The organism is Cupriavidus sp. 05L310 (genome assembly GCF_056398185.1).
Genome location: NZ_JBFTOX010000066.1, coordinates 1 through 56,135, shown reverse-complemented (window position 1 = coordinate 56,135; position 56,135 = coordinate 1). Strand labels below are relative to the sequence as shown.

Below are 56,135 nucleotides of genomic sequence, written 5' to 3'. Positions count from 1 at the left end.
CCATTCTGGCCTTGCCCCCTGCCTTGCAGGCGGTTGGCTGCGCCGAAGTCCTTCACGCTTGAACTATCACACGCCTGCGGGACGGCGCCGGTTTTTCGTGGGTGGCAAAAATTTGGCCGTTAATTGCACTAATGGGCTAAACCGCTTGTGATGGCACCTTGGCGGCAGGCGAATCCACAGGCACCAGGATCACCTCGCCCGAAGCCACCAGGCGAAGCTCTCCGTCCTGCTCCGCGAACACATCCGCCCGCGCGAACACCTGCCGCTTGCCCGCCCTGGCCACGGTAGCGCGCGCCACGAAGGCCTGCCCCACGGCAGGCGCCATGCAGTTCACCGAGTAATGCGATGCCAGGACCGGCCCCGCCACCGTGGTGGCAGCGTAGCCGCAGGCGGTATCGATCAATGCCCCGATCACGCCCGCGTGCAGGAAACCAGCGTACTGCGTGGCCTCGTCCTGCCAGGGCATGCGCAGTTCCGCCTCCCCACCCTCCGCGCGAATGACCTCGAAGCCGAGCCAACGGTTGAATGCGGCGGTCAAATTGACCTTCTTGAGTACTTCCAGCGAATACACGTTGCTTGTCATTGCATTTGCCTGCCTGGTTTGCGTGGGTGGGAACGCGGTGAAAAATGCCGGCGGCGCCGGCAACGACTGCTACATCGCGCGGAAGGTCGCGTTGGCCCGGGCACAAGCCACGCCATCGGCCGTGACGAAGGCTTGCGCAAAGCACAGGGTGCCGCCAACCTTGGTAAAGGATGTCTCGAACAGCAGCCACTGCCCGATCCTGGCCACGCTGAGGAAATCGATCGAAAGATTCACGGTGACAAGACTGCGCGGCTCGGCGAACTGCATCCCGCACGACAGGCCCATGGCGTTGTCGGCCAGGGCAGTGATCAGCCCGCCGTGGGCAAAGCCCCGCGCGTTGGCTCTGCGGCTGGCAGGGCGCGCTGATTCTCGCCAAGGTGGCGCGCAGCGGCCAGCCGATCCGGCGGGCCGCGGAAGAACTGGCGCGGCAACTAGATGCGGAGCCGCGGGATGCAGGCAGCGGGCAAGCTGGCTGATCGCTGCCAGCCTGCGCAGCCGTTCAGATCAGAACAAGGCGCTGCTCATCAGGGCCTTGGCTACCAGTTCGGCCTGGTCCGCCCTTTCCGCGTAGACAGCGACCTCGGTCACCACCTGGCGGCGCCCTCGCCTCACCACGGTCGCGACGGCGCGCAGGTCAGCCCCGCCGGCCGCTTCGAGATACTGGATATTCAGCGAACTGGTCGCGCCGCCGCGCATGCTGTCGGCATCGACACCGGAAGCTGCCGCGGCGGCACCCGCCACATCGATCAGGGTCGCGATCACGCCGCCATGCACGATCTCGCCCACCGTCACGTTGCCGGCCTTGAAGGGCAAGAGCAATTCAACGTGGTCGGATGTCAACACATCCAGCACGATGCCAACGGCACGCGCCACCGGCGAGCCCATCAGCACCTGCTCGACGTAGTGGCGGATGCGCGGATCGACGCAAGGCGTGGCGGCGGCGCTTGCTGCGCTGGACAAGGCGGGAATCAGGGACAGCATCATGGGCTCCTGCTGAAGCGGGTCGGGACACGTACAGCCTAGGCGCGGCGGCGGCGACGCTCAATTACCTTGACGGTAATCGGCAATGGGCAAGCGGCCGCAACGGCGCCGCGCCCTGCGAACCATCCCTTCGCCGGTGCCGGCGCGGCCAGCCGTTTATAATGTCCGCCCATCCCGCCCGCCTTTCCGCCGCATGCCTTCAAACCCGCAAGACGCCAGCCAGCTCGCCCCGCAATCCAGTGGGCAGCCGGAGTCACAGTCCAGTTCCCCGCGCGGCGACGAAGGACTGTTCGACCGGCCGGACAGCCCTTGCATCGGCATCTGCTCGACCTTGTTCGATGAGATCTGCCAGGGCTGCGGCCGCACCGCCATGGAGGTCAGCAACTGGGTCTTCCTGGACGACACGGAAAAACAGGCGGTGTGGGAACGCATCACGCGCGAAGCAACGGCAAAGCGCTTCCGCCAGGGCTGATCTCCCGCACTCGGCCGGCACGGCGCCGGCCCGCATTCAACCGCCCGCCAGGCGACCCTCCATATCTTCCACTTCGCGCCGCTCCAGCCGCTGGCGCGCGAGCTTGCGCCAGTTCTCGGCCAGTGCCGGCAATGCCGCCATCGCGGCCAGCGCGCCGGTATCCAGCCGATCCACATACAGCACATGCAGCAACCTGCGCAGGCTCCAGTCGGGACAAGGCCGTTCCACCAGCACAAGGTTGTCGCCAGGAATCAACTCACCCTCTTCCAGCACCCTGTAGTACCAGCCGGTGCGCAGGCTTTGCTGGACCGCGCGCGCCATGCCCGCATGCCCGAAACGGTGGTTCAGCTTCCAGCAGGGCTGGCGAGCCTGGGAGACTTCGACCAGCGCCCGTCCAAGGCGGAAACGATCGCCAATGCAGACATCGGCTTCGGTCAGTCCGGCACTACTCACGTTCTCGCCAAACGCGCCGGGCCGCGCCAGCACCTCGGCGGCCTGCGTGGAATGCGCGGCCAGTTCCTGGCGCCAGGCCGGGTAGTGGTCGAAGGCGTAATGGTGAACGGCCTTTTCCGGACCGCCATGGTGCCTGGGGTCGCCCTGCTCGTCCCCGGCCAGGCCCAGTGCCGTGACGCGCACAGCAGACCCGACCGGCTGCTTGTCCATGCCGCTGGGCACGCCTTTCGGCCCGAAGGGGCGCACCGCGCCCAGCAGTACGCAGTCGACTCGCGTTGTCAGCAGGGGCATGCTGGCCGCCGCTTGCGCATTGCCCTGCTGGTCCGAGACGGGCGTCACAAGCCCGCCTCATCCAGCCACCGGTCAAACATGCGCCGGCCCGCCGCAGCCACCCGGTCGCCGATCTCTGCCGTGCGCGCCCGGATCACGCGCGGATCGATGCCGGCCTTGCCGAGTTCCACGGTGTGCCCAACCAGCCAGCCTTCCAGCTCGCCGGGCCTCACCTCGGGATGGAACTGCAGGGCCAGCACATGCTGGCCGATGGCATAGGCCTGGTGCACTACCGCCGGAGTCGAGGCCAGCAACCGGGCGCCCGCGGGCAGGTCAAAAGTATCGCCGTGCCAGTGCAGCACATGCCAGTCGGCGGCCTCCAGCTCGGCCAGTGGCGAATCCCGGCCCGCCGGCGTGGGCTGGACCGGCGCCCAGCCGATCTCGCGCGTGCCCGGATAGACGCGCGCACCGGCCGCGCGCGCAATCAACTGCGCGCCCAGGCAGACGCCGATCATCGGCGCGCCGGCATCCAGCCGGGCCCGGATGATGTCGATCTGCCCGTCCAGCCAGGGATAGGCCTCGTTCTCGTACACGCCGATGGGGCCGCCCAGCACCACCAGCAGATCGGCTGGCTGCTCCCTGATGACGCTCAGGTCGTCGATGCCCGCGCGCAGCACGCGCAGGGTATGCCCGCGCTCGCGCAAGGCGTCGCCCAGCACGCCGGCGTCTTCGAACGCAACGTGCTGGATCACATGGGTGGTCAGGGCTCTGGTGGTAGTGGACATGGCGGCGGGCATCCCGTTGGATCGACGCAAAGCACCGATATTAGCGGCATACAACCGGCGCTGCATGCGCCATGTGCAGCACGCCCCGCGTGGATCCGGTTTCCGCGCAAAGCATCACGGCATGATGCTTCCGTCCGGCACCCGTGCCCCGGCACCGGAGGCAAGCCAGTCTCAGCGCCCTGCGCCCGCAGGTTGCAGCACCAGGGTATCGAAGGCTTCGTTGCCCGGCGCGCGGCGGCCTGCCGCCATGGTGATGTATTGCACGGCTGCCCACTTGTCGGTCCAGTCGCGGTAGTGCGTGGACATGATGTTGCCCGACTGTCCGGTCGAGTCCATGAAGCGGGATTCGGACAGGTCGGACAAGTCATAGATGGCGCGCAAGCTTGCCGCATGCACGCTCTCGAACGGCGCCGCCTCGTCGCGCAGGTTGTGGCGCCCCACGTTGACGGTGTAAGTGTCACCGCCAGTCGGCACCTTGACGTTGAACAAACCCGCCAGGTAAGGCTGCTTGCCGAATGGCTTGTGCTCGGAGCGAGCCGTGTGGGCCTTGCCCCAGCGCCAGCGCTCAGGTTTGTCGCCATAGCGCTGGTCCAGGTCGGCGATGGCATGGCGCCAGGCCGTGCCAATGGCATCGTCGCAGTCCTCCTGGCCGGGTGTCTTGCCATCGTCGCACCAGAACGCTCCCAGCCCCCTGGGATTGCGCAACACGTTGAGCATGGGCTGCTGTACGTTGCGCTGCTCCCACAGCCGGCTGAACAGCGTATCGCCCACCTTGTCCTCGAACAACCCGCGCGACAGCTCGCGCAGCCAGGCCGTGGCCACCAGCGGCTCGGCAAGGCCGGCCTGCATATCGCCGTCCCATTTGCGCAGCGACTCGATCAGCGCGCGCTCGCGAGGCGGCAGCGCCGGATTGCTGGCGAATGAGGCCGATAGCAGCAGCGGCAAGGCATCGCGCACGGCCAGCGAGAGCGTGTCTTTCTGGATCGCGGCAAAGCTGTCCATGGTATGCCGCTGGGTGGCATCGATCAGCGTGCGGATGCGCTGGTAGCGATATGGCACGGTCCATTCGCTGGTCAGGAAATACGGGTAATCGTCCTCGACGATCTTCTGGTTGGCGGTGGCGATCACGCCCTCGGGCGGATTGAAGCTGCGCGGCAACTGGTCGAATGGAATAAACCCGGTCCAGTCGTAGCGCGCATCCCAGCCAGGGGCCGGCGCCAAACCCTTCAGGTCGTTGTCGGCGCGACGCAGCGGCACGCGGCCGGGCGCGATAAAGCCGATGTTGCCGTCCACATCGGCGTAGACGATATTTTGCTGGGGCGAATGAAAATCGCGCAGCGACTTCAGGAAGCTGGCCCAGTCGGTAGCGCGGTTCAACGCCAGCCCGGCCTGCAAGGTCCGGTCGTCGGCGCGCAGCGCGGTCCACTGGAAGGCCACGACGTACTGCGCCCCAAGCGGCGCCGCGGCGGTCGCCACGGGCTCGGCCACGTCGGAAATCACGGGGCCATGGCGCGTCTCGCGCACGCTCAGGGTCACGTCCGGCGCGCCCCTGACGTGGATCGTCTCGGTGCGCGTGATGAAATCCGCCCAGCCGTCCGGGATCTGGTAGCGCTGAGTGCTGCCCGGCTGCAGGCGCTCGATGAACAGGTCCTGCACATCGGGGGCGGTATTGGTGAAGCCCCAGGCGATGCGCTGGTTATGCCCAAGCGCCACCACCGGCGTGCCCGGCAGCGTGGCGCCCGTGACGTCCAGCCCGGGCGCCTGCAAGTGCGCGAAGTACCAAAGCGCCGGCGCCTGCAGCCCCAGGTGCGGATCATTGGCCAGCAGCGGCTTGCCCGAGCGCGTATGGGCGCCCGACACCACCCAGTTATTCGAACCCATCCCCTCCACGTAGCCGGGCGGCGCCTGCTGCTCGACGCGCGCCATGGCGGTAGCCAGCGGCGCCAGGTGACGGTAGAGGTTGCCGTAGTCCATGGTGCGAAGCGGCCGCTCGCCGGGATAAGGCGCCAGCAGTTCACTGATGCGCGAGACCGGCAGCACCTGCGCCAGCCGCATGCGCAGCGTCTCCTGGGTCCAGTTGCCGCCCAGGTCCCACGCCATCATGGTCTGCCAGGCCAGCGAATCGACCGGCTCCCAGTGTTCGGGCTGCGTGCGCAGGATCAGGAATTCAGGTGGCAACGGCCCCTTGCGGCCATCGATATAGGCATTCACGCCGTCGGCATAGGCCTGCAACGCGGCGCGCGTCTCGTCGGAGGACTGGGCAAGGATGGCTTCGGCGTTGCGCCGCACGCCCAGGGTGCGCAGGAAGCGGTCGGTATCGAGCGCGGGCGGCCCTAGGATCTCGGCCAGGCGGCCCGCCGCAATGCGCTTGTTCATCTGCATCTGCCACAAGCGGTCCTGCGCATGGACGAAGCCGAGCGCAAAGTAGGCATCCTGCGCATTGGCCGCCTTGATGTGCGGCACGGCGTGGCGGTCCCTGACGATCGACACGCTCTCGCGCAGGCCGGGCAGCTTCAGCGTGCCGGCGGTCAGCGGCTGCGATGCCTGCCGGTACCAGACATAGGCACCCAGCGTGCCCACCACTACCAGCACCGCCGGCATCAATACCAGCCAGGCCAGCCGTTTCAACCAACGCATCGCTCCCTCTCCCCGCGTGGCACGCCGCACCCGCGTCGTTATTTATGTTCTTTTCCCGTGTCCCTTGGCCCGCCGGCACGCTCGCAGGCGCATGGCAGGCAGGCGGAACTCCGGCATTATCGCCGAAGCCGCAGCGCTGGGGCGAGCGGGCTTGGCGGCCAAAAAAATGCCCGGACCAGCCGGGCATCGTTCCTGCTGCGGGGCGAGTGCGCATGGTTCAGCGCACCCGCCCCGCCGGCTGCCGGTCTCAGGCGGCCGGCTTCTTCAGTTGCAGGGATTTGTACTCGAGGAACTCTTCCAGGCCGTACTTGCCCGCCTCGCGCCCGTTGCCGGACTGCTTGTAGCCGCCAAACGGCGCCTGCATATTGAACGGGCCGCCGTTGATATCGACCTGGCCGGTGCGGATGCGGCGCGCCACGCGGATGGCGCGGGCCTCGTCGCCCGACCACACGCCGCCACCCAGCCCGTAAATGCTGTCATTGGCGATGCGCACGGCATCTTCCTCGGTGTCATAGCAGATGATCGAAAGCACCGGGCCGAAGATCTCTTCCTGCGCTACCGTCGCCTTGGGATCGACATTGCCCAGCACCGTCGGCTTGACGAAGAAGCCCTTGTCCAGGCCTTCCGGCGCCTCGGGACCGCCCGCCACCAGTTCGGCGCCCTCGTTGATGCCGCGCTGGATATAGCCGGTCACGCGATCCTTCTGCGCGGCGGAGATCAGCGGGCCAAGCCGGCTGGTTTCCTGCAGCGGGTCGCCCACCGTATAGCCCTCGACCACCTTCCTGGCGATGGCCTTGACCTCGTCGTACCGTGCGCGCGGCACCAGCATGCGGGTGTGCGCCGAGCAGGTCTGGCCGGAATTGAGGAAACAGGCGCCGATGGTGCCCTTGACCGCGGCAGGCAGGTCCGCGTCGTCCAGGATCACCGAAGCGGACTTGCCGCCCAGCTCCAGCGCCACGCGCTTGACGCTCTGCGCGCCCAGCTCCGACACGCGCTTGCCGGCCCGCGTGGAACCCGTGAACGACACCATATCCACTTCGGGGTGGCTGGCCAGGACCTCGCCCACCACCGGGCCATAGCCGGTGACCAGGTTGAACACGCCCGGCGGCAGCCCGGCGGCCTCGATCACCTCGGCCAGCACGAAGGCGTTGAGCGGCGCCACTTCAGACGGCTTGAGCACCACGGTACAGCCCGCGGCTAGCGCCGGCGCCACCTTCAGCGTGATCTGGTTGAGCGGGTAGTTCCACGGCGTAATGGCCGCCACCACGCCCACCGGCTCGCGCACCACCAGCGAGTTGCCGACCTCTTCCTCGAAGGCGAAGGTGTCGAGGAGCTTGGCGGCCTGCGCCCAGTTGTAGACCGGGCCGCCCACCTGGATGGCGCGCGCCAGCTTGATCGGCATGCCGACTTCGCCCGCAATCAGTTGGGCCAGTTCCTCGCTGCGCTCCTTCAGGCCCTCCGCGATCTTGCGGATATAGCCGGCGCGCACGCCGGGCGGCGTGGCCGACCAACTGTCGAAGGCGGCCCGCGCCGCCTGGATGGCGTCCTCGGCGTCGCGCGCATGGCCTTCCGGAATGCGGCCCATGACGGCCTCGGTCGTGGAATGGATAACGTTGATCAGGCCGGTACCGTGCGGGGCAACCCACTTACCGTTGATAAAGAGTTTGTCTCGTTGTTGCATGGCCACAGTTTTCAGTTGGGTGAATAGGCGGGTGCAAATTTTGTTACTTTTCTGGTGCACCACATTGTAGTGCGGTTTGGCGACTCTTTTTTTTGCAGCGCGCCAGTGCTCCTCTAACAACGTGGCGATAATCGGCCGGCGAGCCGCCTGGTGCGTAGTGCAGCAAACTGCACAGCCAAGAACAAAGGGAGGGAGACATGACTGATCCGGTTTTCCGTAAAACCGAGCAAGGCCAGGACGAAATACGCACACGCTCGCGCAAGCTGGACCATAAATTGCGCGCCTTGCTGCTGATCGTCAACGGCGAGCGCCGGCGCAGCGAGCTGCTGGCCCAGACCGGTGGCATGGGGGTGGGACCAGAGGCCATCGAAGCGTTGCTGGATGCCGGGCTGATCCACGCGGAACCCGCCCCGCAGCTTGCCGTATCCGGCACTACCCCAGCAAACCCGGTCGCGGCGGCGGCCAGCGCTGACGATCCGGACCGCAAGGCCGACAGCGTCTTTTCCATGTACGCCATGCGGAGCGCCAGCATGCAGCCACCGGACGAAGCCGATGCGACTCAGCACGCGTCCCAATCCGCCGACCAACAGGCTGGCGGCACTTACCAGCAGCTCTATCACTTCTATACGGATGTCATCGGCCATCATCTCGGCCTGCGCGGCTACCTGCTGCAGGTCAAGGTGGAAAAGGCCGCCGGATTCGCCGAACTTGCAGCACTGCGCGACCCGCTTTACACGGCCCTGCACAAGGCCAAAGGCGAAATCACGGCCGGCGCCATCATCGACCAGCTCGACAGGATGGTGCGCGACGACGGGCATGCGGCTGCCTGAGCCGCCGTCCTGGATTGCATGAAGGGGGAAAAACGAGAAGGGCCGCACATGGCGGCCCTTCTCGTTTCCTGCGGGGCAGTCCGGTTGCCCGGCGCCCTTCCGGCTGGCTTAGCCGTCGATACCCTGCGACTCCAGGTACTCGTCATACGTACCCAGGTAATCGGTCAGCGTGCCATCGTTGCGCACTTCGATCACGCGCGTGGCCAGGCCGCTGACGAACACGCGGTCGTGCGAGACGAGTCACATTCCTGATGTAAATCAACCACTTACAGAAGGATTGAGACATGGCAACTATCGTACAACGTGGGACATCATGGCAGGTCAAGGTTAGGGTGACAGGCCAGCCAGTACGATCAAAAACATTCAGAACTCGTGAGGAGGCAGAGGCTTGGTCGGTTGCCGAGACCGCTCCGGGCAGCGGGGTCACGGTGGCTGACCTATTCAAAATGTACGTTAAGCGAGTTGCCCCCAGCCGCCGCAATGGGGATTGGGAGCGGAGAGTTTTGCAACGGCTGCTGCGGGTCGAGCCGAAGCTTTGCTCATTGGGCGCAGCCTCTCTTGGCAAGCATCACTTGGCAACATGGCGGGACTATCGGCTACAGGAGGTGGCCCCAGCGTCTCTAAGGAGGGAATTGGATGTCATTTCAGCCGTGTACGTGGTGGCAATAGCAGAATGGAACGTGGGCCTCACGGAGAACCCTGTTCACGGGTTCCGGCGCCCCGCCCTACCGCTGCCTCGGGAAGTGAGGCTCACCGAGGGCGATGATGGCAAACTGATCGCCGCCGCCATTGACTTCAACAGGGAAATAGCCCCGGCCATCATCCTTGCCATCGAAACGGGGATGCGGCAGGGAGAGATTGCTTCGCTTCGGTGGGAGAACATCGACACGGAAGCGCGGACAGCCCTACTCCCCATGACAAAGAACGGAACACGGAGGCGAGTGCCACTCTCCTCCAAGGCACTGGAGGCGCTGACGTGGTGTCCCCCGCCACACCGGGGCAGAGTATTCAAGCTGACCCAGCACGCCATGAAGCACGCCTTTCGGCAGGTGCGTGCGCAGTGCGGGCTGGAGGGCATCCGCTTCCATGACCTACGTCATGAGGCAATCAGCCGCTTCTTTGAAAAGGGGCTGAACGTCATGGAGGTAGCGGCCATCTCCGGTCACAAGAACCTGAAGATGTTGCAGCGGTACACCCACCTCGACCCATCGAAGCTAGCGGCAAAGCTCGGCTGAGGCGATGAGGGGCCGTCTGTGCTGCATCAGAAGGCGGCGGCCTGTGATCGTGCATTTGGATTTGCTGAACTCTAGCTAGCAGTTCGGGCCACCGGGCAGGGTTCGACTGTTCCTAGCGATCCCTTCGCGGATTGAAGGAAAATCCAAGTCCAGCAAGGGTTTGCGGGAGACTGCACAAGGGCGGCGTCCAAGGGTCACCAAGGGCTGCAGGTACAGTCGCAGGCCGTTTGCAGGTACAGGCATCGAGCAAGAAAATGTGAGCTTCGCTCGATTAGTACAGTCCTCCCCGAACGGGCCACAGCGGTGGGGTGAACCATTGAATCCGGTACCCGAATAAAACGGGCAATAGAGTCAAAAGGATGGATGCCCGCCGGGGTTTTGCGAGCCTGCCCCTCCTTCTCGCGTGGTGGCGTCTCCCATATTTGTCACAGGGGAAACGTCCGCTCCCGTCTGCGCTTTCATCATCTTTTCAATATTGGTGCCCGACCAAGATTGCCGAAGGATGCTCTGGCTAATTTTCGCTTTTCCAAGCGCTCCAAATGCAAAAGACGCACAGAAGCCGGAGAATGCACTGAATACCCCTCCAGTCAGGCTCGCCGCGTAGCGTAGGGGATGTGCGTGGAGCGTTACGATAATTTGCACCAGATAAAGAGACACGCCCATACAGAAGCAAGAAAAGAGGGCCCAAAAAAGCGCTCTCGATCGATCCCGCTGCTCATGAGCGACGATCAATAACATGTGAATTTGGCTGGTGCGGATCGCGACGGCGATGTCATGTTGCTTCTTCTCCTTCTTCTCCCTGTCTTTTCGGCGCTTGTCAGCCCATGAGTTGGAGAGGCTCTCCAAAATACGCGAGATAAAAGGTGTGAGAAGGTTTACCAAAATTCCGACGACTATGGTTCCCGCCCACCAACTTGGACTTTGCAGGTTCCTGAGAAACTCTTCCATAGCGCTACTCCCCCGTTATTTCCTATTGCTTCTCGCCTACGCCGGCACCTAGCTTTGTTTGCTTCACGTTTCGGACACTATCATTCCACCCATTATTGAGCACCGCTTGCGCCGACCAGTGCAACTTCTTTGGCAAGTGCTTTATAGAAATCGACCGGACCAACGACGATCACCCTGGCCAGTTCCGAGGAACGCTCCTTAGATAGAGAGGCTCCGAACTTCATGACCTCGCGAGTTAGCTCGATGTATTGCTCAAGCTTGGCCTCTGCCTCTGGGAGGTCGAGAATTTTAAGTGTCATTCGAGCACGACGGATCGGCTGGTTATTATTAAGAATGTTTGCTTTTGCAGCATCATAATCCAGCACACTTTTCAGTCCTTGCACCTTGTTACTGACCGCAGTGGCGTAACTGCCGATCAAGTGCTCGAACTCTGTCACATCGTTGGCTGCTTGCATGAGCAATTCAAACCTACGCTTCGTAAGTTCCTTCCGGGAATCGTATCGATGACCAAGCTTGGCGAGGACATAGGTTGATACCCCGCCAATTACCGTGCCTGCAATCGTCCCAATCACGGGAAAGCCAATTTTCACTGCATCGGCGAGCAGTTGTACTTCCTGAGGCGTCATAAGACCTTCTGATTATCAAGTGCAGGTGTATGCATCACCTTGGTACGCAACCGTTCCAAGGAACCAGTTACTGTCATCCTTCGTGAGAACGAACGCATTGGCGCCAGCCGCACCAATCTCGTTTCTAAGGCTGGTTTCGCCAATCGCCTTCATTACAGTCGGGTCCTTCCCCATGCTCATGATTCGGTCGTTGTACTGAACCACGCGAACGAATTTACAGGCCCTTGCTTGTTCGGCTGTTATTACGCGAACGCGGGACCCTGCATCGGTCATAGGCGGGGCACTGGCGCAGGCTGCGAGTGTAGCGACCAGACCAAAAATGGCTACCTTCACTGATCTTGTGGTGATTCCGGTCATCAGGTGTTTCCTTGCGGCGGATTGAGGGAGTTAGCGAAGGGGGGTGCGGATCGACGGCAGAAAGTTTAAGGACTGAGTAGTTTCGTGTCTACACAGAGCCGCCCCATGTCCGAAGGTACTTACTCGTGAAATCAGGCCCCGCGATCTGCGGAAGGCCCCCGCCCCCCCCAGGGGGGTACTTTGCCGATTCCCTTTCGTTTTCCCTGGGAGCGGCCCCACTCGTCAAGCCTTGAACAACAACGAAATGGCCGAGACTTTAGCCCCTTTTTTGAAGAGGTCTCGAAGAACCGAAGGGGGTACATGTCTGGGCCAGCTTGAAGAAGCCAGCGAGAAGGAGCAAACCCCGAAGCATCAGCCCGAGGGACACCCAGCGACACCAGCCGAGGAGCAGAGGGACTGGAGGAAATCCGGCTGGAAGGCTGGAGGCATTGGCCAGTTGACATTGGATACTTGGCTTATTGGTATTTGGCTCACAAGAACGTGCATGGCATTGAATGACCTTGCGTACCACCAGAGGAAGCGAGCAGAGAAGCAAAACAGCCGTTTTCTCGGTCTGGACTACACACCCCCAACCCAACTGAAAAAACCGCTCCAACCCAACGGTGTTCGCGTGTCCTGAGTTACAGGGGCAACGCCATACAGGCACCCACACCTTCCACAGTGGGGGCGGCTGTCTTGAGGCATTCTTCCCTCCCCTGCCTCGTTACTGGAGAATAAAGCGTGCTTGGTGGGACATAAGTGGCCGCGTTGGTGTCCACCTGAGCAGTTTGAGTAGCCTGAGGAGCCTGGGTAGTTGGTGCTTGGTTATTGACCATGGTTTGAGGCGGCGAATTCAATATCTCGAGAAGCCAGCGCTGTTGGTCGACATACCAAGCAATAAGGCAAGCGTTGTCCGTGCAATTCTTGTTGCGCCAGTTCCAATTCTGACGCGCTATTTCTGTGAAGATCCGTTTGTCCGGAGCGGCGGCTTTTGCTCGGGCGAAATTGGCCGCCAAGCCGCGATCCATAGCAGCAAGATCAGCATCGTCGCAGATCAGTTTCTCGGAAATTGAACGCGCCTTGTTGCAGTCGAAACTCGTAATATTCGGTTCCTTTCTGGTAGCCTGTGCATCAAGACCCGGATAGGCGGGGGCGACGATTGAAGATGTCGGGTATTGAGATGCGTCTGCATTGGACGAACGGTCGATCGTCCTGGCGTATGGACCGGAAGGCGAGGGGGCAACGGTTGCGGGTGCTGGATATTGAGATCCGTCAGCATTGGGCGAACGGTCAACACCCCTGAGGAAAAAGGCTGCGCACACCAACCCTCCCAGCCCCCAAAAAATCCACTTGTTCGACACGCCATTAGGTACCGATGGGTGCGCGGCGTAACGAGGCGAAGCATCCTTCGACTGATCGTTGGGCGTTGGCGCCTCGCGATCAGAGTCAGTCGATGCCTCGCGATTAGAGTGAGCGCGTGCCTCTGAGTTTGAATGGGCGTGCTCTTCTTGGGCAATTCTCTCATCGTACCGACGCCTAGCTTCTGGGTCGCCCAAGATCGCGTACGCCTCGTTGAGAATCTTCATGATTCTCGTGGCGTCAAGACTACTGTTCCTGTCGGGGTGGTAGCGCTGACTAAGCGCCCTGTACGCAGCTTTGATAACGTCCGGTGGCGCATTGCGCGATACCTTCAGATTGTCATAGTGCGTGTGAACTCTTGTCATTTCTGTTCTCGTTGTACTTATGGAAGATGGCGACGGATGCCATTACCCCTTTAATAACGTCCCGTTCTTTCATTATTTAGAGTGACCAGGGCACTTGCCACGTGTCGGGAAATGCCCGGAGCATTTTACTGGACCTTGATGGCCTTGGGGGCACTAAGGACCTGATCCTGCCCCAACGCATAGGGGGTACTTGGCCCAGCAAGCCTCAAGAGAATTGGCCAGCCTTGCTCGCAGCAGGGCCAGTCGAGGCAACACCACAAACCTACGGTGCCGACCAAGCGAGACCTCCGTGGCTCCCCTTGGCAGGTCGGCGGCATTCGGCAACGCGGACTGTAGGCATTAGGGGAGTACGAAATCGACCGGTTACGGACATCCTCTGTAGCCCTGTACGAAACTAAGGGTTGACATGTTCCGTACATAGGATATGATTCGTACATCCAATTCGTACAGATCAAGTGAGTCAACCATGAGCCGAGTCTTTGCATACTGCCGCGTCTCCACCGCTGACCAGACCACCGACAACCAAGTTAAGGAGATCGAGGCAGCAGGCTTTGCCCTGAGCCCCAAGAGGATCCAAACGGAGACCATCAGCGGATCCGTAGCAGCCTTCCAAAGGCCTAAGTTCACCAAGCTGGTCGACAAGCTGGAAGCTGGGGATGTGCTGGTGGTGACGAAGCTGGACCGCCTTGGACGCAATGCCATGGACGTACGGGCCACGGTAGATAAGCTGGCTGCCGATGGTGTTCGGGTTCACTGCCTCGCGCTTGGAGGTGTCGATCTGACCAGCGCAGCGGGACGCATGACCATGCAAGTCTTGGCAGCGGTTGCGGAGTTTGAGCGTGACCTACTTATCGAGCGTACCAACAGCGGTATCAGCAGAGCCAGGGACGAAGGCAAGACCTTTGGCCGCCCGTCTGCCTTGAGCGCTGAGGATCAGCAGAAGGCGCTGCAGGGGATTTCCGAGGGTGTTCCTGTGGCGCAACTGGCGAGGGACTTTGGTACGACGAGACAGACCATCATGCGGTTGCGGGCCAAGGCGGCAGCCTAACGGCGCGTGACCCTGCCAAGTACCCCTGCGGGGCGTTTGGAGGGCCTGGGAGAGCCTTCAGGCGACTGGAGTACCTCAGGATGATCTTGGGCACGCTAAAGGCTCCTAAGGGCCCTGGGAGGCTCTTCAGGATCCCTTGAGGGTGATCTGTGACACATATTCATGCCATAGAAGAGAAGGCCCGCCGCGTTGCGGGCTTTTTCACGTCTGAGGCAGATCAAGTGATCGAAGACACATTCGACCACTATAGAAGACAGCTCACCTGATTGCCCAATCAAGCGGTCGGGTTTAAGCCTGATGGCAGACATACGTCCCATAGGAAGGCAGCCCACGAATAAGGCGACCGAGCGGTTTGGTTTGAGCCCCCTGCAAGACTTGCGCCCAATAGAAAGAAGCCCCCTTCTGAGTGACTGATGCCAGACATCAGCACTATAGGAAGGAGGGTCGAGGCTAGGTGATACATGCCCGACATTCTTCCTATAGAAAGAAGGCACCGATTCACCGACCGATCAGTTGGTTCTGTGTCTCATGCATTTCATACGTACATTAGAAGAGATACGTAGACATCGGTCGTAAAGACTATGACTGTCACACGATCAATAGCCGCTGACTTTCTACGCACACTTAGATGAAGCAGACACCACCGATAGATTTTTTCGATTTAGTAACAAGAGATGATAGATACCATCAAACCAAAAAGGATCCTTCGCCCCAAGTCCAAGAATGGGGAGAAGACCAGCGCCAAGGAACTCGCCATAGCCATGGGACACGCTACGTTCCTGTGGAGATGCCATAGAGGCCACGGGCTGGCCCCATTCAGTACCAAGGGACAAGGACAGTGCATGCAGTGCAAGCGAGCGCATGCGACAGCTTCCTTGGCCCGTAAAGCACTCCAAGGAGCGACTAGCTCCGACCAGCGGAGCAGAGAAGCGCCAGAGACCGCTTAGAGACGCTTTAGAGCCTCTCAGGGTGCCTTGAGTACTCACCCCCCATTCGAGACCGTTTAAGACGCCCAGAACGCTTCCTACAGCGACTTGCTGAGGGTCTAACCACATCCCCAAGTTACCACCACCTTTGCGGCCCATCCGGGCGAGCCGCAGGGACTTCCTTTATCCATGCCCGAGAACAAAGAGAACACATCAAAATGACGAAGATCACCAAGACCACCACCACGAAGAAGCAGCTTGCCGAGAAGGCCCACAAGAAGGGCCAGAAGACCTTCATGGCTGAGTGTCGACACCACGGCAGGACCAAGCATTACGCGAGCACCGGTAAGTGCGTGCAATGCGAAGTGAAAAGGGTCGCCAAGCACTATGAGCGGGCGGACAGTGACCCAGCATATCGCGGGGCCCATCGCGAGAAGAACGCGGCCACCCAATGGCGCAAGGTCACTGGCGGACGGATGCACGAAGGGTATGAGACCGAGCGGGAGACGCTGCGGAAGATCTATACCGACTGCCCTGAAGGCTGGCAGGTCGACCACAGCATCCCTAAGGGTGGCGATACCTGCGTAGGTCTCCATACGACAGCCAATCTTGGGTATGCCGACAAGCGGACGAACATGCGGAAAGGTACCCAGTTTGACCCTGCCCGCATTCGGTCCCAAAGGCCGCTTAACGACCACAAAGACGGAGCCTATGACCCCCGGCTGTCTGAACGTGATTACGAGATGGCAGTGATGCTTGCCGCCCTGTTTGCAGATACCGAGGATGACCTGGGGGTCCTAAAGAACGACCCCTGCCCGATCAATCGACTGGTCTACAGGCTGCTTACGAAGGATACGACCACGATGTACAGACCCTTGGGCGTGGCCCCGTACCGGGATGCACTGGCGACCGTGGAGGCTGAGCTTGCCCACTGGCGAGGCGAGCTGGCGAAGCTGGCAGCGAATGAAGGGACCATGAAGGAGGCCGCATGATATCTCATATCCGTCGACCACCAGCGCCGCTGACTTTCAGCCGAAATGAGCTTAAGCACTGGGCCCGTGATCTGGGCCTCAACGTCTGGCCTTGCTACTGCAGGACATGCGGCAAGGTGACACCACACCATATCGATGATGACCAGTGCTCAGACTGCGTCTATGCAGAAGCCCTGAGGCAACACAAGGAGCAGCAGCAATGACCACCGAAGGCGAGAAGAACGTATGGCTGGCTGCAGCTGGTCTTGCCCCATGGCCCGAGGATCGGTCTCGGATTGACGATCCCGCGAAGCACCTGCCGGATCCCAACTCAGTACGCCACCTGACCAAGGGGAAAGCTGGGCGACCTACAGGAGCCACTGCGGGATGGAACCGCAGGGACCGGGAGATCGAGCTCGCTATGGCGAATGCTACAGCCAAGGCCGATGTCGAGTTCTTGTGGAGTCACCAGCGGTGGCCCAGGTACCCAGAGCAGCTGCAGGGGTACAAGAAGATCCCGAAGAGCCTCTGGAAATGCTGGATTGCCATGCGGACCCGGCGAGGCCTGAGCACCGAGATCAACCCCTTGAGCGCTGAGCTACACAGTAGCGGCGTGGCTTAGCCCACAGTTGCACAATTTTTGGGCAGAAAGCGTTACATAAGCCCTTAGACCTACTACAGGATCGCTTCTTTACGCAAGAAACATGCACGGAAGGTGCCGAGCTACAGCATATCCCGCCAGAACCCCCCTTAGGTAGTCACCAAGACTCACCAGGTTTCCCACGGAAGCCTCAGGTACCCACCAGCCACTTGGGTGGAAATCACCTAAATCAGCACCCTTCTAGAGACCACCTTCCAAGCAGTTTCCATGGACTTAGGAACACCTAATTACTGTGTATTCCACGCAAATTAGGGGCCTCTCGATGTCGGTCTTCCCCACTCTGTGCCCTCTTCCACGGTCGCCCTCTTTATCTTTAAAGGGAAGAATATAAGTCATTGATAGTTAAGGTATTTTTTCCTTTTTGACCGATGTTTTCCATCACTTTTTCTCGTCCAATCTACCAAGTATGTACAACGATCTACCCTACCTCAATTGGTCTGAAGTCACAGACCCCGATCTGTACCAATACCCGGAGCTATTCGAAGTCCGCACGTACACCGAAGCAGAACTTCAGCAACACCGGGAAACCTATCAACTACCGGTCTCCAAAGCTTATGGAGTCTTCAAAAGTGGTCTTCCGAAAAACGATGACGAGGACAGTCACTTCATCACCAAGGCTCGCCATGAGGCCGTAGCTTGGTCGGAGACTCCTGTACGAAGGGCGGACCTAAAGGACGCAGGGTGGCAGCTCCGGACTACCCGTAAGGGATCATTCCCCGTCACCCGCATGGTCCCCTATACCTGGGTCGATACGGAGACCGGAGAAGTGATTACCACCAATCCGAAAGAGAAGAGCGCCCGTAGGGTATCCAAGGCTCCCCCGACACCAGAGTCCATGTCCGACCGTTTCATCCGCTATTCGATACTGCTGAATACACTGTCGCCAGACAAGCGGGAATTTGTTCAGTACATCCTCAAGATGCGGAGCCGTAGGGGCGGACTGGTCGAGCCTCTTACTGCTGCTTTGGACAGGTGGGTTGCCTACCGGCACCCGGAGATCCTTCAGAACAACAAGGCACGCAAACGGGAATCCCTGAAGGGTCTCCTGTACAAGCTGGGGATACTTGCAGACGAGCAAACGTTGACCAGGGAGTACCAGCTGGCGGGGCGGAGTACCAAGGCCGACAAGTTGGCTGAGGCGTCCACAGCCGCAACTATCCTTAGGCCCCATGGTGCCCCACAGTGGGAGCAGGGAGCATCCATACCGGCGTGGATGATGGAGCTTGGCCCGAGCAGTCAGGATTGCGCCCCTCCGATGAGTGAGACCAACGATCTGACGAGTGGCTTGCCACGAAAAGCGACCCTGAGTGCAGCAGCTAACGATGAAGATGCAATAGCGGCATGAGTCCTCCAAATGATCCTGCCCAGTGCGATGAAGCAGGATCGAGCAAGTTGTCCCATGAGTGCCCCACTTGGGTACAATCAGGGTACATCAGGATTGGGACAACTCCCGTTCGCGTTTCGCTGTGTACTGCACCAAGAAACAAAAAGGGCCGCCCGAAGGCAGCCCCGATTGTTTGCGGATGGAGAGGTCGGTTTCGGGCGCTTACCCATCAATCCCCTGCGACTCCAGGTACTCGTCGTACGTGCCCAGGTAATCGGTCAGCGTGCCATCGTTACGCACTTCGATCACGCGCGTGGCCAGGCCGCTGACGAACACGCGGTCATGCGAGACGAAGACCAGCGTGCCGGTGAACTTGTCCAGCGCGATCTGCAGTGACTCGATCGATTCCATGTCCATGTGATTGGTCGGCTCGTCGAGCGCCAGCACATTGTGGCGACCCAGCATCAGCTTGCCCCAGATCATGCGGCCCTTCTCGCCGCCGGACAGCACCTTGACGGATTTCTTGATGTCGTCGGCGGAGAACAGCAGGCGGCCCATGGTGCCGCGCAGCGACTGGTCGTCGTCGCCGGCCTGGGTCCACTGGCTCATCCAGTCGATCAGGTCGCGGTCGACCGGGAATTCCTCGAAGGTGTCCTGCGGCATATAGCCGACATTGGCGTTCTCGGCCCACTTGATGGTGCCGCGATCGACTTCCACGCCGCCCTTGATGGTGCTGCCCAGCAGGCTGCGCAGCAAGGTGGTCTTGCCGGCGCCGTTCTCGCCGATGATGGCCACGCGCTCGCCGGCCTGGATCGCCATCGACAGGTTGTTGATGACCTTGCGGTCGTAGGTCTTGGTGATGCCTTCCGCTTCCACCGCCAGGTTGTGCAGCTTCTTCTCGAACTCGAAGCGGATGAACGGGTTCTGGCGCGATGACGGCTTGATGTCCTCGACCTTGATCTTGTCGATCTGCTTCAGGCGCGAGGTGGCCTGGCGTGCCTTGGACTTGTTGGCCGAGAAGCGGCGCACGAAGTCCTGCAGTTCGCCGATACGCTCCTTGGCACGGGTGTTGGCCGCCAGCTGGCGTTCGCGCGCCTGCATGGAGGCTTCCATGTAGTCGTCGTAGTTGCCCGGGTAGACCTTGAGCGTGCCGTAGTCCATGTCGGCCATGTGCGTGCACACGGAGTTCAGGAAGTGGCGATCGTGGGAAATGATGATCATGGTGGAATTGCGCTCGTTGAGCACTTGTTCCAGCCAGCGGATCGTATTGATGTCCAGGTTGTTGGTCGGCTCGTCGAGCAGCAGCACGTCCGGGTTCGAGAACAGTGCCTGCGCCAGCAGCACACGCAGTTTCCAGCCCGGCGCCACGTTGCTCATGGTGCCCTGGTGCTGGTCGGTGGGGATGCCCACGCCCAGCAGCAGTTCGCCGGCACGCGCCTCGGCCGTGTAGCCGTCGTACTCGGCATACTTGGCTTCCAGCTCGGCGGCCTTCATGTAGTCTTCGTCGGTGGCTTCGGGGTTCGCGTAGATGGCGTCGCGCTCGGCGGCGGCGGCCCACATCTCGGTGTGGCCCATCATGACCACGTCCAGCACACGCATGTCTTCATAGGCGAACTGGTCCTGGCGCAGCTTGCCCAGGCGCACGCCCGGCTCCAGCATGACGGTGCCGGCGGACTGTTCGAGATCCCCGCCGAGGATCTTCATGAAGGTCGACTTGCCGCAGCCGTTCGCGCCGATCAAGCCGTAGCGGTTGCCCTCGCCGAACTTGACCGAGATATTCTCGAACAACGGCTTGGGGCCGAACTGCATGGTGATGTTTGCGGTAGAAAGCACGTCTGGAACCTTGTATGGATGATGAGGCGCGGGACTCGCGCTTGCCTCGGGCTGCCGCTTGCCAAGGACCGGGCAAAATGCTGATCGCTTGGCAGCGTGGGCGGCTAAAGGCCCGGCGTGGCGACCTGGCGGTGCGTTGGCGCGGGGGCCCTGGCGGGGAAATCGGGAAACAACCCGCGATTTTACCACTCGCGGGCAAAGGAACGAAGCGATAGGCCTCAGATGTGGGTGGATACCGCTGCTTTCAACACCGGATACCCCGACAGCGACAGCGAAAAGCCGTCCGCACGTGCGCTCAACTGCGCCTGCCCGCCCACCGGCAGGGTCAGCTTGCGCGGGCAGTGGCCGAACGGCAGGCCGGTGAGCACCGGCACGTCCAGCCGCTCCTGCAGGTAAGCCACCACCGCGGGCAGGTCGTAGCCATTGTCGTAATCGGTCACGCGGTAGTTGGAGAAGTCGCCCAGCACGATCGCGCGCTGCGCGCCAAGCACGCCGGCCTGGTCCAGCTGCAGCAGCATGCGCTCGATCCGGTATGGCGGCTCGTTGACGTCCTCGAGGAACAGGATGCCGCCCTCCACGGCCGGCATGAAGGGCGTGCCCAGCAAGCTGCACAGCATCGCCATGTTGCCGCCCCACAGCGTGCCCGACAACGTGCCGGTAAAGGGCTGGCCGCCGGCCTGCGGCGCGGCCACGTCGACGGCATACGCCGGATTGCGCAGCACGCCGTCGAAATGCTCCCACATGAACGGATCGACCACGTCCACACCGAAATCCGCCAGCAGCATGGGGCCGGCGAAAGTGACCCCGCCCGTGGCCGCCAGGTAAGCCAGCTGGAAGGCCGTGAAATCGCTATGCCCGACGATTGGCGTCTGGCTGGCGCGCGCCTGTTCGGCGATGCGGGCGAAGTCCACGCGCTCCAGCAACCGCGCAATGCCGTAGCCGCCCCGCACCGCCAGCGTCAGCTCGTGCGCCATGCCGGTGCCGATGGCATGCAGGTCCGCCAGGCGCTCGGCATCGCTGCCGCCGAAGCGCAGGTAGCGGCGCGCCAGCACGTCCGGATTGCCGACATGGAAGCCATGTCCCTTGAGCCAGGCGCAGCCGCGCGCGGCGATGGCGACATCGTGCGGATAGCCCGACGAAGCGATCAGGCGGACTTCAGTGGGTGGCGTGGGCGTGGTCGTGGGCTGGCTCATGCTTCGGGGTTTTGGCTTGGGTCGGTTTCAGTGGAACGAGTGGTGACTTCGGGGCTGCAATGCGCGCAACCCGGCGCGACGGGCCGGGCATCGCTCCCGGAAGCGTCGCCAGCCGCTGCCTGCGCCGCTGCCAACGCCGCTTTCTGGGCAGCCTTCTGCGCCCGGCGCCTGCCGCCGAAGAAATCCTTCAGCATGCGCGAGCAGTCGTCGGCCAGCACACCGCCGGCGATCGTGGTCTGGTGATTGAGCTGGGCCTGCTCGAACAGGTTGAGCACGCTGCCGGCGGCGCCCGTCTTGGGATCGGTGGCGCCAAACACCACGTGGCGGATCCGCGCATGCAGGATGGCGCCGCTGCACATCACGCACGGTTCCAGCGTCACGTACAACTCGCACTCCGGCATGCGGTAGTTGCCGATCACCTGCGCGGCGGCGCGCAGTGCCTCCATTTCCGCGTGGGCGGAGGGATCGACCGAGCGGATCGGCAGGTTATGGCCGCGGGCGATGATGGTGTCGTTCCACACCACCACCGCGCCCACCGGCACTTCGCCGGCGGCTTCGGCCAGGCGTGCCTCGTCGAGCGCGGCCTGCATGTAGCGGCGGTCGCGCTCCAGGGCGGGATCGGCACTGGCGTCGGCCGCCTGCGGCGGAAGGATCGGCGCGTTCATCTCGGCTGGCATGCGCTGGGTCGGCCGCCTCAGTCCTGCGCGGGCAGGGTGAAGGCGGCGCTGACCTCGGACCAGCAGTTCGGGGTCTCGAACAGCACCAGGCGCGTGAGCTGCAACTGGTGGCCAAAGCAATCCTTGAACACCGGCGCGAGCATGTCGAAGGCGATCTGGGCCAGGTTCTCCACGGTGGGAATCGCATCGAGCACGACCGTCTTGTGCCCGTCCATGGTCTGCAGGAAATTCAGCAGCGCCGTGTCGCCGCGATAGATCAGGAAGGCGTGGTCCCACTTGGAGACCAGGTGCTCCGTGGCCAGCGCCTTGATATCGCTGAAATCCAGGATCATGCCCTCGTCCGAGGCACCGGCGCGATGCAGCACCTCGCCCGACAGCGTCAGGTCAAGGCGATAGCGATGGCCATGGATGTTGCGGCACTGGCCGCCATGGTTGGGGATACGGTGGCCGGAGTCGAACTCCAGCCGGCGGGTAATGGAAACTTGCTTGTTCATGAGGGCCGATGGGTGCCGAGGGGATGCCGAAGCGTGCCGGTGCGATTTACCGGATGCCTAACAGCTTGTGGGTTTGCAGCGAGAGGCGCCAGAGCGGGCGGCGCTGGCAGAAGTCCACCGCGAGGGCGGTATTCTGCCGTGCCAGCGGGCCGTCCATGGCCTGCACCAGGAAATAGCGGAAATCAAGGCGCTCGTATGCGGCGAAATCCTGGCCATCCTGGGGAATCACCACCTTGAGCTCGTCGCCGCGCTTGACCACCAGTTCGGCGCCCATCTTGGGGCTCACGCAAACCCAGTCGACGCCGTCCGGCACCGGCAGCGTGCCATTGGTCTCGATGGCGATCTCGAAGCCGCGCGCATGCAGGGCGTCGATCAGGGGCGCGTCAAGCTGCAGCAGCGGCTCGCCGCCGGTGCAGACCACCAGCGGCCGTCCGGCGGCGCTGCTCTCCACGGACTGCGGCCACTGGGCCGCGACCATGTCGGCGAGCGCATCGGCGGTGCGGTACTTGCCGCCCTCGGTGCCGTCGGTGCCGACGAAGTCGGTATCGCAGAACTGGCAGACCGCGCTGGCACGGTCTTCCTCCCGGCCGCTCCAGAGATTGCATCCGGAGAAGCGGCAGAACACTGCGGCACGGCCCGCGTTGGCGCCTTCGCCCTGCAGTGTGTAGAAGATTTCCTTGACGGCGTAAGTCATGCTGGCTGGTAAAGCTTTAGGTAGCTGTAGGTAATTGTGGGTGATGCAGTCACGATGCGGCCCGACGGCGAGGCGCGTCGGCGAAACACGTCGGCGGAGCGCTCAGGCCGGGGGCCGGCAAACTGCGCATGGCGCAGGCAAGTCCCGGGTCGCGCATGGCGGAGGCCGGGAGGAGTGTTCCAGGGGAGCGACGCGCGGCGAATGGCGGGCAAGCTGCGGCTAACTCGCTATTTTCGCACAGGTACGGGATCGGCTCCAGCCGCCCCCTCTTCTACCTCCTTCCCCTGCTCCGGAGACAAGTCTGCTCCGGGCCACATACCCGCCTAGACTTTCGCCCAGCCGGCCGTACGCAACCGCTCGCCGACAAAGTCCAGGAAACTGGCAATGCGCGCCGAAAGCTGGGTGTTGAGGTAGTAGACCGCATTGATGGACTGCCGTTCGTCGATGGTGCTCCCCATCAGCACCTGGACCAGATCGCCGCGGCGCCGGTCGGCCTCGGTCATGAAATCGGACAAACAGACCAGCCCCTCGCCGGCCAGCGCCAGCTGGCGCAGGGTCTCGCCGCTGGACGCCGCCAGATGCGGCGCAATCTGCACCTCCTCGCCCATGGCGCCGCGCAGGGGCCAGCGGTTGAGCGAATCCGGCTGGTTGAAGCCCAGCAGGCTGTGGCCGGCAAGGTCCGCCACCGTTTCCGGGCGACCCCTTGCCTTCAGATAGGCTGGACTGGCCAGCACGCGCACCCGGCTGCTGGCCAGGGACCGGGCATGCAGCGTGGAATCGCGCAGCGGGCCAATACGGATCGCCACGTCGGTGCGGTGCTCCAGCAGGTCGATGATCTGGTCGTTGGTATTGAGTTCCAGCTCGATCCCGGGATAGGCGCGGCGGAATTCCCCGACCAGCGGCACGACCACATGCAGCATGAAGGGCGATGCCGCATTGACCCGCAGCCGCCCCACCGGCTGCTGGCGGCGCACGGCCATCTGCTCCTCCGCCAGTTCGACCGAGGCAAGGATGGCGCGGCCATGCGCCAGCAGCGCCTCGCCCTCCTCGCTCAAGGCCAGCCGCCGGGTGGTCCGGTGCAGCAACGTCGTGCCCACCTTCTCCTCCAGGCGGCTCAGCGCGCGGCTGATCCCCGACACGGTCTGCCCCAGTTGCTCGGCCGCGGCCGTAATGGAGCCGCTATCCACCACAGTGGCAAAGGCCTGCAGTTCTTCGAGAGTGATCTTCATTCTTGAATACTAATCAAATATCTTATCCAGATCACCCACTTATTCCGCAACAAAGACAGCGGCAAACTGCGCCCATCCCAATTCCCGGACGCTCCTGGAGCTAACCATGCCCATTGCCCTGTTCGCGCTGACCATCAGCGCGTTTGCCATCGGTACCACCGAATTCGTCATCGTCGGCCTGATTCCCACCATCGCCGCCGACCTCAGGATCACGCTGCCCTCGGCCGGGCTGCTGGTCAGCCTCTATGCGCTCGGCGTGGCCATTGGCGCCCCCGTGCTGACCGCCCTCACCGGCCGCCTGCCGCGCAAGGCGCTGCTGCTGTCGCTGATGGCGCTGTTCACGCTGGGCAACCTGCTGGCATGGAAGGCACCCGGCTACGAATCGCTAATCCTGGCGCGGATACTGACCGGCCTGGCCCACGGCGTCTTCTTCTCGATCGGTTCCACCATCGCTACCAGCCTGGTGCCGAAGGAAAAGGCCGCGAGCGCGATCGCCATCATGTTCACCGGGCTGACGGTTGCCCTCGTCACAGGCGTGCCGCTGGGCACCTTTATCGGCCAGCATTTCGGCTGGCGCGAGACCTTCCTCGCGGTGTCGGCGCTCGGCCTGGTGGCCTTTGTCGGCAGCCTGATGTTCGTGCCGGCCAATATCCGCCACAGCGCCCCGGCCTCCCTGCTGCAACAGGCCAAGGTGCTGGCGGAGCCCCGCCTGCTGCTGGTCTACGCCAAGACCGCGGTCGGCTATGGCGGTTCGTTCATCCCCTTCACCTTCCTCGCCCCCATCTTGCAGGATGTGTCGGGCTTCAGCGCCGGCGCGGTCGGGCTGGTCATGCTGGTCTACGGCGTGTCGGTCGCCGCGGGCAATATCTGGGGCGGACGCCTGGCAGACCGCCACGGTCCCATTCCCGCGCTCAAGATCGTGTTCCTGCTGCTGGCGCTCGTACTGTTCGCCCTGACTTTCACCGCAGCGCACCGCTGGCTGGTGGTAGCTACCGTGCTGGCATGGGGCGCAGTTGCCTTCGGCAATGTGCCGGGCCTGCAGGTCTATGTGGTCAAGCAGGCGGAGCGCTATGCGCCGGATGCGGTGGATGTGGCATCGGGCCTGAATATCGCCGCATTCAACCTGGGCATTGCCGGCGCGGCGTGGGCCGGCGGACTGATCGTGACCCACATGGGACTGATGCATACGCCGTGGATTGGCGCGCTGGTGGTGCTGGTGGCACTGGGCCTGACCGCCTGGAGCGGCCGCCTGGACCGGCTTGACCAGCAACCCGCCGCCGAACGCGAACTGGCGGCCAGCGGGGCCTGAGCCCGGCGCGCCACCCCTGCGGACGAGGCCGCCCATGGCATGATGCTAAGGTGGCCTCGCCGCCTTTCCCCTCGGCATGGCGCCAGGACGGGCGCCCTTCGGTCAGGACAGACCGAGATAATCGCGCTTGCCAATCGGCACGCCCTTATGGCGCAGGATGTCGTAAGCGGTGGTCACGTGGAAATAGAAGTTTGGCAGCACAAAGCCCAGCAAATAGGTTTTGCCGTCGAACGTCACCGGATTGGGCCGCAGCTTGAGTTCGATGGTGCGCGTCTCGCTGCCTTCAAGCTGGGCGGACTCGATGGTCTTCAGGAACGCCACCGTCCTGGCAATGCGCTCCTGCAGTTCCGGGAAAGTGGTCTCGGTGTCGGCGAAGGACGGCATTTCGATTCCCGCCAGCCGCGCCGCGCAACCCTTTGCGCTATCGCTGGCGCGCTGCACCTGCGCCGACAGCGGGTCCATATCCGCCACCAGCCGGGTCTGGATCAAATCGGCAGGATCCATGCCCTGCGCCTGCGCAAAGGCGGCGCCCTTGTCCAGGATGGCCGACAGGCTGCCGAATGCCCGCATAAAGGCGGGGATCGATACTTCATACATCGAAAGTGACATGGGGGAGTCCTTGGGTGGGATTGCCGAACGCGCCATCCTGCCGGTGCGCGAATTGCGCCCCTGCCCGGGTGAGCGACACGGCGAGGATAAACCCTCCGGCAGTTTTTCGCCGGCCGGCTGCTGGCGCGTGGCATGCTACTGCTGACCGAGGAACTCGGCGTTACGCGTCAGCCGTCTGCCATTCAAGCTCGTGAACAACCCAAAAAGCGTCCAGCGGCTGGCGAACGCCTTCCACCACTGGCGACGTTTTCGTGTTGATCCGGCGCGCCGCGGTGGCCCGGCTGCCGCCCGATGCACAACACTACGGCCATACCAGGCTCCAGTGAGACCGCAAACGATGAGAACCGATCCGAACCCATTCCCCTCCGGCGATCCTCCCGGCCCCGAAGCGCTGGCCTATAGGCGCGCTTCCCGCCTGGTCAGGATGCTACGCGGGTGGTACATCCACCTGATGGTGTACATGGCCGTCAATGCATTCTTGTGGCTGCGGTACTTCTTCCTGCCTGCGCCGAACTGGACTCGCCATCACCTGGACAGTTGGCCGTGGCCGATGGGGACGACGCTGGCCTGGGGCCTGGCGCTGGGCCTGCACGGCCTGGTGGTCTGGATCCGGATCAGCGGCCGCGGGCGTGACTGGGAGGAGCGCAAGATCCGCGAGTTCATGGGCCGGGACTGAAGCGGCGGCCATCCACCCTGCCCCGGCCTACATCTGCCTGAACCGGTGCATGTAGGCCCGGGACACCGGCAATTCCGCCTGGCTGCCATGGAGCCGGACAAACAAGCGGCCGGTGCCGTCCCGCCGCGTGCCCGCCACATGGTTCATGTTGACGATGGTCGACCGATGGATCTGCCAGAACCACTCGGGATCGAGGCTGCAGGCCAGCTCCGCCAGCGGGGTGCGGATCAGGTGCTCGCCGTCGCGCGTATTGACCACCGTGTACTTATCGTCGCTCTGGAAGTACAACACCTCCTGGACCGGTACGTGGCTGGTCGTATCCCCCCGGCTCGCACGCACCCAGCGCAGCGGCTCGCTCGCCTCGGCGCCGCCGAGCCGGCACGTCAGCTGGCTCAGCAGCCGGGCCAGCTCGGGCGCAGGCGCGGCCTCGTTGAAGGCCTTGCGCAAACGCTCGACGGAGCGGGCAAGGCGCTCGTCGGTCACCGGTTTGACCAGGTAGTCGACCGCCTCCCGCTCGAAGGCCTCCAGCGCATACTCATCGTAAGCCGTGACGAACACCACCCTGGTGTCGGTTTCCAGCCCCTGCGCCACCTCCAGCCCGGACAGGCCGGGCATCTTGATGTCCAGGAAAGCGACGCTGGGCGACAGCCGGGAAATGGCTTCCGCCGCCTGCAAGCCATTGGAGACTTCCGCCAGCACCTGCATTTCGGGCCACAGGCGGGCCAGCTTGGCACGCAGGTGCGCGCGCAGGTGCTCTTCGTCGTCGGCGATCACGGCGGTCGGGGTCATGACGAATCTCCGTTCAGGTCATGGGAGGCAGGGGCAGGTCGATCAGGACGGCCGTGCCCGGGGAGCGCTCTTCGATCCGCACGTGCGCATCGCCGTCGTACAGGACGGCCAGCCGCTCGCGCAGGTTGGACAACCCAACCCCCGAGCCATCGGACGGTTTGAAGCCCAAGCCGTTGTCTTCGACGCAAGCCTGCATGCGATCGTTGCGGCGCTGCAGCCGCACCACCAGCCGGCCGCCCTCGATCTTGGGCTCCAGGCCATGCTTGATGGCGTTCTCGACCACCGGCTGCAACAGCATCGGCGCCAGCGGCGCCTTGGCCAGTCGGGGGTCGATGTCGATGGTGTAGTTCAGGCGCTCACCCATGCGGATCTTGATCACCTCCAGGTAATCGTGGAGCAGCGCAGCCTCCTGGGCCACGGTTCCCTGCGTTGAACGGCTCGCCGTCAGCGATGCCCGCAGGTAGGCGATGAAATGCTCGAGCATCAGCGTGGCACGGGGCGGAGACGATTCGATCAGGCTCACCACGTTCGCCAGCGTATTGAAGAGGAAATGCGGCTCGATCTGGGCCTGCAGCAATCGCATCTGCGCCTCGACCAGCTGTTTCTCGGTCGACAGCACACGGACCCGGTCGCGCGCCAGCAGTTCGGCGATCTTGCGTTCCTCCCACTGGCGGCCCAGCAGGCCGACACGGGTCCAGACCAACAGGCCGTGCACGGCCACGCCAGTGCCCCAGCCAAACAAGGGACCCAAAACCCACAGCCGATGCGGAACCGTCATCAGATTGATGACAACCAGGATCGTATTGATCGCCACATAGAGGATGGCGTGGGCATAGAAACCACGCAACGACCGGACGCGCCGCTTGGCATCGTCATAGGCGCGCTGGTCGGCGACGGTACGCCACAACTGGGTTGAGGTCGGCTGCAAAGGTGTAGGAATCGGGCTCGCACAGAGTTTGAGCTTACCACCGCAGATATGCGTTCCGCGGCGCTTTGCGCCGGACCGACGGAAATGCGGCGCCAGTGACGGATGATCAGTGGGCTCCTGATTTATGATAGTCAGCTACCCTCTCTGGATGATGCGCATCGCCCCGACGACGATATGAACGTCCCATTTCCGATTCGCAAGGAGTGTCCGCCAGGCGCCTGCACGTGCGGCCGCGAAACCCTGCTGGGCGACCCGCAGGCAGACATCCGGATCCTGAGGCTGACCAGGGAAGAAGAAAAAAGGCTGATCACCCGCCTTGAAAGCCTGTCGAGCCTTGCCGACCTGAAGGACATGGAGCGGCGCATGTACGCGCAACTGGGCATCGTGCTGACGATCACGCCCAGCATCCACGAAGTGCGCACGGTGCGCGGCATCAGCATCCAGGTGGAGGAGCAAACCGGGTTGTGCCGCAAGACCAAGCAAGCCATTCCCGCGGCGATACGGCGTTGCCTTGAGACAAACCCGGATATAGCGTACGCGATCCTGAACGCGCACGACTTGCTGGACGGCGCCTAAGGCTTCTCCCCACCTTTCATTCCGCCACGATCTTCCGGTCACCGGCGATGTGCTTCCACTGCGCAAGATCCTGCCTCATGCGCGCGCCGAATTCGGACGGACTCATTGCCTTGGGCGCCGAGCCGTCCGGTTCAAGCACGACACGCACATCCTGCGACGCAGCAATCTCATTGATCTCGCGGTTCAGCCTCTGGACCAGCGGCGCGGGCGTGCCGGCAGGTGCGAGGACACCGACCCAGATCTCGATCCCATAGCCTGGCACCGATGTCGCCAGTGATGGCAATTCGGGAAACGCCGGGTTCGGCCGCTGCGAGGTCACTGCCAGCGCCCGCACCTTGCCGGACTTCAGCTGCGTCACGAGCGAGCTGTAATTGGACATCATGACGTCGATCTGCCCCGCGGCCAGGTCGATCATCGCGTTGGAAGCCCCTTTGTACGGGACGTGCATCATCTGGACTTTCGAGATGTCGCACAACAACTCCGTCGCCAGCTGCGCCAGCGAACCGATCCCCGCCGAGCCGTAGGTCAGCGCGCCTGGCTTGGCGCGCGCTGCCGCAATCAGCTCGGCCGGCGACGTGATCTGGGTCGAGGACGAGACCGCCAGCAACAACGGCCCCTCGGCGACCATGGACACCGGCGCGAACGCGGCAAGCGGATCGTAGGGCGAGCGAGGCTGGGTGGCGGCAGCGGTCAGGAAGGTCGATGACGTCAGTAGCAGCACGGACCCGTCCCGTGGCGCCTTGGCAACCGAATCGGCACCAACGACGCCTGCCGCACCAGGCTTGTTTTCCACGATGACCGTGGTCCCCAGGCGCTTTGCCAGCCCCGGCGCGATCGCACGCGCGATCACGTCGTTGCTCGCGCCCGCCGAAAACGGCACGACAATTCTCATCAAAGGCGGCACCTTGGCATCGGTCTGGGCCGCCACCATGGTTACCGCGGACATCGCGGCAAGCAACAGGGCAATGTGGGCTAACGTCTTTCGCATTCGGCGCTCCTATCTCAGTGGGTAGAGCAGCATGGATGTCAGGAACCGGGACCCGGGTGTCCACCCGGGTCCCGTGGAATCCGGCGATGTCCTGCCTAGGCAGGGATATCAAGGTCCAGCAGCGGCGCGTACTGCTGGGCGCCAAAGATGTCGCCATCGCCGGCGCTGCCGCTGGGCCGGGCGCGATAGATCGTGAACTTGATCGCGTACGCGGGATCGTATTCGACGAAATCCGAGATCCGTTCGACCGGAATCGCGTATAGCGCGGCCATGCTTTCCCGGCTCAGCACGCGCGAGCGCTTGACGTGTTCGTACTCGTGCGCCTCGCGAAAGATGATGTCGAAAGTGATCTTGTTGACCCCCGCGTTCTTGCTGCGGATGATCTTGGCGAGTTGATGCAGTTTTTGCGTTGTCTTCGTAGTCGTCGTTGTCATATGCGGCTCCAGGCTCAGACGCCAACTTCAATGAGGTGGGTGGGGAACAGCGCCATGGGGTCTTGCACCTCCACCGTGTGGTTCAGTGTCCAACGGTAGGCCGCGCTGGCGTGCAGGACTTCATCCAGCGGGAATGACACCGAACCGGCCGTGCCTTTGACGTCAGGCAGCCGCGCATAGAACATCTGGCGCAAGCCGATCATCGTCACCTCCTCGGCCATCTCGCGGGTCGGGGCGACCCCTTGCACCAGCACGCAGAGCTCGTGCCCCGGGCGGTCGCGCAGCGGCTCCAGCTCGCCCATCACGCCATCGCGGCCGTACACGTTGTAGTGCAGTTGATAGCCGCTGTCGCCAAAACGCACGCGCACCTGCTCGCGCGCCCACGCAATCACCCGGTCCACGTTGGCAATGGTGTAGGGATCGCGGATGCCGCACAGGCCGACGAAGCGCTCGCCCACCTTCCCCGCTCCTTCCAGCTTGACCCGGACCGTTTCCGCCTCGATAAAGCGCGAGCCCGTGATGCGCGTGGTGCGATTGCCCATCTGCTCGTAGCGACAATGCGTCATGTCCAGCTTGCCCCCGGCGACGAACTCCTCGTACGGATTGGAGCGCTCGTACATCGCATGGCCGGATACCGAGGCGACGGTGCAGCGCTGCTCGGGGTGCATCGCCGTGACCTGGACGTCGTCGTGCGAGATGACGCCCATCACGGTCTCCTTGCCGCCATAGGGCTCGGCACAGAACGACGCGCACTCGAGCACCTTGCCCAGGTAATAGGAATGATCGGCGGAAAAGCCGTGGTGTAGCGCCGGCGCGGCAAAGACCGCGGCATCCGAGCTGCGCCCGCCGATGATCACGTCGGCGCCCTGGCGCAGCAGCTCTACATAGGGATGAACACCGGCCATGGCGACAATACGGTCGGTCGCATCGAGCTCGCTTTCGGTCAGGTCTGCAAAGCCGTCGAGCCCGCTCACCGCCCTTCCGGCGCGCATTGACTCGCGAAGAAAGGCCTTGTCCACCTCGGAATAGAAGTAGCCGACCCGGAACTTCCTCAGGCCATGCTTGGCGGCCAGTTCGCCGATGATCCGCACGTACAGGTCCACGCGGCTGTTCGATCCCGTATCGCCGGCCGAGCCGATGATCATCGGCACGCCGAGACGGCGCGACGCCAGCAACATTTGCTCCAGATCGTGCCGTTGCCACGCTTCGGGACTCGTCGAAGTGTCCGACCCCAGCGGCACCGGGCCCACGTCATCGCTTCCCGAATCGGCCGCGATGTAGTCAGGGCCCGCCTCCACCCCCAACCCAAAGCTCTCGGTGCGCAACGGCGCGAAGCCGAGATGGCCATTAGGGCAAATGATCTTCAGGGACTGCATGCAGTGTTCTCCAGATGGTGTCTTCCCCAAGCCGGGCTTGACGATTCATCTAGAGCAGATTGCATGCCACAGGGCGAATCATGTAGATATCTTTATATTTCAGTAACTTAGCATTAGACATCCAGCCTTTCGCGTGATTTTCACGCGAAAGAAGGCGCGCAGTTGCGTGAAACTCACGCCCCCTCTTCGTCACTTCCGGCAGTCGGGGCCAGCAGGCCCAGCTTCATCATCTGGTGCCGCAAAGCGTGCCGGCTCAACCCCAGGTTCTCGGCCGCCGCACTGAGGCCCTGGTGGCACGACACCAACGTCTGCTCAATCAGCACGCGTTGGAAGCGTGCCGTGGCCTCGTAATAGTCCTGCCCCCGCTCGGACGCAGCATGCCCGTCCATTGCAGCCGGCTGCGCCACGGCATCGTCCATTGCTCCCGCGGGGCGCGCCACGTCCCGCAGGATGCGCGCCGGCAAGTGATACGGCCGGATGCAATCGCCTTCCTCCAGCACGCAGATGCGTTCCAGCAGGTTTTCAAGTTCACGCACGTTCCCCGGCCACTGGTACGCGCGGAAAATGCGCTCCACCTCCGGATCCAGCCGCCGGAAGTGGCTGCCGTACTGCGCGTTGTACTTCGCCAGCGCGTTGCTCGCGAGCCGGAAAATGTCGTCGCCACGCTCGCGCAGCGGCGGGATATTGATGGCGATCACCTGCAGCCGGTAATACAGATCCTCGCGAAACTTGCCGGCCTTGACCTCGCTCAACAGGATCTTGTTGGTCGCTGCGATAAAGCGGGCATCCACGCTGATGGGACGCACCGCGCCGACCCGCCGGAATCGCCGCGTGTCCAGCAGGGTCAGGATCTTGGACTGCATGACAGGATCCAGCTCGCGGACTTCGTCCAGGAAGACCGTGCCGCCATTCGCCGCCTCGATCAGTCCCTCCTTCCTGCTGACCGCGCCGGTAAACGAACCGCGCTCATGGCCAAACAACTCGGATTCGAGCAACTGGGCGGGAATCGCAGCGCAATTGATATCGATGAACTCGCGCCCAGCCCGATTGGACTGCGCGTGGAGCATGCGCGCCACCAGGCTCTTCCCCGTCCCGGTCTCGCCATAGATCAGCACGGTGCTAGCCTGGCTGCGCCCAACGCGGGCGACCAGTTCACGCAGAGCGACGATGGAGGGATGGTCCCCAACGAGCTGCGGGCGAGAAGGTTCGTTCATCATGGGATACGAGAGCCGGCGCCGGGGCGGAGGACGTCCCGGCGCCGGCAAGTTGAGGTCGGTCATCTGCGCGGAAGATTAACCTATTCCGGCGCGGTGACGGGGATCGAGCGGATGGGTGCATGCGCCACGGGGACAAACACCGCGGCGGCAAGCGCTGGTCCAGCCGGGAATGATGGCGTGGGCGTTGCCATGGGACCTGGACGTTGTCCGGGTTCACCACCTACCGGAGACGGCCGCGACACTCCATGCGGCCAGCCCTGGGGGTTCCGGTAGCCCCCGCACGGTGATCCGATTCCCCGCACCTCCATGGCGGGCGGCATCCTGCGGCAAAGCGCGCTGCCTCACGAACGGTTCGCCCGAATGCTCGCAAGACGGATCCCAATCGAGGCCGAGAGGCCGCCCGCACGCGTCCAGTTTCAAGCAGAAGGCGTCCATTGGCCCCGCGAGCCCAGTGCCGAGGGCCTTGAGCACCGCCTCCTTGCCCGTCCAAGCCCGCAGCACGCCTTGGGCCTGGCAGGCGGGCGGCAGTGCGGCCAGTGCCGTTGATTCGCGGCGCAGGGCGTGGCGCACCAATGCCGGGGGGGCGTCAAGTTGCCGAACGGCCTCGATGTCATTGCCCACGCGTACCGTGCTCGACCGGACGAGTGCCAAGGCCGACCACTCGGCGCTATGGCTCAGGCTGAAGTCAACGTCCGGCCAAGCCGGTAGCCAGGGCTTGCCGCCAGCCGCAATCTCGAAGTGCAGCGACTGCGGCGCCGCCCCAAGCCACAAGCCAAGCCGCCGCCGCAAGCCTGCGTGGCTGCGCAGAAAGCGCCGCCGCTCTCTCTCACGGGGAAACGCCACCCAGCGCATACGTTCGTCGCTGTCCAGCAAGAGCCAATCCTCGGCATCGCGCGCCGCGTCATCATGCAAGCCCGACCAGCAGGCGCATTCCACAAGGACCCCGAGCAGCCTCAGGCGGTAAACGAGCGGCACCGGGCTTATTGACACGTCGTCGGAATTCGCTGGGAAGTACGCCGAACTCCTTGCGAAAGGCGGCGCTGAAATGGTTGACGTTCGAATAGCCTGGACACTGTTGCCGAACAGCGTGTGAAAGCCTTGCTGCAGTTTGAGGTGCTCATGCCGGAGCTCCGGTTGACGGCGGGGCGCAGGCTATGCTGACGGCCAAGGCAGCGCTGGGGAGAACCAGGCTGCCGTGGTCCTCGCCCTCCAGCAGACGGAACTCGGCCCGCAATCCCTGCACGCCCTGCAGGCTCTGCGTGAGAGCGCGGGCAGAGCCGACCTGCTTGCGCGCCTGCTGGCGGCGCGCGCGTTCCGGATCCGCGTTCGGCACGCCTTCTTCAAGGCTGCCTGCCGTGATCAGCAAGCCGATGGGCGGCTGAAGCAGCGACGCCTGCCGCACGAACTGGTCCCGGAATCGCAGGATGGCGCGATCGCCCCACCAGATCGAGGGGCTGGCCGCGATGTAGTTCTGAAACATGCGGCTGCGGGTGAACAAGGCGTACAAGGTCAGCAATCCGCCATAGGAATGGCCGAACAGGATCTGCCGCTGTGGATCGATGGGTAGCTGCCGCGCCAGCCACGGCTGCACGTCATGCTCGAGAAAGGCCAGGAAGCGATCTGCACCGTTGCGGCTCGCTTCGGGTGTTGAGCCCGGTATCGCGGCCAAAGTGTAGTCGTCGGTGCGCCTCTGCATGTCGTAAGGGGCATCCGTGGCATATCCCAGCCCGACCACTACCGGCGTACTGGCCCGCGCTCCATCGGGGCGCGCCGCGCGGTTGCGCGCCAACTGCGCGATCAGGGGAAACAACGCGTTACCGTCCAGCGCGTACAAGACGGGATATCCCTGCTGCGGCGCGGGCTCGGGCGGCAATGCGACGAAAATGCGCCGGCGTTGCCCGGCGATCGTCACGTCGATCTGCCGGCTCGCAGGGACCTGAACGGGCGCCGAAGCGGCAAGGCTCGGCAAGCCGGATCTCATGGACGTGACGCAGCCGGAGAGCGCGCCCCCCAGGCTCGCCAACAACAGCGTGCGGCGTGTGATGGATGCGGATACCGGCATGTCAAGGCCCGAGGCTCGTCCAGCATTCGCCCTGCAGCGCGACCGGCTGGATGCGCGCGGTGTTGGCGGGAATGCGGGCGCTGCAGCCCGCCAGCTCGATAACGGTCTCCTGTGCCTGCGCTGCGCTCACCGTGCAACACAGCACCTGCGCGCAGAGCCGCAACAAAAATTTACTTGTCTTTCTCAGGTCGATCCGGCGATGATAATGATTCTCATTTAATTTTATCCTGAAAGGGATGTGCGTTGTAGCGCCGTTTGTTTGGCGAAGCAACGAAATGGTTTGCGCCGCCCCGCCGGATAAGCGGTCGGCACCGCCAAGCTCAGAGGGGCAGGCAGCATGGATGCGCTCGAAGACCGTCTTCTTGATCCCAGCAAGCCAGGATTGGCTGAACACATGGCCAAGATCCGTGAAGTGCGACCGGGCCTGCAAGTGCACGCCGATGACGCGACGGACGAATTCAATGGCACCGTCTTCGGACGCTGCGCCCCCGGCCTGCACCTGGTGCTGCTGCTCGAGGGAAAGCTGGACCTGTCGTATGGCAACCGGCGCGTGGTACTGACGACTGCCTGCCCACGCAGCGCACGCGAGCTTTCCCATGGGCGACCGGGCTGCGCTCAGTCATTCCTGATGAATGCCATCGAGCCCGAAGCCTTCAGCCGTCGAATCAGCAAAGGAAACTATGCGCGACGACTTAGCTTCGTCATCTCCGACCAATGGCTGCAGCACCTCCAGGAGGCCAGTTGCGCGGAGATGCCGGCGCGCTTGCGTTCTCTGCTGTCCTCTCACCTGCTAACGCAGCCCTGGCAGCCTACGCCACGCGCGATAGCCCTGGCCGAGCAGATCGTCCGACCGCCTGCCTATGAACCGATCTTGCAGGCCATTTACCTGGAAAGCCGCATGCTGGACCTGCTGGCGGAGGCATTGGCGCCACCCCGGGGCAGCCAGAGCATCATCCACAATTTCGCGCAGCCAAGTGCGACGGGCCTTAGCGCGAGAGGGTATTGCCGCATGGCGGAGCTGCGGGCATTCCTTAGCGGTGCGGCAGCCAACCAGCTTTCGCTCGAGGATATGGCGCGCCAAATGGGCATGAACGCCAACACCATGCAGCGGCAATTCCGGAGCGCCTACGGCACGACCATATTCGATTTTTTGCGCGAGAGCTCGCTTCAGCGAGCCCGGCTGGCGCTGGAGCACGATGCCCTCAGCATCAAGCAAGCGGCGGCACTAGCCGGCTATACCAGCCCTGCAAATTTCGCAACTGCCTACAAACGGCGTTTCGGGGTGACACCGAAGCTTGCCCGACGCAGCGGCCAGCGCTGAAGACAGTCGCGCAAACAAGTTCGTTTCTTGCGCAAACACTTCGCATGCTTTCAACCTAGATAATGAAACGCGAATGCCTCTCATTAACTAAGTTGAAATCATGTCACATTCCTTACCCTGTTTTGCCCTCAAGTCCGCAGTGGCTGCCGGTGTCCTGGGGGCATCCGGTGCCTTGGCGCAGATACAACCGGGGCAGCCACCAGATGGCGAGGCAACGCTGGGGACCGTGGTTGTGACTGCCAGTCAGCGCGAGCAGGCCATCAAGGAGGCCCCGGCCAGCATTTCCGTGATCACTCGCAAGGATATCGAGGCCAGACCATACAACTCGCTGGCCGACATCATGCGTTCCGTGGAAGGTGTCAGCGTGGTCGGCGCCGGCCCTAACGACCAAGACATCTCGATCCGCGGAATGCCGGGCGAATACACGCTGATGCTGGTGGACGGCAAACGTCAGAACACCAGGGAGACGATGAATCGAAGCACGGCTGGCGTTCAAGCCAATCTGCTACCTCCGTTGAGCGCGATCGAGCGCATCGAGGTGGTGCGGGGCCCGATGTCGTCGTTGTACGGCGCGGATGCGATGGGCGGCGTGATCAACGTCATCACGCGCAAGGTTCCCGAGAAATGGGGCGGCACGGTCACCGTCGGCGGCGTGCTGCAGCAGGAGAAAAACCAGGGCGACACCCAAAGCGTCGATTTCTGGGTCGGCGGCCCGATCAAGAAAGATGTGGTCGGCTTGCAGGTGTCGGGCAAGGCGTTGCATCGCGGCGAAGACAATATCTATTACCCGCTCAATGGCACCAGCGGCGCAAACGGTCAACGCGACCTCAGCTTTGACGTCAAGCTGGCGGTCAAGCCGGCGCGCAATCAGGATTTCAGCCTGAATGCGGGACGAGAGCAACTGACCTATCTCAGCACGCCCGGACAGAGTATCGCGGTCCCGACCCCACGCAATGTGCCAACGACCATCGTCGAGACTCGCCATGCGCGCGAGTACTGGGGCGTCACGCACAGTGGACGATGGGACTTCGGCAACTCCACCTTGTCCCTCTATGGAGAGCGTGGCACGCAGGACCAGTGGACGGCATCGGGCCGGACTCCGATCAAGCCGGCGATTACCGACACGGTGCTCGAAGGGAAACTGGAGGTGCCATGGGCGGGAGAGCGCAATATCCTGACCGCGGGTGGTCAGCATATCTGGGCCCAGCTGTCCGGCGTGGGAAGGCAGGATGCGGTGCCGAAGGGCCATGCCCCGAATTCGGACAGCATCAAGCGCGATGCCTGGGCCCTGTTCGGCGAGAACGACTATTTCGTCAACAGCAGATTCACGCTGACCACAGGCGTGCGGCTCGACCATGACGATCGGTATGGCAGCCATGTCAGCCCGCGCGTTTACGGCGTATACAAACTCAGCCCGACATGGACGATGCGCGGCGGCGTGTCCTCCGGCTTCAAACCCCCTACTCTGCGTCAGAGCACCGCTGGATATTGCATGACAACCGGCGGCGTGGCGGGCGCCGTCCCCGGTACCTTGTGCGGGAACGCGAACCTCAAGCCCGAAACCAGCCTCACGCAGGAACTGGGCGTGCGTTACGACCAGGGCAAGAGTCAACTCAGCCTCACCCTATTCAACAACCTGCTCAAAAACAAGGTATCCAGCTACGACACGGGGGTCGCCGACCCCAACTCCCCTGGCCGCAATATCTATGCGTACAACAACATCGACAAGGTCAAACTGTACGGCCTCGAACTTGGCGTCGGCACACATCTGGCCACGCAATGGAAGATCTCCGGGTCGTACACGATGACCCAATCGCGACGCGAGGGCAAATCGGAAAGAGCATTCAATGGCAGCTCGCTGAACGGTTACCCATTGGATAAGACACCAAAACACAAGCTCAATATGCAGGTGGATTGGACACCCCTGCCCCAGTTGAATCTCTACACCGACATCAACTACATCGGCAGCGAGCAATGGGCAGCATTCCGGAATGGCGCCCAGGGCGTACGCGAAAGACCCTCCACCACCACGTTCGATCTGGGCGGCATGTATCGCATATCCAAGAATCTCGCGATCAATTTTGCCGTGCTGAACCTGACCAACAAGATGGTGCCCGTGGACGACCGTAGTCGCGCCAACGGCTTGAGCGGCAACTGGATGGTGGACCAAGGCCGCCGCTTCGCGCTGAGCCTGACAGCTCAGATGTAAAGATCTTCAATCGCACTCACGACCCGACGTCCCATGTATTTATTAGTGATGCTATCCATTCGGATTGTTCACATGCCGATTGACTCGTTCGTTACTGCTCGGCCATGGCCAGTGCAATGAAAAGCAAGCAATGACGCATGACCGTTGCAGGTGAGAAGAAACGTGGGACCGGTATGCGAATCCTTCCACGTCAACCTAAGTTGGGGGCAAAAAGAATGAATGCTATTCCTCGTGCGGAATCTTCACTCACGGCACATCTCCTCCTGGACCTGTACCGAGCAGATTCACGGCTCTTTCTCTCCAGCCCCAGTCATACGTTGCTGGCGCAGGATGTCATCGACGAAGTGCCTCATTCCGACGATCCGCTAGGCCAGCGTGTACAGCTTGCGCTGAACCAAGCCAGCGCCAAGGGGCATCCGAACCCGGTGGCGGCCGGCGCGATCCCGTTCGACGTTGGCCAGCGCGCGGCGCTTGGTGTCGTCCGCGCGTTGCTGCGTGCCGGGCCCCTGACCGTTTCGCCACCGCCGCTGCCTGCCGCCGAACGCTACGCGACGCGTGCAGTTCCCTCTGGTGAAAATTATGCGGCCGGGGTAGCGCAGGCCATAGCGAACATTCACGCCGGCTATCTGGACAAGGTCGTGCTGGCGCGAGTGCTGGAATTGGCCGGCAGGCACCCGGTAGATGCGCGCGCGCTGCTCACCCGTCTCGCGGCGCGCAATCCCCGCGGCTACACCTTCTCGGTGGAGGTGGGCGAAGGACGCACGCTGCTCGGAGCCAGCCCCGAATTGCTGGTCAGCCGCTACCAGGGCGTAGTGCGGGCCAATCCGCTGGCTGGATCGGCCCCCCGCAGCAGCAACCCGCTTGAGGACCGTCGCCGCGCTGAAGCGCTGATGGAGTCCGCAAAAGATCTGGAAGAGCACCGCGTGGTTGTCGATGCCGTGAAAGAGAGCCTGGCTCCGCTGTGCAAGATGCTGAATGTGCCCAGACGGCCCGCGCTGATGCACACAGAGACGATGTGGCATCTGTCGACTGAAATCAGTGGCACGACGCGGGCCGATGCATTGACGCTGGCACTGGCCTTGCATCCCACACCCGCGGTGTGCGGCTATCCGCGCAGTGTCGCGAGGGAACTGATTCTGCAGACCGAACCGTTCGATCGCGGCTTTTACACCGGCATGCTGGGCTGGGTGGACGCGCGCGGCGACGGCGAGTGGATTGTCGCCATCCGCTGCGCGGAAATCGCCGCCAATACCTTGCGCCTGTTTGCCGGAGCGGGCGTGGTGAGGGATTCGCTGCCGGATGGGGAGCTGGCGGAAACGACGGCCAAGTTCCGCACGATGCTCGACGCAATGGGCGTGGCTCATGATGCCGCGAGCGGTGCGGCGCCGGAGGTGGCGGCATGATACAGGCCCATTGCACGCCCTGGCCGGATGCGGTCGCCAACGACTATCTCGGGAAGGGATATTGGCAGGGTCAGTCCTTTCCACAGTGGTTGGCTCGACTGGCCGAGCAATATGGCAGGCGTACCGCGTTGGTGCAGGGCGAAACGCGATGGACATACCGCGAGCTCGCGGATGAGGCACAGCGTCTGGCCAGCGGCTTCGTCGAACTGGGGATTCTCCCGCGCGATCGCGTTGTGCTGCAGTTGCCGAATTGCGCCGCATTCTTCATCGTTGTCTTCGCGCTGTTCAGAATCGGTGCGCTGCCGGTCTTCGCACTGCCGGCCCACCGCAAGCAGGAGATCGGCCATTTTTGCCGGCATGCCGAAGCGGTGGCCTATATCGCGGTGGACCGTCATGCCGGATTCGACTACCGCGAATTGGCGAAGAGCGTGCAAGCGGAAGCGCCGACGCTCAAGCATGTACTGATAGCCGGCGATGCGGGAGGTCACATCGCGCTGGACAGCTTGCCTGCAGGCGTGGCCGAATTGCCCGCGGCTCCCGCCGCCAGCGACGTCGCGCTTCTGCAGTTGTCCGGCGGCAGCACCGGCACGCCGAAGCTGATCCCCCGCACGCATGACGACTATCTCTACAGCATTCGCGAAAGCGCGCGCATCTGCGGCCTGACCGAGGACAGCGTCTACCTGTGCGTTTTGCCCGTCGCGCACAACTACGCAATGAGTTCGCCCGGCACGCTGGGCACGCTGCATGCGGGCGGGACCGTCGTGTTGAGCGACAGCGGCAACCCTGATGCGGCCTTTCCGTTGATTGCGCGGGAACGGGTGACCATCACCGCGCTGGTGCCGCCGCTCGTACAGGTCTGGCTTTCCGCCGCCCGGGAGCGGCGGGATGCGTTGGCCAGTTTGCAGGTGGTGCAGGTCGGGGGCGCCCGGTTCGGCGACAGGCTGGCGCAGCGGCTGGAGATCGGTTTGGGCGCGAAACTGCAGCAGGTGTTCGGGATGGCTGAGGGACTCGTCAACTATACGCGGCTCGACGACCCTGTCGACGTGGTGGTGCGCTCGCAAGGCCGCCCGCTCTCGCCGGACGATGAGATCCGCATCGTGGATGACGAGGATCAGCCCGTCGCGCCGGGCGAGGTGGGCCATCTGCTGACCCGCGGCCCCTACACCATTCGCGGCTATTACAAGGCCGATGCGCATAACGCGCGCGCTTTCACGCCGGATGGCTTCTACCGCACCGGCGACCGTGTGCGCATGACGGAAGCGGGCAATCTGGTGGTGGAAGGCCGTGCGAAGGATCAGATCAATCGCGGCGGCGAGAAGGTCTCGGCTGAAGAAGTGGAGCACTTGCTGATGGCGCATCCCGAGGTCGTCGATGCGGCGCTAGTGCCGATGCCCGACGCCTATCTGGGCGAGAAAATCTGCGCCTATGTGATCCGCGGCAATCCGGCGCTGCACGCGGTAGGCCTTTTGCGCTTTCTGCGCACGCAAGGCATTGCCGCCTACAAGATTCCTGACCGCGTCGAGTTCGTCGACGTTCTCCCGAAGACGGCCGTCGGCAAGACCAACAAGCTGGCATTGCGCAGGGACATCGCGAATCGGCTGGCAGCCGCCGAGGCGGCCGCCGGATAAATCACGGTGAATGAACAGCCCGCCCCGCGTCATCCATCACATCCACTGAATATTCGTATCGTTGATATGGCAATCCAAAAGATCACCTCTTACACCATGCCCGCGGACTTGCCTGCCAATCGGGTGGCATGGTGTTTCGATGTCAGTCGCGGGGCTTTGCTGGTGCACGACATGCAGGACTATTTCCTGGATTTCTATGACCGTCGGGCAGCTCCCATTCCTGATCTGCTGGCACATACGCGGCGCCTGATCGATATCGCGCACGCCACCGGCATGCCGGTGTATTACACCGCGCAACTACCTCGGCAGACAGCGACCGAACGAGGCCTGCTGACGGACATGTGGGGCCCCGGATTGACGGCGCAGCCAACGCGCGGCGCCATTTGCGCGAGCCTGTCCCCCTCGCCTGGCGATCATATTCTCGACAAATGGCGCTACAGCGCGTTTCAGCGCTCAGAACTCGAAACCATGCTGCGCCAGCAACAAAGGGACCAGCTTGCCATTTGCGGCATCTACGCGCACATCGGCTGCCTGATGACAGCGTGCGAGGCGTTCATGAGAGACATCCAGCCATTCTTCGTGGCCGATGCACTGGCCGATTTTTCCCGGGAGGCGCACAGCATGGCGCTCGATTACGTGGCGCAGCGCTGCGGCAAGGTCGTGTGCACGGAAGAACTGGCCGCCGGAATTGCCGCGCGCGGCTTCGTCAGGCCGCGGTCGCTCTCCGCGCTGACGGCGCAGGTCGCGCGCAGCCTGCAGATAGTGGAAACGGATTTGCAGTCGCACCACAACCTGATGGACTGGGGACTGGACTCGGTGCGCATCATGGCCTGGGTCGAGGAACTGCGCCAGGCCGGCGCGGACGTCAGCTTCGTGCAATTGGCGCAAGAGCCGACGCTCGCCGCATGGTGGCGATTGCTGCAGGGCGCCGCCAACACGCGCGCATGAATGGGGCGTTCCTGCGCATGCAACGCCCGATCTCACGAGCGAACGAGAATGCCATGCTTGTCAGTACCGCCGCAGTCGCCTTGGCGCAAGCAGACAGAATCCTGTTCAAGATGTGCAAGCACTATGCCCTCAAGGTGAGAGTCGTGTTTGACGCGGAGACTGCAGCCATCGATTTTCCATATGGCAGATGCCAGATCACGCGCACGGATGACGTACTGCGCATGCGTTGCGAAGCCGAGTCAGCGGAAAAGCTGGAGAAAATTCAGTACGTCATGGACGAACATCTGGCGCTCATGGCACGCAACAAGGAACTCGTGATCGACTGGCAGCGGGCTTGATCCCCTGCCCGCTCTCTTCTCCGTCTATGCATTCCTCCCGTGGGACGCCACCTCATGCCGCAAACAACTCAACGCATGCACACTACCTCCGCGCAATACGGCATCTGGGTAGCACAACAAGTCGATACCCACGATCCTGGGTATCTAACGGCGGAAACGATCGAACTCGGCGGCGCCCTGGACATGGCTGCGTTCATGGCCAGCGTGCAAGAGGTCCTTGACCACTGCGATGCGCTGCACATGCGTTTCGAGTGGGATGACGACATCCTGTGGCAACGCCGCCAGCCGGCCTGCACGCAAGTGCCGCTGGTGGATTTCGGCGCGCAGGCCGATCCGGTGCGGGCTGCACAGGACTGGATGCAGACCTCCCTGTCCATCTGTTGCGACGTGACGTCGGACGCCTTGTATCGCACGGCGCTGTTCAGGCTCTCGGCGCAATGTCATTGGTGGTATTTGCAGGTGCATCACATTGCGCTCGACGGTTTCGGCTACAGCCTGATCCAGCAGGCCGTGGCCGCCCGCTACAACGCCCGCGTGGCGCACGCGCCCCTGCCGCCGTTGCCCGATTGGAAGCTGGACAACGTCGTGGCCGCGGAAGCCCATTACAGGCAAACAGGCAAGTTCGACATCGACCGGGCATTTTGGCGTGAACACCTGCGTGAGGTGCCCTCTGCCGCACGATTGGCACCAGAGCAAGACTTCGGCAACACGGCGATCCGCCATACGTTGTTGCTGGATCCGGCGCACGTCAGGGTCTTGCGCGCCGCCGCCGAAGCCGCTCGGGCGGATTGGGCCGCATGGATACTCACGGCCATCGGCTTGTGGCTCGGCAAGCAGGCAGGCCAGCGGCAGCTGACGTTCGGTCTGCCGGTACTGAACCGGCTAGGCACGCCTGCGCTCAGTGTGCCATGCATGGCGATGAACATCGTGCCGCTGAGCGCGCATGTGCGCGCCGATGCGTCACTGCAGGCGTTGGTGGCCGAAACTGTCGGCAGGCTGCGCGCGATCAAGCCCCATCTGTACTATCGCTACGGCTGGATACGGGGCGACCTGGGACTGCTGGAGAGCAACAAGTTTCTGTTCAACCAGGCCGTCAACCTGATGCCATTCGATCGGCAGGTGGCTTTCGCTCATCTGTCCAGCGAAACGCGCCCCGCGAGCGGCGGGCCCGTCAAGGACTTGAACTTGACGCTGGCCGTACGCAACGGCGCATGGCACTTGACACTGGAAGCCAATCCCAACGCCTATGACGTGACGCGGCTGACGGCGCTGGCCGGCAGTCTGTCCAAGTGGCTCTTCGCGCTGGCCGGCCATGCGCCCGCTGCGCCCCTGGCGCCGTTGCTGGGCGATATGCCGTCGCTGTCGATCTGCCGGAGCAAGCCGCTGGACGAACCGGCACTCGACGTGATCGCGTTGCTGCGGCGGATGGCGGCGCGCTACCCCGACCACATCGCCATCGAGTCGAACGGCGCTCGCCTGGACTATCAAAGCCTCCTGAAACAGGTCGAGGCCTTGGCTGCCGCGTTGGCGCGGCGCGGCATGAACGAGCACAGCCGGATCGCGGTACTGGCATCGCGCTCGCCGGCTGCCATCGTCGCGACGCTGGCCGTCCTGTGGGTGGGGGCGGTATTCGTGCCGTTGGATCCCGAGGGGCCCGCGCGGCGCACCGCGAGCATCTTGACCGACGCGGCTCCCGACTTGGTGCTGACGCGCATGCCGTGGCGAGGGCTGGCCGGATCGCTGCCCGTGCTGGATCTGGATCAGCCCGGCGCCATGATCGAGGGCCCCGCGCGTTGCTGTTCGCCGCAGCCGCAACACCCGGCGTATCTGCTGTACACGTCGGGCTCCACCGGCGAGCCCAACGGCGTGCTGGTCGGGCGTGGGGCGCTCGCGCATTTTGTGGCCAGCACTCGTGCGGCGTACGGCATCGAGCCGGCGGACCGGGTGTTGCAGTTCGCTCCGCTGCATTTCGATACCAGTCTGGAAGAGATCTTCATCACGCTTTGCCACGGCGCTACGCTCGTCGTGCGCGACGATGCGATGCTCGATTCGGCGACGGTGTTCGCCACGTCGGTGAAGCGCCTCGGCATCACCGTGCTCGACCTGCCCACCGCTTACTGGCATGTGCTCGCACATGCCCTGGATCCGGACACCGCACGCAAGCTTGATCGCCTGCGCCTGACCATCATTGGCGGCGAAGCCGCCCTGCCCGAGCGGGTAGCACGCTGGCGAGAGCTGTTGCCCGGACAGGTGTTGCTGAACACCTACGGCCCGACCGAAAGCACCATCATCGCGACCACCGCGCGGCTGTGCGGTCCGAGAGCCGCATGGGAGGCCGGCGACGCCGTGCCTATCGGTTTGCCTCGTCCCGGCATCGAAGCGCGCATCGTGGACGATCGCCTGTATCCCGTCGCGGCAGGCGTCGCGGGCGAGCTAGTGTTGAGCGGCGACGCACTGGCGCTGCATTATCTGCACGACCCACAGCTCACGGCCGCGCGCTTTGTCCGCTTGCCCGATTCCGGCCAGCGCGCCTATCGCACCGGCGATCTGGCGCAACTGCAAGGCGGGCAGCTGCGCTTTCTCGGACGCCTCGATCATCAGATCAAGATCAGCGGGCTGCGCATCGATCCGCTGGAAATCGAAAACCTGCTGCTCGGCGCACCCGCTGTGCGCGAAGCGGCCGTGGTTCCGGTGCAGCGCGGGCCTGGCATCTGCGCGTTGGCCGCGTTCGTGGCGGGCACGGGGGACGTGCAGGCGCTGCGGGCGATGCTGGCTCAGTCATTGCCCGCGCCCGCTGTTCCGGATGCCTGGCATGTGCTCGAGCAATTGCCGCGCAGCCCCAACGGCAAGACGGATCGCAAGGCCCTGCTGGCACATGCCGCGAGCCGGATCGCGGCCGCGGATCTCAATGTGGACGGTGCAGGTGCGCTCGAGCGGCAGGTGATGCGGATCTGGCGCCAGGTGCTGGGCGACGTGCCGTTGACGACGACATCGAACTTCTTCGAGCTAGGCGGAAAATCCTTGCAGGCGATGCAGACGGCCAGTCAGCTCGCGCTGGAATTGGGCCGGGACGTGCCTGTGTCCATGCTCTTCCGCCACGGCACGGTGCAGGCGCTTGCCCATGCGCTGGCGGCGCCGCTGGCCTACCGGCCACAGGCCTTGCACGATGCCTTTGCGCCGTTGCTTCCCATCCAGACCGGCTCGTCCGGCGCCCCGGCGCTCTTCTGCCTGCACCCGGCCGACGGGCTCGCCTGGAGCTATCTGCGTTTGGCACGCCATCTGCCCGATATGACCGTGCACGGCCTGCAGATGTCGGTGGAGCAAACGCTGGCGGCGCAAGACTTCGACGCGTTAGTCGAGGGCTACGTGCAGCGCGTGCGTGCGTTGCAGTCTGACGGGCCGTACCACCTGCTGGGATGGTCTCTGGGCGGCGCGCTGGCCCATGCCGTCGCCGCAAGGCTAGCGCTGCAGGGCCACGCGATTGGCTTGCTGGCGCTAATGGACAGCTATCCCGTCTCGGCCTGGGTGGCGCACCCGCAGCCCATCCTGCGCGACGCGTTGCAGATACTGCTGACCGTCAACGGCGATTTCGATACGGCCGGACTGGCGGACGAAGCGCTGCGTCAGCGGCTGTTGCGCACGAATAGCCCGTTCGCCGCGCTGGGCCGGTCCGGGCTCGACGCGTTCGCGCGGCAAACGCTGCGCCAGATGCAGTTGTTCCGCGCGAGCCAGACGCCGTCGTATGACGGCGAACTGCTGCTCTTCCGGGCCTCGCGCAAGCCCGGCCACTTACCTGGCCTCGATAGCTGGAGGCCGCATCTGCGGCCAGGCCGCTTGCAATGCAGCATGCTCGACTGCTCGCACGACAGCATGTCCGACCCAGCGCCCATTGCTGTCATCGGCGCAACGCTGGCTGCGCGACTGGCATAGCCGGGCCGGCCGGCAACAGCCGCCGCATCCCCTTCTTTTACAGGAGTCTTATCGCATGGACAGCACCATTACCGATTTTCCGGAATCCATTGCCGTGGTGAGCGGCGCGGCCCAAGGCATAGGCGCGGCCGTGGTTCGCGCGCTCTGCGCGCGCGGCGTGGCCGTCGCCGCGCTCGACATCCAGGCGGAAGGGCTGGAACAACTGGCGACCGACGGTGCGGCAGCCGGGTACCGGATTCATCCTGTAACGGTAGATATCGCCGATGGCGCCGCAGTGCGCGCCGTAGTGGATCGCATCGACACGCAGATCGGCCCGATCGGCATGCTGGCCAACGTCGCGGGCATTTTGCGCGTCGCGAGCGTCGATGCCCTGCGCGACGAAGACTGGGACCGCAGCTTTGCCGTCAACATGCACGGCGTGTTCCACTTGTCGCGTGCAGTGGCGCAACGGATGATGCCGCGCCGAGGAGGCAGCATCGTCACGGTTGGCTCGAACGCGGCGTTCGTGCCACGCATGCAGATGGCGGCCTATGCGGCATCCAAGGCGGCTGCGCATCAATTCACCAAATGCCTCGGCCTGGAGCTCGCCGAGCACGGCATCCGCTGCAACATCGTCGCCCCCGGTTCGACCGACACCCGGATGCAGCGCCAACTATGGACGAATAGGAGAACCAAGAAAGGCGTCATTGCGGGTTCGTTGCCCGCATATCGCACGGGCATCCCGTTGGGCCGCATTGCAGATCCCGAAGACATCGCATCAGCCGTGCTGTTCCTGCTGTCGAACGCGTCTCGGCACGTCACGCTGCACAGCTTGTGCGTAGACGGCGGCGCCACGCTGGGCGTGTGAATCCAGCCGAATTTCGTCAGCGCCCCGGTCACTCAATCAAAAACGTACCGACTGCCTTCGCTTGCTATCGCCCACCCACCAGTACCTCTGCCTTCAGGACCGCCATGTCCACCAAGTCCATCCAGACAACGTCTGCAGTCACGCTACCCGTCGCCGAGCTGATGCCGCTATTGATCGCCAATCTCACGACCATGGGAGGCAGCTACGCCTTTATCGCCGTGGCGGGGCCGATGGCCCGCCTGATGCATCTGCAGGCCTGGCATGTCGGCGCCATCATCGGAATGGTCGGGCTGGTTTGGATCGTAACCGCCCGCGTCTGGGGGCGAGCCGTGGATGCCCGGGGCCGTGTGCCAGTGCTCCGCATGGCGATCGTCGGCTTCACCGTCTCCTACGTACTGTTGGCGTGCTACGTCTGGTGGGCGCTGCAAGGTGGTACGCATCACGTCCCTGCCATGGGCTTGAATATCGCAGCGCTACTGCTCACGCGCGCGGCGATGGGTGGCTTCTTTGCCGGCCTGCCCGTGGCGGCCACCGCCTGGATTGCCGACCACACCGAGGCCCAGTCACGGGCTGCCGCCCTGGCACGATTTGGCGCGGCTGGCGCCATTGGCATGGTATTCGCTCCGCCCGTGGCGGGTTGGCTTGGTCAATACGACCTATCCGTCGCGCTGCTCGTCTTTGCGCTGCTGCCGCTCGTCGGACTACCATGGCTGGGGCGTCTGCATGACACGCGCAAACCACAAGCTCCGCGCGCCCCGCAACGCCTGAAGATCACCGACATCCGCATCCGCCTGCCGTGGCTGAGTTCCTTTACGCTGTTCAGCGTCGTCATGATGGCCAACAGCTCGCTAGGCTTTTATGTCATCGACCGCTTGGACGTAGCGGCCCACCAAGCGGCCGCCGTTGTAGGCTATGCCCTGGGCAGCGCCGGGCTCGGCTTGATCCTGATGCAAACGATCGTTAGCAGGCTGCCGCATGTCGCGCCCCGGCAATGGCTGCGATGGGGTGCATTGGCAGGTGCCGCGGGCTTTGCATCCGTCTTGCTGGTCGGACCAACGCAGCCGATGGCCGTGTGCCTGAGCTATTCCGTGGCCGCCCTGGGCATGGGCGCGGCGTTCCCGGCAGTTGCCGCGCTTGCCAGCAATGCTGTCTCCGCTTCCGAGCAAGGCGCTAGCGCCGGCGCGATGTCCGCCGCGCAAGGGCTAAGCATGGTGGTGGCGCCGCTGCTCGGCACGGCGCTCTATGACCTGCTGCCGCCCGCAACCTTTGCATTGATCAGCATCCTGTTGCTGGTGCTGTTCGGCGCGACCTGGCGAGGCACAAGGGGACATGTCGCAGCATGACGGTGTGGCGTCCTGGTTCATTTCCCGGTAACTCGTGCCACCTTCACGGTACCGAAGAGCCACCAGCTGGAAGGCCGCCTGCGCAGCCTTGAGTTCCACCTGCGCGGGGATCAGTTGGCTGCTCCGGGTTGCACGGCCCGTGAGCTGCACGCGCCGTGCCTATGGCAGAGAGCACTGCTTTCGCGCCCCGACCGGGGCCGCCATATGCAACACCTCGCCGTCTCTTGGAATGCGCAACCGCGCTTCGACACCTGCCTGCCTTGCGGCGAGCGCTAGCGCGGACCGCGTCACCGGACAGTGGCTGAGCGCTTCCAGATGATTCGCAACCACCGTGCCAGGCGCCAGGCGGGTGAATTCGACGACCTCGTCGATGCCCATGATGATGTCGCTACCCATATCGAATCGCGCACCTCCGGCGGGTACGACGCAGACTTGCGGGCGATGGTGCGCAACGAACTCCCGGACCGTTGGCGTGAGTACCGTATCGCCGCTCAGGTAGAGGCTGGGCTCATCCGGCACCTCGATCAGATAGCCGACCCCATGCTCCATCAGCTTGCCGACCAAGCCACGGCCGTGCGTGCAGCGAACCGTGCGAATCCGACCGCCCATGAAGGGGTTGGGCTGCCCATGCGCTTCCGGCAACGGCTGGACATTCAATCCGCGTTCGGCCAGATGGCGCCCATCGTGCGGTGTGCAGATGATCGGAAGCTGCCGATCGCGCAGCCAACTTTTTGCCGCGCGGTCCAGATGATCGAAATGACCTTTCTGGCAATGCGTTATCAGGCAATGGGTGACCGACTCAAGCGCTGTCGCAGCCGATTCGGGTAAATCGACCAATGGGTTACGTTGCCTTGCGCCGAATACCCGCAAAGGCGGAAGCGCATTTTTAGGGCCAAACATCGGGTCGATCAGGATTCGATTCGGCCCGAACTCCACAATGATGGTCGCGTTGCGAAGGTGGTGAATTTTCATGACGAAGCCTCCGGGAAGAAACCTTATTGTCTCGACGCGGAAACCCGTTGAGAATGGCGAGATTGGACATAATTGATTCGGTTTCTGCCATGCCAAAACCACTACGCATTGGTTTGCTTCTATTTCCGGGCTGTATGCCGGCAGGGTTATTCGCGTTTTCCGATATGCTCCACGCTGCCAATCGCCGCGCGAACGGCATGCTGTTCGAAACGCATTACGTTGCGCTACGCGCCGGGACTGTCGAATGCGCCCACGGCTTGTCACTGCATGTTTCCAGGCCGCTGGATCTCGCCAGTCTTGACGCCCTCCTGGTGTCAGGCTTTTGGGCGGAGTCAGTGCGGCAGGTGGAAGACATGATTGTGGCCAACGCTGGCCTCGTATCACTGCTGGCGGCCCGTCGCAAGAACTTGCTGCTGTGGAGCTATTGCAGCGGCGTCTGTTTGCTGGCGGAAAGCGGGCAACTGAATGACCAGGCCGCGACCGTTACCTGGTGGTTGGCGGAGGCAATGGCGCAGCGCTACAGGAAGGTGAAATGGCAAAGCGAGCGGAATTGTGTCGTCACCGCGCGTACGGCCACCGCTTCTGGCGTGAATGGCTACCTACCTATTGCCGAGGCGCTGATAGAGCGGCATGTCAGTCCCGATGTATTGCGTGACCTGGTCAATCTGATGGTACTTCCCCGTGCCGTTCAGCCTCACCGAGCCTTCCAGGCCATGAGCCTGATCGAGCAATCCAGCCGCTTGCTGCGCCAATTGCACACGCTGGTTGAGCAATTGCCTGCCGAACAGATCACGGTGCAGCAATTGGCCGAGCAACTCTGCATGTCGGAACGCACGCTCGCGCGCAAGGTGAGAAGCGAGACCGGGGTCGCCATCGCGGCGTATGCCCGCTGTATCAAACTGAACCAGGTCAGTGACCGCCTTATCCATACGACATCGCCAGTCAGCGTCCTCAGCGCGGAGCTAGGATTCAGTAGCGATTCCAATATGCGCCGCATGTTCAAGGAGCTGACTTCGCTGACGCCCCTGGAATACAGGCAACGGTTTGCGAGATGACGAGGCATTCGGCATTGCTACGGTCGTGCGGGAAAAACTGCCGGACTCACGATATCGACATCACGGAAAGAATGTGGAACCTGCAAATCCGCATCCCCGCAACGATGGCTTCGGCCTCGCCATTGAGCACGACATGGAGAAACTTGTCATCCTATGGGTCGCGGCATGCAGTCACCCACGGCGTCGCCGTTCAATTCATCGTGCCAGCCTATCCAGCCGCACCGGCATAGCCGGTGCGTGGATGGTCTGCGGCTACTTCACTGGCGTCAGGATCGGCGCCCCCTTGTTCTTGATCAGGAAGACGACGAACTTTGCTGGCTGCGTAGTGCTGGCATTGCGTCCGACAGTGTGAATATCGTTGGGACGTTCGTGGAAGGTTTCGCCCGCCTTGAGCGTCACCTCCTTTCCGCCCCTGACGCCCATGACGATGCTGCCCTCGAGCACATAGACGAACGCGTGCGCGTCATGGCGATGCACGGGATCGACGGCACCCGGCGGATACTCCACCACGATCATCGTGGCCTCCTTCCCCGGATATTCGGGCAACGCCTCCGTGAGCAAGGGCGTGACACTTGCCTCCGGCGCGGCGGCGGCCGGCTGTGCAACCATGAGGCCCGACACCATCAGGGTTGCCGCAATGGATGCGACCGTCTTCATGGCATCACTCCAGATTGGCTTTGTCGAGCCCGAACGCCTTGTCCGATGAGCCGGGCACCATGCGGAACGCCACGTTCAGGCGGTTCCAGGTATTGATCGCCCCCACGAGGAACGTGAGATCCGACAGTTCCTTCTCGCTGTACTGGGTGCGCACGCGTTCATAGATTTCGTCTGACACGCCCTGGGCGGGAATGTTGGTCAGTTCCTCGGTCCAGGCCAGCGCGGCGCGTTCGCGCGGCGAGAACAGCGTCGACTCGCGCCAGATCGCCACGTGATGCAGGCGCAATTCGCGTTCGCCATGGATCTTCGCCATCTTGATATGCATGTCGACACAGAACGCGCAGCCGTTGAGCTGCGATGCGCGAATCTCGACGAGCTCGCGAATGGGTTGTTCGATCGTGGTGTTCTGGAACAGCGCGCTGAGCTCCATGAGCTTCTTGGACAGTTCCGGCGATTGCTGGAAGTAATTCGTGCGTTGGGACATGTTGACTCCTGGTGATTTGATCAAGTTCTTACTCACGAACCTGCGCTGCCTACTTGGACATGTGCCCTTCGGACTATTTTTGTTGCGATTGACGCATCCATTCCTCGAAGCCGATGCGCCCGAGGCGTGCCTCGCCCAACGGCACGAGCGAGTATTCCTCGACCAGGCCGCCGAAGTAGCGTGCCTCGGGGTCGCGCACGACTTCACGCGGGTCACCAACCGCCTTCAAATAGCGGGCGATGATTTCGTTGAACGGTGCGCGTTCCGGGCCCGCGATCTCGACGATGCCGTTTCGCGGAGGCGCGAGCGCGACGTCGGCAACGATGGCTGCAACGTCATCCGCCGCAATGGGCTGGAACAGGCCGGGAGAAACGCTGACAATGTTTCCTTTCGTACTGGAATCGGCGATGCCACCACTGAATTCCATGAACTGGGTCGAGCGGATGATGGTGTACGGGATGCCGGACGCCTCGACCAGTTTCTCTTGTGCGACCTTGGCGCGGAAATAGCCATTGTCGGGGGTCCGGTCGGTACCGACGATGGAAAGCGCGACATGGTGCTGGACGCCCGCTGCGGCCTCCGCCGCGTGAAGGTTGCGGCCGGAAGTCTCGAAGAACTCCAGCACTGCTTTATCTTCAAACGAAGGGGAATTGGCGAGGTCGATCACGACCTGAGCGCCGGCCAGGGCCTCCTTGAGCCCCGCGCCAGTGATGCTGTTGACACCGCTCTTCGGCGAGGCGGCGACGACCTCGTGGCCGCCCAGGCGCAGAATGGGAACGGTCTTCGAGCCGATCAGGCCGGTCCCGCCAATGATGACAATCTTCATGATGCTTCTCCGTACTAAGGAAGGTGGAGTGATCCACGAAACTATGTTAGGTAACGCCTGGCCCCCACGCCAGATCGCCTCGAAGCGCGCGGCATTTCCTGTCCGGCATCAATCCTGATGCGGGTTACCTGCTGCTTTTCGTTTGTCGAAAATATGAGCTTGCGATACCCTGCGTTACATCAGCGCGCCGCTGCGTAGCGATTGCGCGGCCTGCGCTTCGATCACAATTTGAGGCACTTCCGCAAAAGCCAGGCCCGTCGCATGCGTGAACCTGACATCCTTGAGTCCGATGATGCCAAGCACCGCAGAGAGATACGGACGAAAGAAATCGGGCTGGACGGGTGGATCCCGGAACATGGCGCCGCCGGATGTCACCGCCACGAACGTTGGGCGATCGCGCAGCAATCCGATTTTCCCTTCAGGCGTGGCGGTAAAGGTCACATCGCGTCGAACCACGAGATCGATCCAGTTCTTAAGCACAGCCGGCACCGTGAAGTTGTGCACCGGAGTGGAGATCCAGAGCAGATCGGCCTGTTCGATCTCCCTGATCAGCGCATCCGACACGGCAAGCGCCGCGCCATAGCGTTCCTTTGCCTCGGCGGCGGGCAGCAGCAGCGACTCCGCGTACTCCGCGGTGATGGCTGGCAGCGGCTCGGCGCCAAGGTTGCGTCGCGTCACATGAATCTCCCGCCCGAATTGCGCGGACAGCGCGGGCAGCAATTGCCCGGTCAGGTGCCGGCTGGTGGAATAGTCACGGCGCGGGCTGCAATCAAGCAGCAGCAGGTTGAGGGACTTCATTGCAGCACCATGCAGAAGTGCAGGCCCTCGGCGAGCAGCCCCGAACGGAAATAGAAGCGCTGGGCCTTCGCGTTGGCAAGTCCGGTATCCAGGACAAGTCGCTGGCAGCCTTCTGTGCGTCCAAGCTCGCGCAGCGCTTGCAGCAGACACTCGCCGTGGCCCTGCCCCCGGCCTCCCGCATCGGTGATCAGATCGTCTACGTACAGGAAGCGCCCGTGGATCAGGTTGTCAAGACGACGATATCCGGCCAGCGCAACAGGTTTGCCAGCGTCCCAGAGCGCGAGCAGCCGGTAGCCTTGCCCGCTTTGCAGCGTGACGTTGGCCAGAAAGTCTTCCGGCATTTGCAGCTTGGGGCGCAGTTGCCGCATGACAGGGAAACACGCGAGGATGTCAGCCTCCGTCTCCGCATGTCCGAGAGTCAGGTTGTTTGTCATGGTGCCGATGCGTGCTGGTTTGTGTAGGCTTCAATGTAGTTGAGCGATGACACAGTCAACAGGCACATGTTTGTCGTTTTCAACTAGGCCATCGGCTTGAGGTTGTATGACCTATGGGTGGTTTGTCATTCGATCGACCAGGCGGCGAATGAGGGGTGTGGCCGACACGACAACCGGCAGCATGGTCAGCCAGGAGACGCTCCAGGACCTTAGCCAGTGCTGAAGAAACAGGCCTTCGTCTGCAAATGGAATGCTTGCGATGGCAGCAGCGATGGAACAGGTCAAGCCGGCCTGGATTACGCCGTAGGCGAAATAGCTGTAGCGCGAAGGAATCTTAGGCATGTGAGTCGCCCCTATGCATTCTTTGAACCGGACACTCATGCACCCCGCCATTGCCGCGCCAAGGGCTGTCGCCCCTGGCGCATGACAGGCGCTATGCGGCTGCGCCAACCTTCCCTGCCAGCCGCTGCACGGTTTCGTTGGTATCCCACAGCGCGTTTGCGATGAAACGGAAGTTGACCAGCGCCGCGTGATACCCGTCGCCTTCCGGTAGCTTCGGCCCTGCTACGGCGTCGCGCACGACAGCAACCTCGAAACCTTGCTCCAGCAGATCCCGCAGATGGGATTCGACGCACAGATTGGCGGCCATGCCCGCAAGGATCACCTGGTCGACGCGCTGCTTGCGCAACTGCAGGACAAGGTCGTTGGCCTGCGGGCCGTACAGCTTGTGCGTGGAGCAGATGATGGTCTTGCCATCCTCGATATACGGCTTGAGCTCCGGCATGAAGTCCGCGCCCGAGTCACGGAAACCGTCCAGGTTCAGCGCGCCAGGACGGTCGAACATGCCGATGGCATGCTGGAACATTTCGGCGGGACCCTGCACTTTCCATGTGTGATCATGGGGAAAGTAATAGTGGGGAGAGATGGCGACCGTGATGCCAGCCTGCTTTGCGGCCTCGAACAGACGGACCAGGTTGGGCACGAGGTTCTGCTCCGTCACGCTTTCTCCTACGACGCCCCAGCTACGACCTTCGGGGCTCATGAAGTCGATCTGCGGGTCAATCACGACGAGCGCGGTGCGTGGCAGGTCTAGCGTGATGCTGGCCTTCGGCAGAGCCGGATCAACGGGATCTGCATAGGTGGCGTGGTGGTTGCACATGGGAAGTACCTCTTATGGTGAGCCCAGTCCGCCGGCGCCATTGTGGGGTCCGGCAGATTCGGCGTCGTTTCAACTACGGATGAATGCCAACAGGTCGGCGTTGAACCTGTCCTTGTGCGTGTCGGTGAGCCCATGCGGCGCACCGGGGTAGACGATCAGCTTCGCGTTCCTGACGAGCTTTGCCGATGCGCGTCCGGCGGCGTCGATC

The 56,135-nt window shown here is 63.0% G+C and carries 56 protein-coding genes; 20 read left to right on the top strand and 36 right to left on the bottom strand.

Going from position 1 to position 56,135, the window contains the following annotated elements:
* Positions 1-136: 136 nt before the first annotated feature.
* The 3 genes from AC1DS6_RS35295 to AC1DS6_RS35285 form a co-directional block, all read right to left on the bottom strand.
* Entirely contained in the window at positions 137-583 is a 447-nt protein-coding gene (locus AC1DS6_RS35295; protein WP_441632497.1) for a PaaI family thioesterase, read from the bottom strand.
* Between the two features lie 69 nt (positions 584-652).
* The gene (locus AC1DS6_RS35290) at positions 653-1,039 is read right to left on the bottom strand and encodes a PaaI family thioesterase (RefSeq protein WP_441632503.1); all 387 of its coding nucleotides are present in this window, start codon (positions 1,037-1,039) and stop codon (positions 653-655) included.
* 48 nt (positions 1,040-1,087) lie between these two features.
* The gene (locus AC1DS6_RS35285) at positions 1,088-1,564 is read right to left on the bottom strand and encodes a PaaI family thioesterase (RefSeq protein ID WP_441632501.1); all 477 of its coding nucleotides are present in this window, start codon (positions 1,562-1,564) and stop codon (positions 1,088-1,090) included.
* Between the two features lie 286 nt (positions 1,565-1,850).
* On the opposite strand from AC1DS6_RS35285, the gene AC1DS6_RS35280 reads away from it, so the two are divergent.
* On the top strand, positions 1,851-2,036 hold the full coding sequence (locus AC1DS6_RS35280; RefSeq protein ID WP_045238471.1) for a DUF1289 domain-containing protein: 186 nt from the start codon (positions 1,851-1,853) through the stop codon (positions 2,034-2,036).
* A gap of 36 nt (positions 2,037-2,072) precedes the next feature.
* Here AC1DS6_RS35280 and AC1DS6_RS35275 read toward each other — a convergent pair whose 3' ends face one another.
* From AC1DS6_RS35275 to AC1DS6_RS35260, 4 genes are all read right to left on the bottom strand, one after another.
* Positions 2,073-2,780: an MOSC domain-containing protein gene (locus tag AC1DS6_RS35275; protein WP_477104224.1), complete on the bottom strand. Its 708-nt coding sequence runs from the start codon at positions 2,778-2,780 to the stop codon at positions 2,073-2,075.
* A 44-nt stretch (positions 2,781-2,824) separates the two neighbouring features.
* Complete coding sequence (locus tag AC1DS6_RS35270; protein ID WP_441632495.1) at positions 2,825-3,544, bottom strand: glutamine amidotransferase; 720 nt, start codon at positions 3,542-3,544, stop codon at positions 2,825-2,827.
* A 171-nt stretch (positions 3,545-3,715) separates the two neighbouring features.
* The gene (locus tag AC1DS6_RS35265; protein WP_441632493.1) at positions 3,716-6,181 is read right to left on the bottom strand and encodes a penicillin acylase family protein; all 2,466 of its coding nucleotides are present in this window, start codon (positions 6,179-6,181) and stop codon (positions 3,716-3,718) included.
* A 247-nt stretch (positions 6,182-6,428) separates the two neighbouring features.
* Positions 6,429-7,862 carry an aldehyde dehydrogenase family protein gene (locus AC1DS6_RS35260; protein WP_441632491.1) on the bottom strand — a complete coding sequence of 478 codons (1,434 nt, stop codon included), beginning with the start codon at positions 7,860-7,862 and terminating at the stop codon, positions 6,429-6,431.
* Between the two features lie 197 nt (positions 7,863-8,059).
* On the opposite strand from AC1DS6_RS35260, the gene AC1DS6_RS35255 reads away from it, so the two are divergent.
* Positions 8,060-8,692: a hypothetical protein gene (locus tag AC1DS6_RS35255; protein WP_441632490.1), complete on the top strand. Its 633-nt coding sequence runs from the start codon at positions 8,060-8,062 to the stop codon at positions 8,690-8,692.
* 108 nt (positions 8,693-8,800) lie between these two features.
* Here the strand turns inward: AC1DS6_RS35255 and AC1DS6_RS35250 are convergent, their stop codons facing one another.
* Positions 8,801-8,914, bottom strand: coding sequence for a hypothetical protein (locus AC1DS6_RS35250; RefSeq protein WP_006161911.1), 114 nt, complete (start codon positions 8,912-8,914; stop codon positions 8,801-8,803).
* A 62-nt stretch (positions 8,915-8,976) separates the two neighbouring features.
* Here AC1DS6_RS35250 and AC1DS6_RS35245 point away from each other — a divergent pair, with 62 nt between their 5' ends.
* Positions 8,977-9,927 (top strand): site-specific integrase, encoded by a 951-nt coding sequence (locus AC1DS6_RS35245; RefSeq protein WP_477104220.1) that lies wholly within the window; start codon positions 8,977-8,979, stop codon positions 9,925-9,927.
* Between the two features lie 351 nt (positions 9,928-10,278).
* Here the strand turns inward: AC1DS6_RS35245 and AC1DS6_RS35240 are convergent, their stop codons facing one another.
* The 4 genes from AC1DS6_RS35240 to AC1DS6_RS35225 form a co-directional block, all read right to left on the bottom strand.
* A complete protein-coding gene (locus tag AC1DS6_RS35240; protein WP_477104219.1) occupies positions 10,279-10,875 on the bottom strand; it encodes a hypothetical protein in 597 nt (198 codons plus the stop codon).
* A gap of 92 nt (positions 10,876-10,967) precedes the next feature.
* On the bottom strand, positions 10,968-11,501 hold the full coding sequence (locus tag AC1DS6_RS35235) for a hypothetical protein (protein ID WP_477104218.1): 534 nt from the start codon (positions 11,499-11,501) through the stop codon (positions 10,968-10,970).
* Between the two features lie 15 nt (positions 11,502-11,516).
* Positions 11,517-11,858 (bottom strand): DUF4156 domain-containing protein, encoded by a 342-nt coding sequence (locus AC1DS6_RS35230; RefSeq protein WP_477104217.1) that lies wholly within the window; start codon positions 11,856-11,858, stop codon positions 11,517-11,519.
* A gap of 620 nt (positions 11,859-12,478) precedes the next feature.
* The gene (locus AC1DS6_RS35225; RefSeq protein WP_477104216.1) at positions 12,479-13,561 is read right to left on the bottom strand and encodes a DnaJ domain-containing protein; all 1,083 of its coding nucleotides are present in this window, start codon (positions 13,559-13,561) and stop codon (positions 12,479-12,481) included.
* Positions 13,562-14,027: 466 nt separating this feature from the next.
* Here AC1DS6_RS35225 and AC1DS6_RS35220 point away from each other — a divergent pair, with 466 nt between their 5' ends.
* The 3 genes from AC1DS6_RS35220 (at position 14,028) to AC1DS6_RS35210 (ending at position 18,512) form a co-directional block, all read left to right on the top strand.
* On the top strand, positions 14,028-14,609 hold the full coding sequence (locus AC1DS6_RS35220) for a recombinase family protein (RefSeq protein ID WP_477104215.1): 582 nt from the start codon (positions 14,028-14,030) through the stop codon (positions 14,607-14,609).
* A gap of 1,144 nt (positions 14,610-15,753) precedes the next feature.
* Entirely contained in the window at positions 15,754-16,527 is a 774-nt protein-coding gene (locus AC1DS6_RS35215; protein ID WP_477104214.1) for a hypothetical protein, read from the top strand.
* 1,046 nt (positions 16,528-17,573) lie between these two features.
* Positions 17,574-18,512: a hypothetical protein gene (locus tag AC1DS6_RS35210; RefSeq protein WP_477104213.1), complete on the top strand. Its 939-nt coding sequence runs from the start codon at positions 17,574-17,576 to the stop codon at positions 18,510-18,512.
* A 201-nt stretch (positions 18,513-18,713) separates the two neighbouring features.
* Here the strand turns inward: AC1DS6_RS35210 and AC1DS6_RS35205 are convergent, their stop codons facing one another.
* From AC1DS6_RS35205 to AC1DS6_RS35180, 6 genes are all read right to left on the bottom strand, one after another.
* A complete protein-coding gene (locus AC1DS6_RS35205; protein WP_441632488.1) occupies positions 18,714-20,324 on the bottom strand; it encodes an ABC-F family ATPase in 1,611 nt (536 codons plus the stop codon).
* 218 nt (positions 20,325-20,542) lie between these two features.
* Positions 20,543-21,517, bottom strand: coding sequence for a muramoyltetrapeptide carboxypeptidase (gene ldcA, locus AC1DS6_RS35200; RefSeq protein WP_477104212.1), 975 nt, complete (start codon positions 21,515-21,517; stop codon positions 20,543-20,545).
* Entirely contained in the window at positions 21,514-22,182 is a 669-nt protein-coding gene (gene tadA / locus AC1DS6_RS35195; protein ID WP_477104223.1) for a tRNA adenosine(34) deaminase TadA, read from the bottom strand. Before tadA ends, ldcA begins: the two co-directional genes overlap by 4 nt.
* A gap of 29 nt (positions 22,183-22,211) precedes the next feature.
* Positions 22,212-22,688 (bottom strand): 6-carboxytetrahydropterin synthase QueD, encoded by a 477-nt coding sequence (gene queD / locus AC1DS6_RS35190; protein WP_477104211.1) that lies wholly within the window; start codon positions 22,686-22,688, stop codon positions 22,212-22,214.
* 46 nt (positions 22,689-22,734) lie between these two features.
* Complete coding sequence (gene queE, locus AC1DS6_RS35185; RefSeq protein WP_276290641.1) at positions 22,735-23,382, bottom strand: 7-carboxy-7-deazaguanine synthase; 648 nt, start codon at positions 23,380-23,382, stop codon at positions 22,735-22,737.
* Between the two features lie 323 nt (positions 23,383-23,705).
* Positions 23,706-24,611, bottom strand: a complete 906-nt coding sequence (locus AC1DS6_RS35180) for a LysR substrate-binding domain-containing protein (protein ID WP_441632484.1) — start codon at positions 24,609-24,611, stop codon at positions 23,706-23,708.
* 106 nt (positions 24,612-24,717) lie between these two features.
* On the opposite strand from AC1DS6_RS35180, the gene AC1DS6_RS35175 reads away from it, so the two are divergent.
* Positions 24,718-25,920: an MFS transporter gene (locus AC1DS6_RS35175; protein WP_441632482.1), complete on the top strand. Its 1,203-nt coding sequence runs from the start codon at positions 24,718-24,720 to the stop codon at positions 25,918-25,920.
* A 102-nt stretch (positions 25,921-26,022) separates the two neighbouring features.
* Here the strand turns inward: AC1DS6_RS35175 and AC1DS6_RS35170 are convergent, their stop codons facing one another.
* Positions 26,023-26,529, bottom strand: coding sequence for a DUF1993 domain-containing protein (locus AC1DS6_RS35170; protein WP_477104210.1), 507 nt, complete (start codon positions 26,527-26,529; stop codon positions 26,023-26,025).
* 337 nt (positions 26,530-26,866) lie between these two features.
* Between AC1DS6_RS35170 and AC1DS6_RS35165 the strand changes: the two genes are divergently transcribed.
* Positions 26,867-27,205: a 2TM domain-containing protein gene (locus AC1DS6_RS35165; protein ID WP_477104209.1), complete on the top strand. Its 339-nt coding sequence runs from the start codon at positions 26,867-26,869 to the stop codon at positions 27,203-27,205.
* Between the two features lie 27 nt (positions 27,206-27,232).
* Here the strand turns inward: AC1DS6_RS35165 and AC1DS6_RS35160 are convergent, their stop codons facing one another.
* A complete protein-coding gene (locus tag AC1DS6_RS35160) occupies positions 27,233-27,994 on the bottom strand; it encodes a LytR/AlgR family response regulator transcription factor (RefSeq protein ID WP_477104208.1) in 762 nt (253 codons plus the stop codon).
* 13 nt (positions 27,995-28,007) lie between these two features.
* Positions 28,008-28,922 (bottom strand): sensor histidine kinase, encoded by a 915-nt coding sequence (locus tag AC1DS6_RS35155; RefSeq protein ID WP_477104207.1) that lies wholly within the window; start codon positions 28,920-28,922, stop codon positions 28,008-28,010.
* A 174-nt stretch (positions 28,923-29,096) separates the two neighbouring features.
* Between AC1DS6_RS35155 and AC1DS6_RS35150 the strand changes: the two genes are divergently transcribed.
* Positions 29,097-29,498 (top strand): hypothetical protein, encoded by a 402-nt coding sequence (locus AC1DS6_RS35150; RefSeq protein ID WP_477104206.1) that lies wholly within the window; start codon positions 29,097-29,099, stop codon positions 29,496-29,498.
* Between the two features lie 16 nt (positions 29,499-29,514).
* Here AC1DS6_RS35150 and AC1DS6_RS35145 read toward each other — a convergent pair whose 3' ends face one another.
* From AC1DS6_RS35145 to AC1DS6_RS35120, 6 genes are all read right to left on the bottom strand, one after another.
* On the bottom strand, positions 29,515-30,429 hold the full coding sequence (locus tag AC1DS6_RS35145) for a tripartite tricarboxylate transporter substrate binding protein (RefSeq protein ID WP_441632470.1): 915 nt from the start codon (positions 30,427-30,429) through the stop codon (positions 29,515-29,517).
* Between the two features lie 152 nt (positions 30,430-30,581).
* Positions 30,582-30,920 (bottom strand): DUF4387 domain-containing protein, encoded by a 339-nt coding sequence (locus AC1DS6_RS35140; protein ID WP_441632468.1) that lies wholly within the window; start codon positions 30,918-30,920, stop codon positions 30,582-30,584.
* 14 nt (positions 30,921-30,934) lie between these two features.
* On the bottom strand, positions 30,935-32,296 hold the full coding sequence (locus tag AC1DS6_RS35135; protein ID WP_441632466.1) for an acyclic terpene utilization AtuA family protein: 1,362 nt from the start codon (positions 32,294-32,296) through the stop codon (positions 30,935-30,937).
* A 173-nt stretch (positions 32,297-32,469) separates the two neighbouring features.
* On the bottom strand, positions 32,470-33,513 hold the full coding sequence (locus AC1DS6_RS35130; RefSeq protein WP_477104205.1) for a sigma-54 interaction domain-containing protein: 1,044 nt from the start codon (positions 33,511-33,513) through the stop codon (positions 32,470-32,472).
* A 213-nt stretch (positions 33,514-33,726) separates the two neighbouring features.
* Positions 33,727-34,386, bottom strand: a complete 660-nt coding sequence (locus AC1DS6_RS35125; RefSeq protein ID WP_441632462.1) for a 4'-phosphopantetheinyl transferase family protein — start codon at positions 34,384-34,386, stop codon at positions 33,727-33,729.
* 244 nt (positions 34,387-34,630) lie between these two features.
* Entirely contained in the window at positions 34,631-35,482 is an 852-nt protein-coding gene (locus AC1DS6_RS35120) for an alpha/beta hydrolase (RefSeq protein WP_441632460.1), read from the bottom strand.
* Between the two features lie 10 nt (positions 35,483-35,492).
* Between AC1DS6_RS35120 and AC1DS6_RS35115 the strand changes: the two genes are divergently transcribed.
* From AC1DS6_RS35115 to AC1DS6_RS35070, 10 genes are all read left to right on the top strand, one after another.
* Entirely contained in the window at positions 35,493-35,795 is a 303-nt protein-coding gene (locus AC1DS6_RS35115; RefSeq protein WP_477104204.1) for a hypothetical protein, read from the top strand.
* A 117-nt stretch (positions 35,796-35,912) separates the two neighbouring features.
* A complete protein-coding gene (locus AC1DS6_RS35110; protein WP_477104203.1) occupies positions 35,913-36,896 on the top strand; it encodes a helix-turn-helix transcriptional regulator in 984 nt (327 codons plus the stop codon).
* A 100-nt stretch (positions 36,897-36,996) separates the two neighbouring features.
* A complete protein-coding gene (locus tag AC1DS6_RS35105; RefSeq protein WP_477104202.1) occupies positions 36,997-39,105 on the top strand; it encodes a TonB-dependent receptor domain-containing protein in 2,109 nt (702 codons plus the stop codon).
* Between the two features lie 215 nt (positions 39,106-39,320).
* On the top strand, positions 39,321-40,508 hold the full coding sequence (locus tag AC1DS6_RS35100; protein ID WP_477104201.1) for an isochorismate synthase: 1,188 nt from the start codon (positions 39,321-39,323) through the stop codon (positions 40,506-40,508).
* A complete protein-coding gene (locus tag AC1DS6_RS35095) occupies positions 40,505-42,136 on the top strand; it encodes a (2,3-dihydroxybenzoyl)adenylate synthase (protein ID WP_477104200.1) in 1,632 nt (543 codons plus the stop codon). Before AC1DS6_RS35100 ends, AC1DS6_RS35095 begins: the two co-directional genes overlap by 4 nt.
* A 6-nt stretch (positions 42,137-42,142) precedes the next feature.
* On the top strand, positions 42,143-43,084 hold the full coding sequence (locus AC1DS6_RS35090; protein WP_441632449.1) for an isochorismatase: 942 nt from the start codon (positions 42,143-42,145) through the stop codon (positions 43,082-43,084).
* A 53-nt stretch (positions 43,085-43,137) separates the two neighbouring features.
* Positions 43,138-43,422: a DUF2218 domain-containing protein gene (locus AC1DS6_RS35085; protein ID WP_441632447.1), complete on the top strand. Its 285-nt coding sequence runs from the start codon at positions 43,138-43,140 to the stop codon at positions 43,420-43,422.
* Between the two features lie 54 nt (positions 43,423-43,476).
* Positions 43,477-47,352, top strand: coding sequence for an amino acid adenylation domain-containing protein (locus AC1DS6_RS35080; protein ID WP_477104199.1), 3,876 nt, complete (start codon positions 43,477-43,479; stop codon positions 47,350-47,352).
* Between the two features lie 55 nt (positions 47,353-47,407).
* Complete coding sequence (locus AC1DS6_RS35075; protein WP_441632443.1) at positions 47,408-48,199, top strand: 2,3-dihydro-2,3-dihydroxybenzoate dehydrogenase; 792 nt, start codon at positions 47,408-47,410, stop codon at positions 48,197-48,199.
* 104 nt (positions 48,200-48,303) lie between these two features.
* Positions 48,304-49,542 carry an MFS transporter gene (locus tag AC1DS6_RS35070; protein WP_441632441.1) on the top strand — a complete coding sequence of 413 codons (1,239 nt, stop codon included), beginning with the start codon at positions 48,304-48,306 and terminating at the stop codon, positions 49,540-49,542.
* Between the two features lie 159 nt (positions 49,543-49,701).
* Here AC1DS6_RS35070 and AC1DS6_RS35065 read toward each other — a convergent pair whose 3' ends face one another.
* Positions 49,702-50,514, bottom strand: coding sequence for an MBL fold metallo-hydrolase (locus tag AC1DS6_RS35065; protein WP_477104198.1), 813 nt, complete (start codon positions 50,512-50,514; stop codon positions 49,702-49,704).
* Between the two features lie 89 nt (positions 50,515-50,603).
* Between AC1DS6_RS35065 and AC1DS6_RS35060 the strand changes: the two genes are divergently transcribed.
* Positions 50,604-51,569 carry a GlxA family transcriptional regulator gene (locus AC1DS6_RS35060; RefSeq protein WP_477104197.1) on the top strand — a complete coding sequence of 322 codons (966 nt, stop codon included), beginning with the start codon at positions 50,604-50,606 and terminating at the stop codon, positions 51,567-51,569.
* Positions 51,570-51,821: 252 nt separating this feature from the next.
* Here AC1DS6_RS35060 and AC1DS6_RS35055 read toward each other — a convergent pair whose 3' ends face one another.
* From AC1DS6_RS35055 to AC1DS6_RS35020, 8 genes are all read right to left on the bottom strand, one after another.
* On the bottom strand, positions 51,822-52,226 hold the full coding sequence (locus AC1DS6_RS35055; RefSeq protein ID WP_441632435.1) for a cupin domain-containing protein: 405 nt from the start codon (positions 52,224-52,226) through the stop codon (positions 51,822-51,824).
* Positions 52,227-52,230: 4 nt separating this feature from the next.
* Positions 52,231-52,710: a carboxymuconolactone decarboxylase family protein gene (locus AC1DS6_RS35050; protein WP_441632433.1), complete on the bottom strand. Its 480-nt coding sequence runs from the start codon at positions 52,708-52,710 to the stop codon at positions 52,231-52,233.
* A 73-nt stretch (positions 52,711-52,783) separates the two neighbouring features.
* Complete coding sequence (locus tag AC1DS6_RS35045; RefSeq protein WP_276290653.1) at positions 52,784-53,536, bottom strand: SDR family oxidoreductase; 753 nt, start codon at positions 53,534-53,536, stop codon at positions 52,784-52,786.
* A 174-nt stretch (positions 53,537-53,710) separates the two neighbouring features.
* Positions 53,711-54,334, bottom strand: coding sequence for an FMN-dependent NADH-azoreductase (locus tag AC1DS6_RS35040; protein WP_441632430.1), 624 nt, complete (start codon positions 54,332-54,334; stop codon positions 53,711-53,713).
* Positions 54,331-54,768, bottom strand: coding sequence for a GNAT family N-acetyltransferase (locus AC1DS6_RS35035; protein ID WP_441632428.1), 438 nt, complete (start codon positions 54,766-54,768; stop codon positions 54,331-54,333). Before AC1DS6_RS35035 ends, AC1DS6_RS35040 begins: the two co-directional genes overlap by 4 nt.
* Positions 54,769-54,879: 111 nt before the next feature.
* On the bottom strand, positions 54,880-55,110 hold the full coding sequence (locus AC1DS6_RS35030; protein ID WP_276290656.1) for a DUF2798 domain-containing protein: 231 nt from the start codon (positions 55,108-55,110) through the stop codon (positions 54,880-54,882).
* A 91-nt stretch (positions 55,111-55,201) separates the two neighbouring features.
* A complete protein-coding gene (locus AC1DS6_RS35025) occupies positions 55,202-55,927 on the bottom strand; it encodes a cysteine hydrolase family protein (RefSeq protein ID WP_441632426.1) in 726 nt (241 codons plus the stop codon).
* Positions 55,928-55,996: 69 nt separating this feature from the next.
* The coding region (locus tag AC1DS6_RS35020) for an alpha/beta fold hydrolase (protein WP_477104222.1) at positions 55,997-56,135 on the bottom strand (139 nt) is incomplete at its 5' end.

Bases quoted from the DNA above. Each gene is read 5' to 3' on its own strand.
- AC1DS6_RS35130 (WP_477104205.1), bottom strand. From the start codon at position 33,513: ATGATGAACGAACCTTCTCGCCCGCAGCTCGTTGGGGACCATCCCTCC.
- AC1DS6_RS35080 (WP_477104199.1), top strand. From the start codon at position 43,477: ATGCCGCAAACAACTCAACGCATGCACACTACCTCCGCGCAATACGGC.
- queE (WP_276290641.1), bottom strand. From the start codon at position 23,382: ATGACTTACGCCGTCAAGGAAATCTTCTACACACTGCAGGGCGAAGGC.
- AC1DS6_RS35165 (WP_477104209.1), top strand. From the start codon at position 26,867: ATGAGAACCGATCCGAACCCATTCCCCTCCGGCGATCCTCCCGGCCCC.
- AC1DS6_RS35260 (WP_441632491.1), bottom strand. From the start codon at position 7,862: ATGCAACAACGAGACAAACTCTTTATCAACGGTAAGTGGGTTGCCCCG.
- AC1DS6_RS35240 (WP_477104219.1), bottom strand. From the start codon at position 10,875: ATGGAAGAGTTTCTCAGGAACCTGCAAAGTCCAAGTTGGTGGGCGGGA.
- AC1DS6_RS35220 (WP_477104215.1), top strand. From the start codon at position 14,028: ATGAGCCGAGTCTTTGCATACTGCCGCGTCTCCACCGCTGACCAGACC.
- queD (WP_477104211.1), bottom strand. From the start codon at position 22,688: ATGAACAAGCAAGTTTCCATTACCCGCCGGCTGGAGTTCGACTCCGGC.
- AC1DS6_RS35210 (WP_477104213.1), top strand. From the start codon at position 17,574: ATGTACAACGATCTACCCTACCTCAATTGGTCTGAAGTCACAGACCCC.
- AC1DS6_RS35025 (WP_441632426.1), bottom strand. From the start codon at position 55,927: ATGTGCAACCACCACGCCACCTATGCAGATCCCGTTGATCCGGCTCTG.
- AC1DS6_RS35140 (WP_441632468.1), bottom strand. From the start codon at position 30,920: ATGACAACGACGACTACGAAGACAACGCAAAAACTGCATCAACTCGCC.
- AC1DS6_RS35050 (WP_441632433.1), bottom strand. From the start codon at position 52,710: ATGTCCCAACGCACGAATTACTTCCAGCAATCGCCGGAACTGTCCAAG.
- AC1DS6_RS35045 (WP_276290653.1), bottom strand. From the start codon at position 53,536: ATGAAGATTGTCATCATTGGCGGGACCGGCCTGATCGGCTCGAAGACC.
- AC1DS6_RS35285 (WP_441632501.1), bottom strand. From the start codon at position 1,564: ATGCTGTCCCTGATTCCCGCCTTGTCCAGCGCAGCAAGCGCCGCCGCC.
- AC1DS6_RS35095 (WP_477104200.1), top strand. From the start codon at position 40,505: ATGATACAGGCCCATTGCACGCCCTGGCCGGATGCGGTCGCCAACGAC.
- AC1DS6_RS35075 (WP_441632443.1), top strand. From the start codon at position 47,408: ATGGACAGCACCATTACCGATTTTCCGGAATCCATTGCCGTGGTGAGC.
- AC1DS6_RS35175 (WP_441632482.1), top strand. From the start codon at position 24,718: ATGCCCATTGCCCTGTTCGCGCTGACCATCAGCGCGTTTGCCATCGGT.
- AC1DS6_RS35105 (WP_477104202.1), top strand. From the start codon at position 36,997: ATGTCACATTCCTTACCCTGTTTTGCCCTCAAGTCCGCAGTGGCTGCC.
- AC1DS6_RS35065 (WP_477104198.1), bottom strand. From the start codon at position 50,514: ATGAAAATTCACCACCTTCGCAACGCGACCATCATTGTGGAGTTCGGG.
- ldcA (WP_477104212.1), bottom strand. From the start codon at position 21,517: ATGAGCCAGCCCACGACCACGCCCACGCCACCCACTGAAGTCCGCCTG.
- AC1DS6_RS35265 (WP_441632493.1), bottom strand. From the start codon at position 6,181: ATGCGTTGGTTGAAACGGCTGGCCTGGCTGGTATTGATGCCGGCGGTG.
- AC1DS6_RS35055 (WP_441632435.1), bottom strand. From the start codon at position 52,226: ATGAAGACGGTCGCATCCATTGCGGCAACCCTGATGGTGTCGGGCCTC.
- AC1DS6_RS35060 (WP_477104197.1), top strand. From the start codon at position 50,604: ATGCCAAAACCACTACGCATTGGTTTGCTTCTATTTCCGGGCTGTATG.
- AC1DS6_RS35135 (WP_441632466.1), bottom strand. From the start codon at position 32,296: ATGCAGTCCCTGAAGATCATTTGCCCTAATGGCCATCTCGGCTTCGCG.
- AC1DS6_RS35275 (WP_477104224.1), bottom strand. From the start codon at position 2,780: ATGCCCCTGCTGACAACGCGAGTCGACTGCGTACTGCTGGGCGCGGTG.
- AC1DS6_RS35040 (WP_441632430.1), bottom strand. From the start codon at position 54,334: ATGAAGTCCCTCAACCTGCTGCTGCTTGATTGCAGCCCGCGCCGTGAC.
- AC1DS6_RS35225 (WP_477104216.1), bottom strand. From the start codon at position 13,561: ATGACAAGAGTTCACACGCACTATGACAATCTGAAGGTATCGCGCAAT.
- AC1DS6_RS35180 (WP_441632484.1), bottom strand. From the start codon at position 24,611: ATGAAGATCACTCTCGAAGAACTGCAGGCCTTTGCCACTGTGGTGGAT.
- AC1DS6_RS35270 (WP_441632495.1), bottom strand. From the start codon at position 3,544: ATGTCCACTACCACCAGAGCCCTGACCACCCATGTGATCCAGCACGTT.
- AC1DS6_RS35230 (WP_477104217.1), bottom strand. From the start codon at position 11,858: ATGACCGGAATCACCACAAGATCAGTGAAGGTAGCCATTTTTGGTCTG.
- AC1DS6_RS35160 (WP_477104208.1), bottom strand. From the start codon at position 27,994: ATGACCCCGACCGCCGTGATCGCCGACGACGAAGAGCACCTGCGCGCG.
- AC1DS6_RS35030 (WP_276290656.1), bottom strand. From the start codon at position 55,110: ATGCCTAAGATTCCTTCGCGCTACAGCTATTTCGCCTACGGCGTAATC.
- AC1DS6_RS35145 (WP_441632470.1), bottom strand. From the start codon at position 30,429: ATGGTGGCGGCCCAGACCGATGCCAAGGTGCCGCCTTTGATGAGAATT.
- AC1DS6_RS35245 (WP_477104220.1), top strand. From the start codon at position 8,977: ATGGCAACTATCGTACAACGTGGGACATCATGGCAGGTCAAGGTTAGG.
- AC1DS6_RS35150 (WP_477104206.1), top strand. From the start codon at position 29,097: ATGAACGTCCCATTTCCGATTCGCAAGGAGTGTCCGCCAGGCGCCTGC.
- AC1DS6_RS35035 (WP_441632428.1), bottom strand. From the start codon at position 54,768: ATGACAAACAACCTGACTCTCGGACATGCGGAGACGGAGGCTGACATC.
- AC1DS6_RS35085 (WP_441632447.1), top strand. From the start codon at position 43,138: ATGCTTGTCAGTACCGCCGCAGTCGCCTTGGCGCAAGCAGACAGAATC.
- AC1DS6_RS35255 (WP_441632490.1), top strand. From the start codon at position 8,060: ATGACTGATCCGGTTTTCCGTAAAACCGAGCAAGGCCAGGACGAAATA.
- AC1DS6_RS35100 (WP_477104201.1), top strand. From the start codon at position 39,321: ATGAATGCTATTCCTCGTGCGGAATCTTCACTCACGGCACATCTCCTC.
- AC1DS6_RS35215 (WP_477104214.1), top strand. From the start codon at position 15,754: ATGACGAAGATCACCAAGACCACCACCACGAAGAAGCAGCTTGCCGAG.
- AC1DS6_RS35295 (WP_441632497.1), bottom strand. From the start codon at position 583: ATGACAAGCAACGTGTATTCGCTGGAAGTACTCAAGAAGGTCAATTTG.
- tadA (WP_477104223.1), bottom strand. From the start codon at position 22,182: ATGAACGCGCCGATCCTTCCGCCGCAGGCGGCCGACGCCAGTGCCGAT.
- AC1DS6_RS35070 (WP_441632441.1), top strand. From the start codon at position 48,304: ATGTCCACCAAGTCCATCCAGACAACGTCTGCAGTCACGCTACCCGTC.
- AC1DS6_RS35115 (WP_477104204.1), top strand. From the start codon at position 35,493: ATGGACGTGACGCAGCCGGAGAGCGCGCCCCCCAGGCTCGCCAACAAC.
- AC1DS6_RS35170 (WP_477104210.1), bottom strand. From the start codon at position 26,529: ATGTCACTTTCGATGTATGAAGTATCGATCCCCGCCTTTATGCGGGCA.
- AC1DS6_RS35235 (WP_477104218.1), bottom strand. From the start codon at position 11,501: ATGACGCCTCAGGAAGTACAACTGCTCGCCGATGCAGTGAAAATTGGC.
- AC1DS6_RS35110 (WP_477104203.1), top strand. From the start codon at position 35,913: ATGGATGCGCTCGAAGACCGTCTTCTTGATCCCAGCAAGCCAGGATTG.